Origin of the sequence: Chryseobacterium elymi, from assembly GCF_003385495.1 — a bacterium.
Taxonomy (GTDB): domain Bacteria; phylum Bacteroidota; class Bacteroidia; order Flavobacteriales; family Weeksellaceae; genus Chryseobacterium; species Chryseobacterium elymi.
Genome location: NZ_QNUH01000021.1, coordinates 1 through 57,671 on the forward strand (window position 1 = coordinate 1; position 57,671 = coordinate 57,671).

The 57,671-nt window shown below is 38.4% G+C and carries 41 protein-coding genes (1 of these 41 running past the window's edge); 30 read left to right on the forward strand and 11 right to left on the reverse strand.

Features of this window, described 5'->3' with window-relative positions:
* Nucleotides 1–477: 477 nt before the first annotated feature.
* From DRF60_RS17805 to DRF60_RS17850, 9 genes are all read left to right on the forward strand, one after another.
* The gene (locus DRF60_RS17805) at nucleotides 478–1,218 is read left to right on the forward strand and encodes a hypothetical protein (RefSeq protein ID WP_116013899.1); all 741 of its coding nucleotides are present in this window, start codon (nucleotides 478–480) and stop codon (nucleotides 1,216–1,218) included.
* Nucleotides 1,219–1,631: 413 nt separating this feature from the next.
* Nucleotides 1,632–3,071, forward strand: coding sequence for a tetratricopeptide repeat protein (locus tag DRF60_RS17810; RefSeq protein ID WP_116013902.1), 1,440 nt, complete (start codon nucleotides 1,632–1,634; stop codon nucleotides 3,069–3,071).
* Between the two features lie 388 nt (nucleotides 3,072–3,459).
* Complete coding sequence (locus tag DRF60_RS17815) at nucleotides 3,460–3,924, forward strand: helix-turn-helix transcriptional regulator (RefSeq protein ID WP_116013905.1); 465 nt, start codon at nucleotides 3,460–3,462, stop codon at nucleotides 3,922–3,924.
* Nucleotides 3,925–4,274: 350 nt separating this feature from the next.
* Entirely contained in the window at nucleotides 4,275–5,696 is a 1,422-nt protein-coding gene (locus DRF60_RS17820; protein ID WP_116013908.1) for an autotransporter outer membrane beta-barrel domain-containing protein, read from the forward strand.
* Between the two features lie 40 nt (nucleotides 5,697–5,736).
* The gene (locus DRF60_RS17825; protein WP_123902701.1) at nucleotides 5,737–9,066 is read left to right on the forward strand and encodes a hypothetical protein; all 3,330 of its coding nucleotides are present in this window, start codon (nucleotides 5,737–5,739) and stop codon (nucleotides 9,064–9,066) included.
* Nucleotides 9,067–9,095: 29 nt separating this feature from the next.
* Nucleotides 9,096–9,614, forward strand: a complete 519-nt coding sequence (locus DRF60_RS17830) for a hypothetical protein (RefSeq protein WP_116013913.1) — start codon at nucleotides 9,096–9,098, stop codon at nucleotides 9,612–9,614.
* Between the two features lie 37 nt (nucleotides 9,615–9,651).
* On the forward strand, nucleotides 9,652–10,623 hold the full coding sequence (locus DRF60_RS17835) for a hypothetical protein (RefSeq protein WP_116013915.1): 972 nt from the start codon (nucleotides 9,652–9,654) through the stop codon (nucleotides 10,621–10,623).
* Between the two features lie 185 nt (nucleotides 10,624–10,808).
* Nucleotides 10,809–11,234, forward strand: a complete 426-nt coding sequence (locus tag DRF60_RS17845) for a transposase (protein ID WP_238640238.1) — start codon at nucleotides 10,809–10,811, stop codon at nucleotides 11,232–11,234.
* Between the two features lie 5 nt (nucleotides 11,235–11,239).
* On the forward strand, nucleotides 11,240–11,551 hold the full coding sequence (locus DRF60_RS17850; RefSeq protein WP_116013921.1) for a helix-turn-helix domain-containing protein: 312 nt from the start codon (nucleotides 11,240–11,242) through the stop codon (nucleotides 11,549–11,551).
* 121 nt (nucleotides 11,552–11,672) lie between these two features.
* On the opposite strand, the gene DRF60_RS17855 is transcribed toward DRF60_RS17850, so the two are convergent.
* Nucleotides 11,673–12,206: a hypothetical protein gene (locus tag DRF60_RS17855; protein WP_116013924.1), complete on the reverse strand. Its 534-nt coding sequence runs from the start codon at nucleotides 12,204–12,206 to the stop codon at nucleotides 11,673–11,675.
* A 25-nt stretch (nucleotides 12,207–12,231) separates the two neighbouring features.
* Nucleotides 12,232–15,918, reverse strand: a complete 3,687-nt coding sequence (locus DRF60_RS17860; RefSeq protein WP_116013926.1) for a DUF11 domain-containing protein — start codon at nucleotides 15,916–15,918, stop codon at nucleotides 12,232–12,234.
* A gap of 763 nt (nucleotides 15,919–16,681) precedes the next feature.
* Between DRF60_RS17860 and DRF60_RS17865 the strand changes: the two genes are divergently transcribed.
* The 6 genes from DRF60_RS17865 (at nucleotide 16,682) to DRF60_RS17890 (ending at nucleotide 27,816) form a co-directional block, all read left to right on the forward strand.
* Nucleotides 16,682–18,268 (forward strand): histidine kinase, encoded by a 1,587-nt coding sequence (locus DRF60_RS17865; protein WP_116013929.1) that lies wholly within the window; start codon nucleotides 16,682–16,684, stop codon nucleotides 18,266–18,268.
* A 113-nt stretch (nucleotides 18,269–18,381) separates the two neighbouring features.
* Entirely contained in the window at nucleotides 18,382–20,964 is a 2,583-nt protein-coding gene (locus DRF60_RS17870) for a zinc-dependent metalloprotease (RefSeq protein WP_116013932.1), read from the forward strand.
* Between the two features lie 6 nt (nucleotides 20,965–20,970).
* The gene (locus DRF60_RS17875; RefSeq protein WP_116013935.1) at nucleotides 20,971–24,300 is read left to right on the forward strand and encodes a SusC/RagA family TonB-linked outer membrane protein; all 3,330 of its coding nucleotides are present in this window, start codon (nucleotides 20,971–20,973) and stop codon (nucleotides 24,298–24,300) included.
* An 11-nt stretch (nucleotides 24,301–24,311) separates the two neighbouring features.
* Nucleotides 24,312–25,631, forward strand: coding sequence for a RagB/SusD family nutrient uptake outer membrane protein (locus tag DRF60_RS17880; protein WP_116013938.1), 1,320 nt, complete (start codon nucleotides 24,312–24,314; stop codon nucleotides 25,629–25,631).
* Nucleotides 25,632–25,705: 74 nt separating this feature from the next.
* Entirely contained in the window at nucleotides 25,706–26,470 is a 765-nt protein-coding gene (locus DRF60_RS17885; RefSeq protein WP_116013940.1) for a LytR/AlgR family response regulator transcription factor, read from the forward strand.
* Between the two features lie 251 nt (nucleotides 26,471–26,721).
* Nucleotides 26,722–27,816: a hypothetical protein gene (locus DRF60_RS17890; RefSeq protein WP_116013943.1), complete on the forward strand. Its 1,095-nt coding sequence runs from the start codon at nucleotides 26,722–26,724 to the stop codon at nucleotides 27,814–27,816.
* 50 nt (nucleotides 27,817–27,866) lie between these two features.
* Here DRF60_RS17890 and DRF60_RS17895 read toward each other — a convergent pair whose 3' ends face one another.
* Together DRF60_RS17895 and DRF60_RS17900 are read right to left on the reverse strand one after the other, a co-directional pair.
* Nucleotides 27,867–28,415 carry a YbhB/YbcL family Raf kinase inhibitor-like protein gene (locus DRF60_RS17895; protein WP_116013945.1) on the reverse strand — a complete coding sequence of 183 codons (549 nt, stop codon included), beginning with the start codon at nucleotides 28,413–28,415 and terminating at the stop codon, nucleotides 27,867–27,869.
* Nucleotides 28,416–28,497: 82 nt separating this feature from the next.
* Entirely contained in the window at nucleotides 28,498–29,331 is an 834-nt protein-coding gene (locus DRF60_RS17900) for a helix-turn-helix domain-containing protein (protein WP_116013948.1), read from the reverse strand.
* A gap of 243 nt (nucleotides 29,332–29,574) precedes the next feature.
* Between DRF60_RS17900 and DRF60_RS17905 the strand changes: the two genes are divergently transcribed.
* The 7 genes from DRF60_RS17905 (at nucleotide 29,575) to DRF60_RS17935 (ending at nucleotide 39,001) form a co-directional block, all read left to right on the forward strand.
* The gene (locus DRF60_RS17905; protein WP_116013950.1) at nucleotides 29,575–31,374 is read left to right on the forward strand and encodes a serine hydrolase; all 1,800 of its coding nucleotides are present in this window, start codon (nucleotides 29,575–29,577) and stop codon (nucleotides 31,372–31,374) included.
* 350 nt (nucleotides 31,375–31,724) lie between these two features.
* Nucleotides 31,725–33,200: a hybrid sensor histidine kinase/response regulator gene (locus DRF60_RS17910; protein ID WP_116013953.1), complete on the forward strand. Its 1,476-nt coding sequence runs from the start codon at nucleotides 31,725–31,727 to the stop codon at nucleotides 33,198–33,200.
* Between the two features lie 7 nt (nucleotides 33,201–33,207).
* A complete protein-coding gene (locus DRF60_RS17915; RefSeq protein ID WP_116013956.1) occupies nucleotides 33,208–36,813 on the forward strand; it encodes a response regulator in 3,606 nt (1,201 codons plus the stop codon).
* Nucleotides 36,814–37,179 carry a response regulator gene (locus DRF60_RS17920; RefSeq protein ID WP_167443746.1) on the forward strand — a complete coding sequence of 122 codons (366 nt, stop codon included), beginning with the start codon at nucleotides 36,814–36,816 and terminating at the stop codon, nucleotides 37,177–37,179.
* On the forward strand, nucleotides 37,180–38,010 hold the full coding sequence (locus DRF60_RS17925) for a CheR family methyltransferase (protein ID WP_116013959.1): 831 nt from the start codon (nucleotides 37,180–37,182) through the stop codon (nucleotides 38,008–38,010).
* A gap of 9 nt (nucleotides 38,011–38,019) precedes the next feature.
* Nucleotides 38,020–38,592: a chemotaxis protein CheB gene (locus tag DRF60_RS17930; protein ID WP_116013962.1), complete on the forward strand. Its 573-nt coding sequence runs from the start codon at nucleotides 38,020–38,022 to the stop codon at nucleotides 38,590–38,592.
* A gap of 43 nt (nucleotides 38,593–38,635) precedes the next feature.
* The gene (locus DRF60_RS17935; protein ID WP_116013965.1) at nucleotides 38,636–39,001 is read left to right on the forward strand and encodes a response regulator; all 366 of its coding nucleotides are present in this window, start codon (nucleotides 38,636–38,638) and stop codon (nucleotides 38,999–39,001) included.
* Nucleotides 39,002–39,088: 87 nt separating this feature from the next.
* Here the strand turns inward: DRF60_RS17935 and DRF60_RS17940 are convergent, their stop codons facing one another.
* A complete protein-coding gene (locus DRF60_RS17940) occupies nucleotides 39,089–39,391 on the reverse strand; it encodes a hypothetical protein (RefSeq protein WP_123902702.1) in 303 nt (100 codons plus the stop codon).
* Between the two features lie 359 nt (nucleotides 39,392–39,750).
* On the opposite strand from DRF60_RS17940, the gene DRF60_RS17945 reads away from it, so the two are divergent.
* From DRF60_RS17945 to DRF60_RS17960, 4 genes are all read left to right on the forward strand, one after another.
* Nucleotides 39,751–40,917 carry a cytochrome-c peroxidase gene (locus DRF60_RS17945; RefSeq protein ID WP_116013971.1) on the forward strand — a complete coding sequence of 389 codons (1,167 nt, stop codon included), beginning with the start codon at nucleotides 39,751–39,753 and terminating at the stop codon, nucleotides 40,915–40,917.
* Nucleotides 40,918–41,016: 99 nt separating this feature from the next.
* Entirely contained in the window at nucleotides 41,017–41,805 is a 789-nt protein-coding gene (locus DRF60_RS17950; RefSeq protein WP_116013973.1) for an SDR family oxidoreductase, read from the forward strand.
* A gap of 110 nt (nucleotides 41,806–41,915) precedes the next feature.
* Entirely contained in the window at nucleotides 41,916–45,401 is a 3,486-nt protein-coding gene (locus DRF60_RS17955; protein ID WP_116013976.1) for a glycosyltransferase family 117 protein, read from the forward strand.
* Nucleotides 45,402–45,551: 150 nt separating this feature from the next.
* The gene (locus DRF60_RS17960; RefSeq protein ID WP_157967975.1) at nucleotides 45,552–46,298 is read left to right on the forward strand and encodes a hypothetical protein; all 747 of its coding nucleotides are present in this window, start codon (nucleotides 45,552–45,554) and stop codon (nucleotides 46,296–46,298) included.
* Nucleotides 46,299–46,333: 35 nt separating this feature from the next.
* On the opposite strand, the gene DRF60_RS17965 is transcribed toward DRF60_RS17960, so the two are convergent.
* Both DRF60_RS17965 and DRF60_RS17970 read right to left on the reverse strand, forming a co-directional pair.
* Entirely contained in the window at nucleotides 46,334–47,494 is a 1,161-nt protein-coding gene (locus DRF60_RS17965) for an FAD-dependent oxidoreductase (protein ID WP_116013982.1), read from the reverse strand.
* Nucleotides 47,495–47,527: 33 nt separating this feature from the next.
* Nucleotides 47,528–48,283 (reverse strand): helix-turn-helix domain-containing protein, encoded by a 756-nt coding sequence (locus DRF60_RS17970; RefSeq protein WP_116013985.1) that lies wholly within the window; start codon nucleotides 48,281–48,283, stop codon nucleotides 47,528–47,530.
* A gap of 167 nt (nucleotides 48,284–48,450) precedes the next feature.
* Here DRF60_RS17970 and DRF60_RS17975 point away from each other — a divergent pair, with 167 nt between their 5' ends.
* Complete coding sequence (locus tag DRF60_RS17975) at nucleotides 48,451–49,599, forward strand: tetratricopeptide repeat protein (RefSeq protein ID WP_116013988.1); 1,149 nt, start codon at nucleotides 48,451–48,453, stop codon at nucleotides 49,597–49,599.
* Between the two features lie 64 nt (nucleotides 49,600–49,663).
* Here the strand turns inward: DRF60_RS17975 and DRF60_RS17980 are convergent, their stop codons facing one another.
* From DRF60_RS17980 to DRF60_RS17990, 3 genes are all read right to left on the reverse strand, one after another.
* Nucleotides 49,664–50,845, reverse strand: a complete 1,182-nt coding sequence (locus DRF60_RS17980) for a Ca2+-dependent phosphoinositide-specific phospholipase C (protein ID WP_116013991.1) — start codon at nucleotides 50,843–50,845, stop codon at nucleotides 49,664–49,666.
* 24 nt (nucleotides 50,846–50,869) lie between these two features.
* Nucleotides 50,870–53,722 carry a TonB-dependent receptor gene (locus tag DRF60_RS17985; protein WP_116013994.1) on the reverse strand — a complete coding sequence of 951 codons (2,853 nt, stop codon included), beginning with the start codon at nucleotides 53,720–53,722 and terminating at the stop codon, nucleotides 50,870–50,872.
* 148 nt (nucleotides 53,723–53,870) lie between these two features.
* Nucleotides 53,871–54,926, reverse strand: coding sequence for a helix-turn-helix domain-containing protein (locus DRF60_RS17990; protein ID WP_116013996.1), 1,056 nt, complete (start codon nucleotides 54,924–54,926; stop codon nucleotides 53,871–53,873).
* A 175-nt stretch (nucleotides 54,927–55,101) separates the two neighbouring features.
* Here DRF60_RS17990 and DRF60_RS17995 point away from each other — a divergent pair, with 175 nt between their 5' ends.
* Both DRF60_RS17995 and DRF60_RS18000 read left to right on the forward strand, forming a co-directional pair.
* Nucleotides 55,102–56,097, forward strand: coding sequence for an MsnO8 family LLM class oxidoreductase (locus DRF60_RS17995; protein ID WP_116013999.1), 996 nt, complete (start codon nucleotides 55,102–55,104; stop codon nucleotides 56,095–56,097).
* Nucleotides 56,098–56,110: 13 nt separating this feature from the next.
* Entirely contained in the window at nucleotides 56,111–56,473 is a 363-nt protein-coding gene (locus DRF60_RS18000) for a hypothetical protein (protein WP_116014002.1), read from the forward strand.
* 7 nt (nucleotides 56,474–56,480) lie between these two features.
* On the opposite strand, the gene DRF60_RS18005 is transcribed toward DRF60_RS18000, so the two are convergent.
* Nucleotides 56,481–57,341, reverse strand: a complete 861-nt coding sequence (locus DRF60_RS18005; protein WP_116014005.1) for an NAD(P)-dependent oxidoreductase — start codon at nucleotides 57,339–57,341, stop codon at nucleotides 56,481–56,483.
* A gap of 164 nt (nucleotides 57,342–57,505) precedes the next feature.
* Here DRF60_RS18005 and DRF60_RS18010 point away from each other — a divergent pair, with 164 nt between their 5' ends.
* Nucleotides 57,506–57,671: the 5' end (the start) of a Crp/Fnr family transcriptional regulator gene (locus DRF60_RS18010; protein ID WP_116014008.1), read on the forward strand. The gene runs 416 nt beyond the window's last position; the window shows 166 of its 582 coding nt (coding positions 1–166); the start codon lies at nucleotides 57,506–57,508; the stop codon falls past the right edge of the window.

The following is a 57,671-nucleotide window of genomic DNA, read 5'->3' on the forward strand; positions in this document are numbered from 1 at the left end:
CCAACCAGCCGCAATATTCGTATCAAAGATATTCTTAGCTCTAATGATATCAGATTTTTTTTAGCTATTCTAATTCCTAAAAGTACATTGCAGGGTGCTGGCTATACATGGTAATTAACCCAAGAATAAGCTTCCAACTTAATTAATGTTAATAGATCATTAGCAATAAATATCTATGCGTTTATCGATATATGTCGATGCAAATTCTTTATAATTTTCATTGAATGTCGGTAATTTTGTAATAAGATAATTATTTAAAGAGCTTTTAATTTATAAAATATTTATTTGCTTTAAATATGAGTAAAAAGGTAATCCATTTCAATAATTGGAGCCAAGTACAATATTAGAATGTAGCCCAAGGGATTTTTTGGATTCTAAGAACATAAATGAACACTGTATTCAGCCTCCTCTCCATTCTCATTGATCCCTGGAATCACAGGAAGAGGCTGCTTTTTAACTTTTTTTAATATACTAAGGATGAAAAAAACACTTTTTTTATTGACCTTTTCAATATGTGCGCCAGCATTTGCTCAGGTTGGTGTAGGCACCTCAACTCCTCAAAAAAGTCTTCATGTGAATGGTTCGTTACAAATTACGAACGAACTTAATGTTGGAGGCAATAGTAATACTGCAGGCTCAGCAGGTATGATTGGCCAGGTACTGAAATCGAATGGACCAGGTGCTGCACCTTCATGGCAAACTTTAGCAGGTGTTCCCACATCTACAGGAACAGTAATAGCTGTTAACGGACAGTTTTTAGTTGCACAGGAAATTACCGTTCAAATGACTGCTGATATGACGGGCGCTGGTTCTCCGGGTGCTACGGTAGCCAATCCCATTGGCAATCTGAATAATGAAATTATTGATAACGAAAATCTGTATACAGGAACAGCTGCAACCAATTCTTTTAAAGTTTCTGCTGACGGGGTTTATCAGGTTAATATGAACGTACAGATTTCCACAGCCAATGGAACCTCACCGGTTATTGGTATATGGAATAATAACACTGGAATGTGGGTAGCCAGGGTAAATGACACGTATGCAGCACCAACCGGCGGCTTACAAACATATACTTTAATTACTTCGATTCCGATGCAGGCAGCAAACACCTATTCGTTTAGAGCTATAAATACGCAAGATTATACGCTCAAGTATTCAAGCTCCGGTTCAACTGGTTCAGGTCCTGTGACACAAGTTTCTGTAAGACGATTAAAATAAGCAGGTAAAATATAAATTAAAAGTCAAGGTATTAAATACCAGTTCTTAATTTTTGAAATAAGATAAGCACCTATTGATCAGGTGCTTATCTTGTCTGATCTGTTTCAGTTTAGATAAATTGAGAGATAGGCACTGCTATACGTATCATGGCTTAAAATTCAAACTTGCTCTTCTTAATGCATTGAAAAATGTAGTTTTTTTAGAAAAATTCTACATATCTCTGCATAATTTTTATTTATCTTGATTCTGAATTTTCGAATATAATTCGTAGAATAAAATTAATATGACAATCATATTTTTATTTAGTGTTATTATATTAAAGTAATGTTTAATTTCATTAAATTTAGGTGTGCTGATTGTGTTTAATGCTCGGCTCAGAATAAATTACTTATTGGATGCTTATCTAAAAATATATGTACCGTTTTATTTTACCCTTTTTTTTGTTACTTTCCTGTGTATTTTATGCTCAGCAGCTATCTCCTTCAGAAATAGATGAACTGCAGAAAGATAAGTATTATCAATATTTTCAGGAAGAAAAATTCTATGAAGGTATAGAGTTCAGTAAACAAACAATTAAGCTGTCAGAAAAAATTAATTATGCTAAGGGGAAAGCACGGGGATACACTTATATTGCAGGTTTTCTGCATTCCCTAGGAAATTATAATGAAGTGCTGCAGTATCTTCAAAAAGCAGAAGATTTGGTTTCTGAATATGAAGATGACCCTGTTTTACTATCATCATTGTTTACATTGTATGGAAAAAATTACTATGTATTGGGTTTCACTGAAAAATCAAATGAAAACTATAATAAGGCATTAAAAGAGGCTTTTAAATTAAAGGACAAAAAGCAGAAACAAAAACGACTGCATTTTATTTACGGAAGTAAAGCTGTCAATTTTGGATTACTCAAGGATAATGATTCAATGTATTATTATGTGCATAAAGCATATAAAATTTCTCCCCGGGTAGTGGAAGCAACTAACCTTACCGATTATTTTATCACCCAAAAAAAGAACGAAGATTCCGCGAAATTTTACCTGGATAAAGCTGAAAATCTTTTAAAAATATCTACGGAAACATTTGATTATTTGGTGTTTAATTATATGTCGGGTCGGTATTATAAGAATAAAGGTGAGTACAGTAAAGCCTTGGTGTTTTATGAAAATTCACTTGAAGCATCCATCAGAATGAAGAGACCTAAAAATGTAATGAAGAATTATAAAGACATAGCTGAAATATATAGTTCTCAAAACAACGTCTATAAAGCTAATGAGTATTTACTGAAATACACAAAACTCAGAGATAGTTTAGCTGAGAATAATGTGTTGGCTATACAAGCTACCGAAAAAAAAATTATTAATGATGAAAAGAAACAGAGCCAAAATTCAAACATGAAGTTGTATTATATTTTAGGAGGATTGTTTTTAGGAGTTATAATAATCAGTGTGCTGAGTTTTTCACATTATATGAAAAATAAGAAAAAAGACTTTTTGCTTACGAAAAATATGGCAGCTATTTTACAGCAAGATCAACAGGTAAGAGAGCTGAAGAAAAAAGTAAATGAAAGTTTCGAAGAAGTCATACAGCTGGCAAAAGAAAACAGCCCTGAATTCTGGGGTCGCTTTCAGGAGGTATACCCAGATTTCCGCGGAAGAATATTAACAATTAATCCTAATTTGAAAACCTCGGAGCTTATACTATGTGCCTATATTTATCTGGGATTTAATACAAAAGATATTGCTCAATATACTTTTAAAGCTGTACAGACTATAAAAAATAATAAATACAATCTTAGAAAAAGGCTGAATGTTCCCCAACAAGAAGATTTCATATTATGGATGAGGATAATTTAAATAATTTTCCTAATGAAAAGGAACAATTTTTATTTTGGGAAAATGAGGAAAAGAAATTACAACTAAATAAAAATTTATTGAAATATTAAGTGTCTGTTATTATTATATTTAAATATAAAAGGTACCTCGTTGGTACCTTATTTTTTTTGATTTCAACTCTGACTTCTTTTGCTTTGTGGTTTAAATTCAGGTTCTATATTAACACTAAAAATTAAAAACACGATGAAAAAGGATGAATATTTCTGCTTTAAAATGATACTGTACAACGAGCATTTAGGTAAAGGGTCCAAAACAATCGAGTACAATTCATATTTAATAATTGCGGTCTAAAAAACGCCATTATTAATCATGTCTTTAAGAATTATTAATCAATGATACTTAATTCAGCATGTTAACAAAACAACGTAAAAAAAAGAAAAAGAAAAATCTTAATATATATTATTTATTAATCGGAAGTGCGGTCACAATTATTCCATTAGTATGCAGGATGCTATCGGCTTCAAATAAAAAGAAAGAAAAAACACAAGCTCTATTATCGAAACAGAAAACCAGTGAAGCTTTCGATGGAATAATGTATCTGGCTAAGAACAACAGTTCTGAATTTTGGGGGCACTTTCAGGAAAAATATCCGGATTTTCAGAAAAAATTATTGGAGATCAATTCCAGCCTTAAAGTTTCTGAGCTTATTTTATGCGCCTATATTTATTTGGGGTTTAATACAAAAGATATTGCAGAATATACTTTTAAAGCTGTTCAGACTGTGAAAAATAACAAATACAATTTAAGAAAAAGACTTTCCGTTCCTGCAAAAGATGATATGGTGGTATGGTTTCGAAATAACCTCGATAATTAATTAATGTTTTGATTATTAGTTATTTATGTGTTTGTGGTACTCCGTTGGTACCTCTTGTTTTTGCTTCCGATAGAATATTTTTATTGATTTGTAATTGAAAACAAATGGTAAATCTTCGGAACCTTATTAGAAATATGGGATTAAAATTTTTAGACTTATTTCTATAAAATTCGATAGTCTTATAAAAACACAACACAACAGATGAAAAATACTCTAACACCTACCCATACCTCTTCTATACAGGTATAATAATCTAAATTCTTAATAAGTTGGTATTGGGACGATTTATTCTACCCTTTCCTTCTTCTCGCTTTTTGATTAAACACACATTCTAAAAACAAAAAAACACAATGAAAAAAAATGTAATTTCATTAGGAATTTTCCTAATTTCAACTTTCTCGTTTGCTCAGGTTGGTATAAATACTTCTACTCCCAATCCCGATGCCGCATTGGATATAGTATCAGTTAATAAAGGTCTTCTGCCTCCAAGACTGGCATTAGTTTCCACAGTTTCCCCGGCACCTCTATCAGTTCACGTGGCGGGAATGGTAGTCTATAACACAGCAACAGTAAATGATTTAATTCCGGCATTATATTATAATGACGGTACCAAATGGGTATTGGCAAAAAGCTCAGGAATCACTACCAATGTGTTGAGTTCAACAGGCAATACGATTACTTCTACAGTGAATGGAGTTGCTTCAAGTACAACTGCTGTGAAAACAGTGAGCAACACTTCTTCAGGCAACGTCTTATCTACAACGGTCAATGGAGTGGCAGGTGCTGCTGTTCCTATAATTAACAGTAATGCATTGTCATTATCCGGGAGTAGTCTGACAAGTACAGTGAATGGAATTGCAAGTAATGCGGTTAATCTGGCTCCTGCTATTACAGCAGCTACTACGAACTTATTAAGCAGCTCGGGTAACACGATGACCTCAACGGTCAACGGGATTGCACGTACGGCACCTATCATCAACAGTGTGACCAACACGGTTTCAGGAAATACACTCACTACTACGGTAAACGGGATTTCTTCAGGCTCCGTTACCCTTCCACAGGGAGTTAATATTTATAATTCTGATGGGGTGCTTACTAATCATAGAGTGGTTTCTATGAACAGAAAGGAACTTTTCTTTTCAGAAAATTCGGCTAATAACATATTGTTTGATATCGGATCTACTTTTGCAGGTAATATCCGTCTGTATTCAGTAGGATCTGTTGCCTCCGTAATAAGAGCAGGAGTAGGTTCTTCAAGAATGCTTGATATGGATGTTCTTAGTAATGGCACCTCTAGAATTATGTCTGCAGGAAACACAGAATTGTTCATAGGTACTACAACCAATTCAGCCCCTTTAATATTTGGTGCTGGTAATACTAGAGCTATACTCACGGGCAGCGGAAATTTCGGGATAGGAACAACGAGCCCTTCGCAAAAGCTGCATGTTATTGGGAACATTTTAGCCTCGGGAACAATAACCCCTGATTATGTGTTTGAAAAGCATTTTGATGGAATATCAAAGCTAAAGCCATCTTATACAATGATGGACCTGGAGCAGGTGGAAGAGTATACACGTCTTAATAAGCATTTACCGGGAGTTCCTTCTGCCTCTGAAATAGAAGCTCAGGGAGGAATTGTACTCAACAGAGCTGCAGAAATAAACCTTGAAAAAATAGAAGAGCTGTATCTGTATGTTTTTGAATTAAAGAAGGAAATAAAAGCTTTAAAAGAAAAAAATATACATTTGGAAAAAATTATTATCGAAAATTAGTAACTTTAATTGTTTAATTATTAACAATAAAATAAAAATAATGAGATATTTTAACTTTTTATTTAATTTTTTCGCCATATTTTTATTTCTTTCGATAGGGACAAATATGGTAAAAGCCCAGGATTCAGATAGTGATGGCATTACAGATGTCATTGATCTGGATGACGATAACGATGGTATTCCGGATGCGGAAGAATCACCGAGTTGTTTTTATAATGTTTATGAAGCCAACCGGATAAGTTCCGTAGTATCTGCTTTAAATGGAGATACAGGAGATCCTATAGTGGGACAAGATATTCCTGTACTGTATAATGACAATTACAATGACGGGGGTATTGCTACTGCATATAATTTTGCAGCGGCTCAAATAATGGTGGCAGGAATGCCCATTTTTACCTTTACGTATCCTACCGCTATAGCTTTAAAATCAGTCACGGTAAGTACCTCAGGAGGGCTTACAACACTTACTCGGTATGCCAAGTTATATGGTTCTACCGATGGAGTACTTTATACGGAAATCTCCGCCGCAAGTAATATTGCGAACGCAACCATTACATTTACCAATAATTCTACTGCGTTATATACGTCTTATCAGATAAGATATATAGGCTCATCTACCGCAGGTAATTTAACTACGGGAGCCGCAGATACCGCCGCAATACATGAGATTTCATCCATTGTTGCATCAGTGCCAGCCTATATTCCTTCGGCACATCCAAAACCGGGGCCCTGTCTCGAAGATTTGGATAGCGATGGAACGCCCAATCATTTGGATTCCGACAGTGACGGAGATGGCTGTTCCGATGCTTATGAAGGAGGAGCTACTATTAGCAATACGGTAAGCGTGGTACCCGGACCTTATGGAGCCAATGGTTTGGCGAATGCGGTAGAAACGAGTGCAGATAGCGGACAGGTTTCCTATGTTTCCACGTATGCAAAATATGCCAGCAATTCTAATCAAAACCTGTGTACCGATACAGATAATGACGGAGTTCCCAATCCTATTGATATAGATGATGATAACGATGGAGTGCTAGATACCACCGAAGGAGACTTCTGCGGAAGAATAAACAGGAATATCAGAGTAGGGTATTTAGCAAGTGGTGTTGGAGACGCCGGTCTGGCTTCCAATATGCTATTAAACCTGAATAACTTTGGTCCCTACGGTACATATAATAAAACCACGGGAATCACTTTGGTCCCTTTTGCCACTGAAGCCAGTATCACTGAAGCCAGTTTATTGGCCAACACTATAGACGTTTTTTTTGTAGGATCTTCCGCTAATGATGCTACCACCAGTGCAGATAAGGTATCTACAGCTCTCAATACCAGATTAATTACCTGGGCTCAGAATAACAGTAAATCTATATTTGTCCTTCAAAATAATGCTGTTGATTATGGGTATACCATTACCAATAATAATGTGAATCCCAACACCCCTTCGGGAACAATAGGAACCAATACCTATACTAACGGATACTGGCCGACAACTGCTTTAAATCAATCAGGGACAGTCCAGATGACGATTCAGTCCAATACAAGACAGTTTGATATTCTGATGACAGATGCCAATCTCAGACCTGTAGTGATTACAGATAGAGGATATAATTTGCTGATCTTCCCGGATGCTACCATATATAATGCTGAATCCGGTATGATCACTCCGACGACCAATGACCAAAAGGCCATTGCAGACACCTGGACCTACTTCTTTGATAGGTTTGTAGCTCCTCAATGTACAACATTAGATACCGATGGAGATGGTATTCCTAATCATTTGGATCTCGATTCCGATGGAGATACTTGTAGTGATGCTTTAGAATCGGGAGCAACAACTTCTTTAACTCCTAATTTTGCCTTTACTTCATTGGCAGGTACGGCAACAGATACCGACAGTGACGGTTTAGCAGATATTGTAGATACCAATACCAATGGAATTCCTGATTATTTGAGTACATATGATCCTCAGGCATTGGATGCTACGATCAGGAAATGTCAGGATAGTGACGGAGATATTCTGCCAGATGCTGCAGATTTGGATGATGATAATGATGGTATATTGGATATCAATGAAGGCAACGTTTGTAGTGGATTGACGAGAAATCTGAGAATAGGGTATCTAAATACAGCTCTTGGAAGAAACGGATTAATGATCAATATGTTGAGCAATACAGCTAATTTCAGTTATACAGGCACTTATAATAAAATTCCCGGAGTCACTTTTATACCTTATGCTACGGAAGCTTCCATTACAGAAGCTCAGTTATTGACAGATAATATAGATATATTCTATGTAGGATCATCTGCAGCTGATGCCCAGACTTCGGCAGATAAGCTTTCAGCAGCAGTGAATGCAAGAATATTGTCCTGGGCGGATAATAATAGCAAAGGAGTGATTGTATCTCAAAATAATGCGACTGATTATGGATACCAGATCACTAATAATAATGTCAATACAGATGTACCTTACGGGCCTATCGGAGATGCTGTTTTTGCCAACGGATATTGGCCGGAAAGTACATTTAATCAATCAGGAGCGATACAGATGACAGTTGCTTCCTTAACCAGGACATACGAAACTGCTATGGTGGATGCCAATGGTAAGGCTGTTTTTATCCGTGATGCAGGCCGAAAAGTAGTTGTACTTCCGGATGCAACAGTTTTTAGTACCTATGAAACAACTTCAACAATTACAAACGCTGAATTAAGAATAGCAGCAGATGTTTGGGCGTATGGTTTTGATGTGTTTTTGGATGGATTTGAGCAATGTACAACTATAGATACCGATAATGATGGGATTCCTAATCATCTAGATCTGGATTCTGATAATGACGGATGTTTGGATGCTTTGGAAGGAGCGGCTGCTATAACGAACTCTCAGTTGGTTAATGCAGGTGGAAGTGTAACGGTAGGACCCGGATCTACAGCTTCTAATCAGAACTTATGTACTGGTTCGTCTTGTATAGATGTTAATGGTATTCCTACTATTGTTGGAGCAGCAGGGCAAGGAATAGGTGACTCTCAGAATGCCTCCATAAGTTCAGGATGTTTCTGCTATAAGCCTGCAGTACTGGCCGGAACCGTATTGGATACTAAGTCTGGTATAACAGCACTGGGAAGAGCGGGAACAGACAACAGCAATTGGCCAATGGTTCGTAAAGGAGCCTGGACAGCACTGGAAGCCAAAACCAAAGGATTTGTAGTGAACAGGATTCCTCTGACGGCTCAGGTAGATGCTATTGCTACCCCTGTTGAAGGAATGATGGTGTATGATGAAGAAGCTGACTGCTTAAAGATCTATACCACCACAAATAATGGAACTTCATTCAGCTGGCAGTGTTTCAATACGCAAACCTGTCCAGACTATTAGTAACTCTCTCAACTCATAATATTCTCAAAATGAAAAAAATATTCATACCAATATTTGCTGTTATTTCCATCTGTGTTTCTTCACAGGTGGCAATAGGCAAGAGTTCAGTGACCAACTCTTCTGTTTCATTGGAGTTTGGAACAGAAAACAGGGGACTGTTGTTACCCTGGGTAACTTCTGCAGCAGGAGTAACAGGAGCTGTAGATGGCACAATGATCTATGATATCACGGATAAAAAGATCAAATACCACAAAAACGGAACCTGGTTTGACCTGAGTGTAGATGCTACAGGGACTGTGAATACTGCATTACAAGATCCGCTGGCTGAAAAATCTTCTGCTAAAACAGCAATAGGAACCAATGCTGCTACTGATACCACTCCGGGTGTTTTAGTATTGACAGATATTAACAAAGCAATGATATTGCCCAAAGTAGACAGCCCACATGTAAATATCATCAATCCTTCTGCGGGAATGATTGTTTATGATAATGTAAAGCATCAGCTGGCTGTTTTCAACGGAACAGTATGGTCGTTTTGGAAACCTTAATGAAACTGTTCTCTATTAACTTATAAAAAATAGTATTATGAAAAATATAGTATTTGCAATTTTACTCATATTACCATTCGCTGTTTATTCTCAAACGGGAAATGTGGGAATTAATACCTCTTTACCGGGAAGTACCCTTACCATAAATGGTTCTATGGCTGGACAATATAAAAATGTATCAGCCTCCACAACGCTTGGGGTAAATGATTTTTATATGGCATTTAACGGCAGTGCTCCTGCTACATTTACTCTGCCGGTAGCTGTAGCAGCCAGTCCTGCTGCTGGAAATATCCTGGGGAGGATATATTATATTAAAAATACCGGAACAGGCCAACTCACCATCGCAGCAAGTGGAACGGAATTGATAGATAACCAGTCGGGGGCAGGAGTTACAAGCTTTAAGTTGAATCCTGGTGGTTATGCTATGATTATCAGCAAAGGAACAACCTCCGGTACCACATGGGAGCTGGCTACATTCATTGACAAAACAACTGCAACTATTGCCGCGCTGGGAGCTACTGATACGGTAACTTATACAGGAGCTGCATTTACGGCTTTTAATAACAGTATCCCGCAAATTATTCCATTTTCGGTAGGAGATGTTATTGTCAATCAGGGAGGATCTGTAACTTGGAATGATGCAGGAGACTACTGGCAGATTTTGGAATCAGGAGTGTATAAAATAGAAGGATATTCCTATTTTGGGAGCGGTGGGGCACCTTCAGGCACTTTTCAATGGACGGGGATTAACCTGAATATTACTAAAAATGGGACAGCTATTGCGAATATTATCGGGGGCAATCGGGGGAATTTTATGGATATTATTGCTCAGTCAGCCAATACACCCATTAATGTAAACTGTATAGTGCATCTTAATGCGGGAGACAGGGTTTATCTTACGATGAATTGGGGAGCCGGAAACAAGCCGACAACAAATGCACAAATTACAGCACCTAATTCTCTAATAGAAAGCCGGAATTTCTCAATGCAACAACTATCTGTCCCTTAATACAATGAATACAATGCATCACAATGAAAAGGAAATGAGAGAATTTATTTTAGAGCTGATTGACACCAAGCAAAAAAGCATTTCACAAATTTCCAGGGAAAATAATATTTCTAAGAAAAATATTTATAAATGGATGGTTTATAGGTGGATAGAAAAGCATGTAAAAAAAACTAATCTTCAATAATATGGATATCGATTTTAAAGAAATACATATAGGAAATTATATTAAAGAACAGATGGAACAGAAAGGAATTCCTATTGAAAGAGCATGCAATTTCTTCAAAACCGGGGAGGAAGAGGTGATAAGGATGTATGGGAATAAAAGTATAGATACAGATTCTCTTCTAAAATGGTGCAAGTTGCTGGAATATGATTTTTTTAGAATGTATGTGACTCATCTTTTATTGTATGACGGGATCTCCCATACTAAAAACAATAAGAGAATAAGAGATAGCGGAGAAAAGATTATTTTCAGAAAAAATATTTATACCAAGGAAATCAAAGAATTTCTGGTTGGTCTGGTTGCTTCTAACCAAAAAACAGTATCGCAGATCACGGAAGAGTATAATATTCCAAAAACTACCCTGTATAAGTGGCTAAGAAAACATTAAAATCTATGAGAACACCTAACTATCAAAAAATTTATTCTGATCTTCTAAAATTTAAAGGCTTAGAAAAAGAGATTACAATTCCACAATTGGATAAAAGCATTGACATTATTAAATTTAATGATTTGATATCGAAAAGAGTAGGAGAGAAAAAATCTTATATCACCCAACAGTCCAAATCTTATGACGAAGAATCCATCATTGTACTGCTTCGTTATCAAAAAGAATATAATCTTAACAATACACAACTGGCTAATGAGTATAAGCTCAGCAGAAATACTGTGGCAAAATGGAAAAAGATTTATCAGGAAAAGATATAATAAAGTTCCTTTGATCTTGACTTAATTTTAAATTAACGTGTCTGCAAATTGAAAATTAGAAAGGAACAAATAAGCAGCCTCATTTTGAGGCTGCTTATTTGTTTTGATTTTGTCAATATATTTACTGTTTCCAGAAAGTCCAGACACTGCCGTTAAAAACAGCTAACTGCTTATTAAAAGTATCATACACTATCATTCCCGGAGCAGGGTTGATTATATTAAGGTGTGGGCTGGCAACTTTCGGCAATATCATTGCTTTATTGCTATCTTCCAAAACCAAAATCCCTGGCGTGGAGGTTGGAGTACCTATGGATGTTTTGGCAGCTGCATTTTCTGTAGCTGTATTTTGGATAGTCACACCATCCACACTAGTCACCGGATCAACGGTAGTTCCTGAAGTATTTACCGAGAGATCTTTCCAGCCGGAAACATATTTTACCTTCACTTTTTTATCGGTAAGGTCATATACCAGTGTTCCGTTCACAACACCTGTTACAGCTCCCGTTGAAGTTACCCAAGGCAAAACCATTCCCCGGTTGGCAGTTTCAAAATCCAGTGAAGCGGATGGAGACGAAACGGATGTCTTACCTATGGCAATCTGGGAAAAAACAATCCCAGAAAATAAAGTCAATATAATTACGAATATATTTTTCATCTTAAATAGATTAAAATTAAGTTAATTAATTAGTAGGACAAGTTTGGGTATTAAAGCACGCCCATCCGGCAGCAGTTCCATCGGTGTTAACCTGTAAACAGTCCAGGGTGATATTATACACCATCATTCCTTCTACCAGATTGGCAGCTGGAATAGCAGTGATCTGTGCAGAGGTCAGCCTGTTGAGTACAAAGCCTTTTGTTTTTGCTTCAAGAACAGTCCATGCGCCTTTTCTTACCATCGGCCAATTACTGCCTCCTGTAGAGGCGCCTGCTCGTGCCAGGGAAGTAATTCCCATAGGAGAATCTAAAGCAGTTCCTGTTGTCACCGCTGGCTTGTAACATACTGCCTGAGTATCCGTGTCTGTTGCCGTATTATTGGTATTATTGACTTCAGTTATATTAGATGGAGGAGTAATGGTTACTGTATTAACAAGGTTTCCGGAATAAGTAAAAGGTATATCTACCACCACTGTATAGGTTACAGTACCTCCAACAGGAAGACTCACCAGGTCATTAATTGCTCCTGATTGCGTTCCGGATACGGATGTAGTGGCACCACCTGCCGCAACTGCAGTGTAACTAACATTTGCGGATGGAATTCCTGCAGGAACGGGATCTGAAACACTGGCTCCCAAAACGCCAAACGGACCATTGTTGCTCACCGTTATTGTATACGTAGTGGTAGTGCCGGGAGCATAGGTTGTAACACCGTTTGTCTTAGTCACAGCAAGATCAGCACTGAAAACTATAGGAGTAGTAACGCAATGTGCTCCATCATTTCCGGAACTTGGAGGCGCATTTGAGATCAGAACTCTCTGTCCTGTGGTAAGATTAAACTGATAGAATCCTCCTGTATTATTTACACCATACATTTCACCTGTGCTGGAAGCGAACATAGCTCCAAAATTAGTTGCACCGGGCGTAATTCCTATTGGTACTACAGTTCCTGTAGTCGGATTAACGGATACAAGCTGCCCATTTGCTGAGTTGACACCGTATAAAAGCCCTGTAGTGATGCTGTATGCCATATCAGGTAAATTAACACTTGCTGTAAGCGTAACCACTGTAGCGGTTAACGTTGTCAGGTTTATTCTGTAAATCTGATTGTTATTGGTATTTATTTTTACATAGTAATTCCCCAGATTATCTATCTCTCCGGAATTATAGATAACTGCACCAGGTAAACCTGTTACCGTTCCGAGTGTATTATAGGTACCATTGGCATTGATACGGATAATTGTGTTAGAGTTGGCAAGCATACCGTACATGAAACCATCGAGCGGATTAATACCTATTGCATTATAATTTGTAGCGGCGGCGCCCCCGATTTGTGTATAAGTAAACGGATTAGTAGCAGTATCTACATTATATAATATATTTAATTGAGAAAGATACATATTGGTAGTACATCCGAATCCCGTTAAACACTGAGTATCCTGAATCGCCGAATTAGCTGAAGTCCCGATCCCTTGTCCCTGATCCGCACCTGAATCTGCAGCTCCACCAGAGTTTACGATCACAGGTACTCCTTGAGCATCAACAGCTCCTGCAATACTTCCATTTGGATTTAGCTGTGCAACAAGTACATTTTCATCTCCTTCAAGAGAATCATAACAGCCATCCCCGTCAGAATCCAGATCCAGGTAATCTGGCGTTCCATCTCCGTCGGTATCTCTGTGATTACAGAAAGTAACTGTATTCTGTGAAATAGTTATCAATCCTCTATTTCCTGCATTCGTTGCTCCCGAACCTGCTGTACTTGTAAATGCTGTATAGTTCCATGTATACGTATTGCCGTAATCTACCCCAAAAGGCAATGTTGCAGCTCCGGCCCCTGTATTGATGGTATTCTGTAACTGCATCCTTGAATAGTAACCGCTTCCCAGGACCGCTCCGGCATTGGCGGCATTAAAGCTCGAAAATAAATCGAGTCCAGTATTGCTGCTATAAGAAGAAGTTCCCGTTACTGTCGGTAAATTTCCTATGGTTGTAGTATAATTACCTAACTGAGTAATCCGATTGGTACTTAGCAGATACCTAAACCAGGAATCTGGAGTATTTGGTGAGGCGCCACTCTGATCTTCAGTGGTTGTATTATTAGTGGGCAAACCAGTATACAAAGAAGTTGTGTTGGGAAGTATTCTGAATTCAGTTGCTGAAGTATTGAATACGCTCCAGGTATGGTTTTGCGCATTCACCGTATTGTTAAGGTCTGAATAGGCAAAAGGAACACTAAAACTGTTTCCTAATGATGCTACGGCAGGACCGGAAGTTAAAGTATATACCAGATTAAAGTTTCCGCCGTTAATCCCTATCGTAGCTCCTGCCAGGGTGCTGGCTATATTCAGGGTATAAACACTTTGAGAGGTACAATAGCCTTCAGCTGTATCCAAAATTCCGTCATTATCATCATCCAGATCCAGTGTATCATCAATTCCATCCCCGTCTGTATCTGTAATAACCGGTGTAGGTGTTACGCTGGCAGTATTATTCGTGGTATCAGGATCTGGAAGATCTCCGGAAATAGTAGCTGTGTTCATATAGCTACCTGTGCTTTTTACAGTAGCATTAACTTGTAAAGTAGCACTTGCGCCGGCATTGAGATTTCCTATAGTCCAAACACCAGTCCCACTGTTATAAGTACCTGTGGAAGCTGTAGAGCTAATATATGTATATCCGGACGGAAGTAAATCATTTACGACTACGTTGGTATTATTGGAAGCCCCTGTATTATTTGCTGTTACAGTGAAATTAATAGTACTCCCTGCAGGAGGGCTTGGGTTATTTACTGTTTTTGTAACTCCTAAGTTCGACTCTGAAGCAGTTACTCCCAGCATATATCCATCTCCTGCTGTATTTGCTGTTCCATGCCAATTAGTCCCTGTATTGGCAGCTGCTCCCCGTGTAAATATTCTTAAGGTTATTGTTGTTATGCCTGTGCCTGATATCAATACGGTTCCCCTGGAAGAATTTGCAGCTGCACCATCAGGAGTTGTGGCAGAATTTAATATTTGAGTAGGTGTAACATTCAAAAGTGCTGTACCCGATATCTTTGAAAAAGATACCGGCACATTAGAGGACACATAATCAAATTCGGCTGTATAAGATTGGGCGTTTGATGTTCCTCCTAGTGCATTAACCTGTAAATATGGATTATTAACCGGTCTGCTAAAAGTAAGGGTTAAGTCTGCCATTTGCCAGCGTTGATTTGTTGCTCTTCCTGCAGCTGTCAGCGGTTGAACATTGGTGGAAAAATTGATAGCCCTGTTTGTTGTTATGTCAATGCCAGTCCCTACCGGTGCACTACTGCTTGTAAAAGGAGTATTAACAGTGGTACTTCCGAAAGCATTCATTAATGTAAGAATAGGCTCTCCAGGATATCCCATGAAAACAGCTCCATTATAGCCGGTAAAATTGGCTTGTGTATACTGTTGATTACTCATAGTATAAGTAACATTCAAAGCACTTGGATTGGCATAAGTAGCATACGTGCTACCAGTAGGATTGTCTGTATTGTTTCGCAGTCTGATTACAGTACTGCCTACAACATTTGTTACATTGGTAGTAGGGTTGCTATCGCCTGCGGCCATCTCTAAGGAAGGGGACTGGGCTTTTAAACAAACAGTGTATAGTAGCACTATTAATAAAAAAAGGTTGCCCTTAATAGTTCTCCTGCCATTGCTGGGTTTAGAAAATAAGGTTTTTATCATAATTTACATTTTTCAGAATAAAAATAGTAATTATTATTGATAATTACTATTAATTTTTAACTTTTTTTGATTATTAATGTAAATTTAAATAAAAATTAAAAAGACCGGTTAAAGTAAAATTATTATCACATTTTAACAAAAAATTTGTATATTATAGCAGGACAATTTGTTCAGGCTAATTTCTGGTAATACAAAATATTTGTTCGGCCTGAAAAGTTAAAATGTTTTTTTTTTTTAAATTCAGTGATAGCTAAGGCAGTTTGGAACAGCATTAATTCCTGTAAAACAAAATTATTATTTGGGATATTATCTTACATTACATCAAAGGAATGAGCGTATGGATATTGAGGAACAGATAGATGATCTATTGAATGACGCTTTTTTCATTAATAAAAACCAACATGTTTTTTGTGACTAATCTATTGGCATAGTACCTAAATGCTTAATTTCTTTTTATATTTGTAATCCCAAATTAGAATTCTTGGTTTTACTTGTTTGATTTTCATATTTAAAGTGCTCGCTTTGAATTAATTAATCTCCACTTACAAATCAAATTATATTGTTGCTCGTTATATATTCTAAAATTGAACTGCTGTGAATTGAGAGCTTCAAAAACACCGATTAAAACATTCGCTTAGCCGAATTAACCTAAGATTGTACGCTTAGTGTATGCAAAATATAGTAGGCCTCGCTTAAAACAGACACCGACAAAATATTAATATGATTATTAAAAATCAACAGAAAAAAATAATCATAAGAAGAATTGAATATTAATTTTAAGCATATAGTATCTCAGAAATCTATTTATATAGCAGTTCTGTCTACCTGTTTAATTGCTGCAGCCGCATTTGCCGTTCTGAGCGTTCTCATTACTCATGACAGCCGGAAAAACAATGAAGAATTTGCACGGAAGACATTTTTCCGGAAATACGAAACCATAGAAAAAGAATTCAGGAACATAGAAGACTATCAGTACCTGCTTAAGGCTTTAATCCAGAAAGACGGTCTGAAAAACTATAAAGAATATTCTTCCGTTTTAAACGATCTGAATAAAAAACGTAATCTGCTGCCTTACAGCTGGTATTCCTATTATAGCCATACTTCGGGGGAATTTGTGAGCAGCAGCCCATTATCTTATCTCTTCAGAAAGAAAGAAAAGGAAGGGAAGTATATAAAAATAGAAAATAAGGGCTCCGGACATTTCAGTGATTTTCTCACCACCCGAAAAGACAGTGTGTATTGGGTAAGCTATGATTCTCTTGCGCTTCCCAACAAAGATCTGCTATATTACGGTTCTGCAGTAAGCCTGGATGATCTTCACGAATATTTCATTAATATAGATAAAACGCCCAATAATTATGCCTACATTTTCACCAAAGAAGGGGTCTGTATTACCCATCCTGAAAAGAAATATTTAGGCAGAAATATTTTTGAGTTTACCAATATTACACCCAAAGATACCTTAGCCCGCCAAACAAAAACAGGATATACAGAAGAAAGTACGGTCTCCGAATATCTGGATGTAGACGTGACCCGCTTCATAAAACCTTTAAAGACCGATAATTTTGAAGGATATGCAGTTGTAAACCACGTCAATTTTCTGATTGATGAAAGCGTCAATAAAACAAAGACCTACACTGTTTATATCTTTCTGGCCGCTCTCTTTCTTATTGTAACTGTTTTTATACTGTTTCAAAGATCTACAGCTCTGGCGTACCGGGAAAAAGAAAAGATTCAGTCTGAAAAAAATCTCCTGTTGGTTGAAAATGAAAAAATGCACAAAGCAGAAGCCCTGAACCAACTCCAGCAGCTTAAAAATAACATCAATCCCCATTTTCTTTTCAATTCGCTGAATTCTCTTTACATGCTCATAGGGATCAACAAAGAAAACGCGCAGAAATTTACCATGAACCTTTCCAGGATTTACCGGTATCTTATTGTGCCTCCCGGAGAAAACATAGTTTCTGTTGCGCAGGAAATCAGTTTTATTCGGCAGTATATGGATCTTTTGAAAAGCAGGTTTAATGAGGAACTTACTTTTGATCTCATCATCCATAACCCCCAAAGCCTGGAAAAACGGATTCCGTATCTTTCCCTTCAGATGATCGTGGAAAATGCCATCAAGCACAATATCGCTACCATAGATCATCCGTTGAATATTATTATCACTGTTGAACATGATGGTGTCAGTATCAAAAATACATGGCAGCCAAAGACTGAAGAAAATGTTCAAGGGGAGAAATTCGGAATTGATTATTTGAATCAGGTTTATAATTATTTTAAAAATAATTCTGTTAATATTTCAGTAGATGGTGAATATTTCATATGTTTTTTACCCTTATTGGAATAAAAAATGAAATCCACTCACTCCCAAAAATACACCTCTCACTCCCTATTAATGTTGATATTATTTCTTTACCTATAGTTTTGCGGGCAGAAACATGGGATATCTAATAATTTGGAATGAATAGGACTATTTTAATGAAGAACTACAGGCTGGCACTGTACTTAGGACTGGCTTTAGCCTCACCGGCAGCACTTGCACAGAAAAAAGACACTTTAAAAACAGATAAAGAAAAATCAGAGAAAACAGATTCTTCATCAAAGAAGACAAAGAAAATTGATGATCTGATCAAAAAAGGGATTTACAAAAAAGGCCTTCTTAATACCATTCAGGTAAAAACAGATGTATATTTTGAAATTCCCGATAGCCTGATGGGACGTCAGTTTCTGGTAGTCAATAAACTGTCACAGGTCCCGATGCAGGTAAACGAAGCCGGCCTGAATAAAGGAATGAACTATGAAAACAAAGTCATTTCCTTTCACCGGGACACCGTAGCTAAAAAAGTTTGGGTGAAAACTGTGGTTCCACAGGTATCATCACCTAAAAATGACGCCATTACAAGATCTGTTAAAGATAACTTTTCAGAATCTGTGATTGAGGTTTTTGATATTGAAGCCCAAAACAGCGATTCTACCTCTGTAGCCATTAAAGTCAATAAAATCTTTGACGGAAATCAAAAAAGTTTCAATGATGTTCTGGCCAATGTAGGTCTTGGAGGATCCGTAAAATCAAGCCTTTCCTACATAGAAAAAGTAAAAACCTTTCCTCAGAACCTTGTAGTGAAGTCTCAACTGACGACATCCGTAAACGAAGGAGGCGTGGATCTGCCGGTAACCCTTGGAGTTACTACCAATCTCGTGTTGCTTTCCAAAATACCGATGCAGCCGAGAACAGCTGATTCAAGAGTCGGCTTTTTCAGTGAAAAGCACTGGACATTCAACGACCGTCAGCAGAAAATGGATGAAAAGCAGCTTATTACCAGATGGAGGCTTGAACCCAAAGATGAAGATAAAGAACGATACTTAAGAGGGGAGCTGGTAGAGCCTAAAAAACCGATTATTTATTACATAGACCCATCAACACCAAAACAATGGCGTGAAAAGATCATAGCAGGCGTCTATGACTGGCAGGCCGCTTTTGAAAAAGCAGGCTTTAAAAATGCCGTTATTGCCAAAATGCCTGATGAAAAAGATGAAGATTTTGATATTGACGATGTAAGATATTCTGTGATCACATATGCTGCCTCACCTAAGGCCAATGCGATGGGGCCGTCGGTAGTGGATCCGAGAAGTGGTGAAATCATTGAATCGGATATCATATGGTGGCATAATGTGATGACATCCCTTCAGGAATGGATGAGAATTCAGACAGGACCAATAGACCCAAAAGCCAGGGGAAATACATTCAGTGATGAACATATGGGAGAAGCGATCCGCTTTGTATCCTCCCATGAAGTAGGGCATACCTTTGGATTGAAGCACAATATGGGAGCGTCTTTCGCATTCCCTGTAGAGTCGCTTCGTTCAAAAGAATTCACTGATAAAATGGGAGGAACTGCACCTTCTATCATGGATTATGCGCGTTACAATTATGTCGCTCAGCCGGAAGATGGAGTTACAGCGATCACTCCAAAAATCGGAGTCTATGATAAATACGCTATTGAATGGGGCTACCGTTGGTATCCGGACGAAATATCCGAGAAAAAGGGACTTAAGAATTTAATCGAAAAACATCAGGATGATCCCATGTATTTCTATGGAGAACAGCAGAGTTACCTGGAAACCATAGATCCCCGCTCACAGTCTGAAGATCTGGGTGATGATGCCATGAAAGCCGGTGAATACGGGATCAGAAATTTAAAGATCGTTGTAAAAAATATTTTGACATGGACTTATGAAGACGGGAAAAGCTATACAGATGCTGGAAAGCTGTACCTGGGAGCAATAGGACAGTGGGATCTCTACACAGGTCATGTTATGGCCAATGTAGGAGGTATTTACCTGAATCAGACGGTTTTTGGCAGCAATAAAAAAGCCTATGAGGCAGTACCTGCTGAAACCCAGAAAAGAGCAGTAGATTATCTTATTAAAAATGCAATACAACTTCCGGAGTGGCTGTTCTTCAATCCGATTTCAGAGAAAACCTACCCGGTTAAAAACTCACCGATGGGACCGTTCGAGCAGACTCCGTACACTTTAGCAAGAGGAATGCAGTATGGGAATATTTACTCCCTGTTTATGGATGACCGACTGCTCAGAATGATCGAAAATGAATTAAAACATGAAGTTTCCGGTTCAAAAGAAGAAATCTACACCGTAGAAAATTTATTCAATCAGGTTCGCGCGGCCATTTTCAGCAAAAAAGGAAGTTTAACCATCCTTGAAAAAATGACCCAGAAAAATTATGTAGATGCCCTAATCGTTTCTGTCAATAAATTATTTGAAAAAACAGCAGTCAAAGCTTTAAAGGTTGAAAATACGCTGAACGTTCCGATGATCTGCAACTTCCATGGAGAAGATTACGGTCTTAGAAATATCAACTATTCATCCATGAAAAGAGTATCTGAAGTAACCACTTATAAAAGAGCAGAACTCCAGAAAGTACTGAACTTACTATATAAAACTAACAATAAAGGAGATGAAGCTTCCAGGGCTCATTACGCAGACTTGATCATCCGGATAAAAGAGGCTTTAAACAAATAATCAGCTATGAAAAAAACTCTAATACTTTTACCTCTTTTGGCAGCTCAGATTGCGTTGGCCCAGGAAAAGAAAACTATTACAGGAAAAATTGAAGACGAAAATACCTCTGGTGTTATTGTGGGAGCATCTGTAAAAATAGAAACACAGTCCGTTTCCACCAAAACTGACCTTGAAGGAATTATTGAAAGCGTATCAGTAGGTACGGTAACCGATAAAAACGGAATATTCATCCTTGAAATTCCTGCAGATACCAAGTCTGTACTGATCAGCTATCCCGGCTATGAATCCAGGATTATTCAGATCAGTGAAGATAAGACTAACTATACAGTAAGACTGATTCCTGAAGTTTCAGACAAAAATAAAATTCAGGAAGTCATCATTACCGGATACCAGAAAATTGAAAAACGCAAGCAGACTTCTGCCGTTTCAACGGTAAAGATGGATAATATCAGCCAGGCCGGTGTTGCCAGTGTGGATCAGATGATGGCAGGACAGATTGCCGGAGTTGTGGTAACACCGGAAACAGGAGCTCCGGGAAGCCCTGCAAAAATCAGAATCCGGGGAACAGCTTCCCTTTCCGGTCCACAGGATCCGTTATGGGTAGTTGACGGTCTTCCGTTAGAAGGAAATGACGTTCCTAATTTCAGTGATAAAGATAATATTGACCAGCTTCAGAATTTTTCTATTGCCGGACTTAATCCTAATGATATTGAAGATATTACCATCCTGAAAGATGCAGCAGCTACAGCCATTTATGGAGCCAGAGCTGCAAACGGTGTGATTTCCATTACGACGAAAAAAGGAAAGAAAGGAGCGATGAAGCTGAACTTTTCAGCAGATACTTTCGTAACGGCACGTCCAGATTTCGGCAGACTGAATTTGTTGAATGCCTCAGAAAAAGTTGATCTTGAATTAATGCTTGCCAGCCGTGCTGACCTGACTTATCGTGCCGATAAAGGAGAGGTCATGAGAATTTTAATGAAAAACAGTCAGCTTGATACCTTCAGAAACGGAGGTTTGGGTGCACTGAATACCTTTACCCGTCAGCAGATCGATGGTTTAAGAAATAACAATACAGATTGGGGGAAACTGTTGTATAGAAATGCCATCAACAAGCAATACGGATTAAGCCTTTCAGGAGGCAGCGACCGTTCGGATTATTACTTCTCCCTGGGGTATTATGATGAAGAAGGAACAACGATAGGAACCGGCTTTAAACGCTATAACCTGACTTTAAAGAACAATTATAAAATAAGTGATAAGCTGAATGCAGGAATCTCTGTTTTTGGAACACACAGCGAACGTAAATCGTTTGTAACGGATGCCGATGCTTCCATCAGCCCGATAAATTATTCAAGAAACGCTAATCCTTACCTTACGCCTTACAATGCAGACGGAAGCTACAGGTATGATCAGGATATTGATGGTTTCGAGAACAGGTATATCCCTTTCAACTTCCTGGAAGAAAGGAATAATACAAGCTATACGCTGAAAAACCTATCATTAAAAGCCATCTTCGATTTAGAATATAAAATAACAAAAGACCTGAAAATTACCTCGCAGTTGGGAATGCAGTACGACAGCAATAAAACTGAGAAATTTGCTGCCGGAAACACCTACTTTACAAGAAAGATGAAAGAAGGGACACGCTATTACAAAGATGGCGCGTACCGTTACTTTCTGCCCGACGGAGGAGTGAAACAAAACTGGGATAACGATTTTTTTCAATACAACTGGAAATTGCAGGCAGCCTACAGCACAAAGATCAATTCCGTACATGAAATTGATTTGATGGCCGGAACGGAGATCCGTAAAACCGATGATAATACTACCGTAACCAGAGCTTTCGGCTATGACAGCATTACCAGAAGAGCGACGGCGATCGTTTTCCCGACTTCAAGTTTTGCAGCTGAAAGAAGATATGAAACTTACCGCGAAATGCCGCCAATCGAAAATGCATATGCATCCATGTTTGCAACGGCTTCTTATACATACGACCAGAAATATACTTTCTTCGGAAGTATGAGGTATGACGGAACGAACTTATTCGGAGTTAATAAAAAATATAAATACCTGCCGATATGGGCCGTTTCAGGTTCATGGTTAGTGACTAAAGAAAACTTCATGAAAGATTTTACGGCTGTTTCCAACCTTAGACTGAGAGCTTCCTATGGTCTGCAGGGAAATATAGACCGTAACACATCGCCATTCTTTATCGGGGAATATTTTGATGCTACTATTCTTCCGGGAAATAAAGAGAATATTATTAACGTGATCAGTCCGCCCAATGATAAGCTTCGCTGGGAAAAAACAACCAACACAAACCTTGGTCTTGATTTGGGAATGCTGAAAAACAGAATCAGTCTTACCGCAGATGTCTACAGCAGAAAGGGGACGGATATGATCAGTATGAAAGAGACGCCGCTCGAAACCGGGTTTGAATATACGATGATGAACTGGGGAAGCTTGACCAACAAAGGTTTCGAATTGGCGTTATCTACCAGAAATATAGATAAGGAAAATTTCAAATGGACAACTACCATCAATTTCGCACATAATAAAAGCAGAGTACTTAGTGAGCAGCCACGTGACAATGCTTTGCTTCCTTCCAGAGAAGGACTTCCTGTAAACGCCGTATTTGCTTTGAAAACAGCAGGACTGGATGAAAACGGAAACCCTATGTTCTGGAAAGGAAATGAAAAAGTAAGCGCTGAAGATTTCTTTAAATTATATGATGTCTATGCAGACTTCCTGCCGGGCCAGCTGGTAGATACCAAACTTTCCAATGCTGAACTGAGAGGCCTTTTCACCTATGTGGGAGACAGAGACCCGAAGTTTACCGGAGGAATTATCAATACCTTCAAAGTACGGAACTTTGACCTGACGATTTCTGCAGCTTTCAATCTGAAGCAGACTGTGATGCAGACCCCTTCTTACCGTGGAATGGATCTGGACAGAGGAAGAAACTATACCAAAGATATTTACCAGGCAGGGACTACACTTCCGGGAATTACCAGTCCCGATATGGAATCCAATCCGGGATGGATGGCCAATAAATGGTTTGCCGATAACCGGTCCAATGCCTACAGCCTTCTGGATGTATGGGCAAAAGAGATCAGCTATGTAAGGATCAGCAGTATCCGTTTAGGATATACGCTCCCGAAAGAATTTACGAATCCCATGGGAATCTCCAGCCTCAGACTAAGTGTTGAAGGCCGTAACCTGTTTGTTTTCAGTAATGGATATAAAGGGTATTTTGATCCTGAAACCTATGGTAATATTTACGCGCAGCCTATTACCAAGTCTGTTACCGTAGGATTTAATGTTTCTTTTTAAAACTTGAAAAAATGAGAAAAATAACAACATTCATTGCACTTGCCGTATTAAGCTTTTCCAGTATCGGGTGCGATCGTTTTTTAGATATACAGCCTGAAGGGAAAATCATTCCCGTAACCGTTGAAGACTACCGTAAAGTGCTTACGTCTGCCTATTCAAAATATCCTGCTCACAAGTCCCTAACGGCCCTTCGTACCGATGAGGTGAGTATAGATGAAAATAGTACTGATTTCATTGCTTATCGTGAAATAGCCATGTGGAAAGATGCAAATACAGATCAGGCAACTACAGAATTTCCATGGGTAAGCTTTTATTCCGTCAATTTTTACCTGAATCAGATCATCAATGAAGGAAGCAAAACAATGGCCGATTCTCCTGAAAAGAGCCAGATTTTGGCAGAGGCTTATGCTCTTCGTGCCTATGTCTATTTTGATATGGTGAACTTATACGGAAAACCATACAACAGTGCTACGGCATCTGCAGACAGAGGAGTGCCGATCAGTCTCGAAATCGATCTTGAGCAGGTATTGAAGCCTTCATCCGTACAGGAAGTCTATAACCAGATTCACACAGATATGGAAAAAGCAGAAGGGTTGATGGTCGAGGAAAAACATCCGTCCGGAGTCCATTATAGATTTTCAAAAGTTGCCTTGAAGGCACTTCAGGCCAGAACAGCTCTTTATCAGGGCGACTGGAACAAGGCTTTAAGTTATGCAGACCAGGTGCTTGCCGTAAAAGGAGATTTGAGCAATTTGAATACAGCCACTACAGCACCCAATCATTATGCTTCCATAGAATCTATCCTGGCTTTGGATAATGCAATGAACAGTTCCGTACAGAATTTATCTTTTGCCACTCCGGAACTGATTTCAAAATATAATAGTGCTACAGACAAAAGATTTGGACTTTACTTTGAAAAAAGCGGAAGCAAATACAAAGTCATCAAAGGAGGAAGCTCAGATTTCAGAGTGTCTTTCAGAACGGCGGAAATGTATTTTATCAAATCCGAAGCATTATTGAAGCTGAACAGGCTGAGTGAGGCCAAAGAAACTCTGCTTAAAGTTTTAAAGAACAGATATAATCCGGAAGGATATGCAGCAGTTCAGAGCACCATCAACCCAATGAACAGCTCAGATTTCATGAATTATATTCTGGATGAGAGATTCAGAGAATTTGCATTGGAAGGGCATCGCTGGTACGATTTAAGACGTGCAGACCAGAAAAAAATCATTCATATTGTCAACGGTGCGGAATATATTCTGCAGCAGAATGATGTGAGATACACGATAGAGTTTCCGATGAGTGCAAAAAAGAACAATCCATTTTTGTAAAACATTCATACAGCAAACCCTTAAACCGCTTGAACGTAATAGTTTTAGCGGTTTTTTTGTACTTTTGTAATGTTATGAAAATCGCCATTATAGAAGATGAATTGCTGGCTGTTAATTATCTTAAAGATTTATTGGATAAACAAAGCGTAGTTCCTGTTACAGAAACTGTGATTCTCCGTTCAAAAAAACAGGCCATAGACTTCTTCGAAAACCATTCGGCGGATCTTATCTTTATGGATATTCATCTGGGAGATGGGATGAGCCTGGAGATTTTCGAACAGGTGGAACTCTTTATACCCATTATTTTTATCACTGCATTTGATGAATATGCGATACGGGTTTTCAGACATTTTACCATAGATTATCTTCTGAAACCTTTTGAAGAGAATGATTTGCATCAGGCGTTACAGAAATTCATCTCCATAAGATCCAATTTTGATCCTGAGCCTGTTTTACGGTCTATTTCCACCTTACGTCAGGCCGGAAATCCAGGAAAGATGAATCATTTTATGGTGCGCGAAGGAAATAAGCTGAAGACAATAGATGAGCATAATACCGCTTACTTTTTTGCTTCGGGAAAATACCTTTTTATCACGACGATGGACAACCAGACCTATATTTATGATGATACCATTAAAGATATCATCCACAAACTGAATCCGGAACTTTTTTTTAAAATCAACCGTAAGTTTATTATTAATAAAAATGCAATTGTTGAGATCATTAAGCATTCCAGCCAGAAAGTGGAATTAAAGCTTTCTCCGGCTCCTGAAATCAATTCAGATGTATTTATCAGCAAAAGACAGATCACAGAATGCTTAAGCTGGATGAAAAGCTGATCATAAATATTGATGCAAAATCCGAATGTTTTGGGTTTGAAAAAACATTTGGATAAATTGTCACATTACCATCAGAATGTACCGAAGATAATGAGTAAAAGTCTGTAAAAAAGAATTTCTGTTATTGTGTGTTTGTCTCTAATGGAACCTGAAGAAGTTTTACCTAACTTAATTATTCTTAAATTAACAGGACAAATGAAGGGTATCAATATGATCAGGAATTATTAACAGATACAATATATAACAGAAATATGAAAAATCCGGATAAAGCAAATCCCTATCAACCGGTCATTAAGAAAACTGAATTTGGAACGTTGACAACACTGTCTGTAGCAAATGGAGTCTCATGCCACGGAAACATTTCATGCGGTGACAAAACACTTTTAGCCAATTATGTTTATCATAAAAACGGGACGTATAAACTAGTTTACACCCTTATTGATCCAGAAGGAAATGATGAGAGTTTTGAAGAAGAGGATGGCATTTTACCGACATTATTTTTAAGTCCGGATCAGAGAAATTTTGTCTCACTGGTTCCCTATCATCCCGATAAGGAAGTTGAAATAAGTATTCCTGTTTTTAACCGGGCAGCCATAGAACAGCCAAAAGGAAACAGGCCTTTTACGGGAAAATTTGTTGGGACAACCCATCGGTTTTCAATTTTTTATGATGTTGATAGCTGGTCAGAAACAAAACCGGATAAAATGCTTTCTATCGAATTTAGTAATGATACTATAAAAAAGAAGCACAACATAAAAATAGACTTTCCAAGAAACAATAAAATATTCATGAATAACGGTGAAATTCATTTATTGGCTAATGATAAAAATGGTTGGCTCCACAGACAGATTGATGAATCGGGAAATGTAAAACGCGAAAGAATGATCTACTCCGGAAAGGAATGGTTTTGGGAAATACTCAATCTGTCTTTTGATGAAAATTCATACCTGCTTTGCGAAGAAGATGGGAAAATATCTGTTGAGGTCATTTCTCCGGATCTTCAATGCATTACTACAGAACTGGCAGATCTGGAAAATGAATTTTTCAATACCTGGCAACCGGTAAAAATTGCCGAAAATACTTTTGTAATGCATTTTAACGGTGAATTTGGAAACGGTTGGTTTACGATAAAAAATGATATTCTTTTGGAATTATTTTACAGCAAAGATGAAAAAGGATATAAAAACCTCATAACCCAAGATATTCTATCAATGGAGAAAGGAAATTTAATTATTTCGGGAATCAACAAAACCGCTGAAAGTAGCTATGCTGTTATTTTTTATCCAATGGCTGATGAGGAAAGTAAAAATAAAGAAATACTTATTCTAAACCGGAGAATCAAATAAGAAAGGTAAAAATTCCGGGCGCTAAGTCAGAGACTTAGCGCCCGGAATTTTTACCTTTCATAATACACAATAATACTGGCTTTTGCTAAGGTTTGTCCCCAAAGATTAAAACCTACTATTGCCGGGTTAGTATTTTCGGAAAGCCCAAGTTTAGCTGTTTTTAAAGCATAGACCGTCATGATATAGCGGTGAGATCCGTGTCCTTCAGGCGGGCAGGGGCCTCCAAACCCCTTGATTCCATAATCCGTGATACTTTGAACAGATCCTTTTGGAGCTAAATGAAGTTGTACATTTCCTGCGTTGGTAACCAGCTCATTGATGTTAGAAGGAATATCAAATACTACCCAATGCCAAAATCCGCTGCCTGTAGGTGCATCAGGATCATACAGGGTTAGTGCAAAGCTTTTCGTTCCTTCCGGTGCATTTTTCCAGGATAATTGTGGTGACCGATTATCTCCCGAACAACCGAATCCATTGAATTCTTGTACTTTTGTTGCTTCTCCGCCAAGATCATTGCTTGTTAATGTAAATGTTTTTTGTCCGAAGGTTACTGTCGAAAACAGTAAGGACAGCACTAAAATTAAATTTGCTTTTTTCATTGTATTTAAAAACTTTAAGCAAAATTAGAGGAGATCAGGTTTAATAATCTTAGCGAAATGTCCAAAAACTGTTGCTAAATGGTCAATTTTTATGGTGCTGTTTCGGTGTCATTCCATATTTTGATTTATAGGTCTGAATGAAACTGGACAAATTTTCATACCCTGCTTCCTCATAAATTTCAGAGGAATTCTTCTGTCCCTGATTAAGCAAATAATGAGCATGTTCCAACCTCTTGTTTTGAAACCACTTCATAGGTGATTCAGCATAATGTTTTTCAAACGTTCTTTTGAAAGTAGATATACTCATGTTGCACAAAAAGGCCAGTTCACTAAGCGACAGTTTACTCAGCTGATTCCTTTCTACTGTACGAATGAACTTTTGAGGGCTGTCATTGTGTTTTAAAGTTAGTGAATACAGAAAATCTGTTCCATATATTTCTGCCAGATAGAGGAGGATTTCTTCCAGTTTTACTTCCAGAATCTGATGCTGTGTGTTTTTTGAAAGGTGGGTGATATCCAGTAAGCTATCTACAAAACGACGTATAAATTCATCATAACTAAATGAATAAACAGGATGATATTCTACAGATTGGGTCGTGCTGAGCTCTATTTTTCTTAAGAATTTTAATAAAATATCATTGGTGAAAAATAAAAGAACACTTTTGTAATGATTTTTTTCTGAAAGTTTTTCAGTCATCAGGCAATGTCCCGACTTCATCATTAAAAAAGCAGAATGGTCTATTGAAACAGAAGAATTATCAAAAATAACTTCCTTGGTTCCTTCCATTAAAAAACTAAACGTGTTTTGATTCAGAATGATTTGTTGCTTAGCTACTTCCTGTGAGCTGTGATAATCAAAAATCTGCACAGATTGCTGTTGTAATTGAAGTTCGTCAGGAAGGGTAATTGTTTTCATTGGGATATTTGATTGATCGTTTTACGCCATTTTTTGCAGACACGAATGTACAAATTCAAATAATTAATGAGTAAGTCTTCCATTTATTAGTCCTTTATCGGACCAAACTGAACCCTAAACGATAGAGATGTAATAAAGAGGGACAATAGTGTCATATAAGCAAATTTTTTTTAATAGTAAAATAATTTATTCAATTCCTGCTAAAACTTGTCTATTTTTGAACAACTAAATTTCAAAATAAAAATGAAAGCCAATGCTCCTTTTTATACTGCACTTATCATCGGAATAGCCTGTCTTCCATTATCTGCGCAGACAAAGTCCCAATTAAACAATGAGATTTCCAAAGTAGAAGCAGGACTGATGCCTGCGGTCCGTTTTCAGGGCGACCCTCTCTGGACCTTAGAATCCAGGATGAAACATTACAATATTCCCGGAGTCAGCATTGCAGTTATTAAAAATTCTAAAGTAATCTGGAGCAAGGCCTATGGTTTTGCAGATATAGAATCCAAAATTCCGGTAAATAACCAAACGTTGTTTCAGGCAGCATCTATGAGTAAGCCGGTGAGTGTGTATGCAGCACTGTCTGAAGTTGAAGCTGGGAAAATAAATCCGGACGCTGATGTAAATACCTACCTGAAATCCTGGAAAATTCCCGAAAATGAATTTACAAAAGAAAAAAAAGTAAGTTTCAAAAATATAGCCAGTCACACGGCAGGATTTACCGTAAGTGGTTTTCCAGGATATGAACCCGGTAAGCCTGTTCCTACACTTGTTCAGCTTCTGAATGGGCAAAGCCCTTCCAATACTCCGGCTGTTTTCGTAGATAAAGCTCCCGGAACACCTTTCAGGTATGCAGGGGGCGGATATTGTGTCATGCAGCAAATGATGATGGACATAGAAGGAAAGGATTTTACCACTATTATGAACGAGAAAGTACTGATACCTCTGAATATGAAGAACAGTACCTTTTCCCAACCTTTGCCTGAAGCTCAGGTCCAATTAGCTGCTACAGCATATAATCAGGAGGGTATAAAGGTTCCCGGAAAATACCATACCTATCCTGAACAGGCGCCTGCCGGTTTATGGACCACTGCTGAAGATATGTCTAAATTTATAATTGATGTCCAAAATACCCTTAGTGGCAAAAGCAGTACCATTATTTCACAAAAAACGGCTGAAGAATTTACAACCCCTTTTATTGATCCGTTTATGGGATTGGGAGTCTTTCTGGAGAATAGGGAAGGACATGTCTATTTCAATCATGGGGGTTGGAATGAAGGCTTTTCAAGCAGATTTATTGCCAGTAAAACAAGTGGTGACGGGATTGTAGTTTTAACCAATACCAACAAACCTGAGTTTGTAGAAGAACTGGTGCGCTCGGTAGCAGAAGTCTATCACTGGCCTGAGTTTAATTCTCCGGTTAATAAAGTTTTACCCTTAAATAATGAAGATTTCAGTTATACTGGTCGTTACAGCAATGATACCTATGGCTTTTTCAAGATCTATAGTGAAAAAGGAAAGCTGATAGCGGTGAACAATACGGAAACTCCTATGGAACTTCTAAAAACGGGAAAAGATACTTATGCAGTCCGGGAATGGGACTTTAAGCTTAAGCTGGTGAAAAATGGGCAGACAGGAAAGACAGAACTGGATCAGGTTCTCCGCAATGGTAAAATCAGAAAGGGTTTGAAGTTGAGTGACAATGAAAAGATTCCTTTGGAAATGATTCTGGAAGGAAATTTTGATGAAGGGTTGGACGCTTACAGGAAGGCAAAAGCCAAAGAGTTGAATCATCATCTTCTTTCCGAAAATTATCTGAACGACGTAGGCTATTCGTTACTCAATAAAAAAGATTTCACAAAAGCCATTGATGTTTTCCGTTTAAATACCTTGTTATATACGGAAAGTGCAAACGCTTATGACAGTCTGGGAGAAGCCTATATGAAGGCCGGGCAAAAAGAAAAAGCAAAAGAAACCTATCAAAAATTACTGCAGGTAAATCCTGCAAATGAAAACGCTGCAAAAGTTTTGAAAACATTATAAAAACAAACTGCTTTCATATTTTGAAGGCAGTTCTTAATTATCCGTATTTTATATGATGCAGGCTGATATTTTTCCGTTGGCAGATATCAGAGACCTATTACAGGAATGGTTAGAATTTTTGTAATGATAACTTTTTGTATATGCTTATTGTTCAGTTTTTTTATCTAAAATATTGATACTTTTTGTGGTTATAAGGAAATCTTTGCTAATATCTTTTTTGAAAATTAATTTATAAGTGTATATGTGTGGTATGTAGGCATAAAATGATTAAAAAATCAATGTTTTTCGAAATTTTGTAAGTATTTTTGGCAGTATTTAAAAGTAAATAAACCCAAGTACTGATTCATCTTATGATCTTAATTGTTGATGATAACCAAAGCAATCTCTATTCATTGAAAAAACTGCTGGAATCTAAAAACTTTCAGGTAGATACGGCCAGTTCAGGAGAAGAAGCATTAGGAAAAACAATAAAAAATAATTATGCACTCATTATTCTGGATGTGCAGATGCCTGGAATGGATGGTTTTGAAGTGGCTGAAACATTGGCAGACTACAGCAAAACAAAAGAGGTTCCTATCATATTTTTATCCGCAGTCAATACCGAAAAGAAATTTATAACCCGGGGATATGCTTCAGGAGGAAAGGACTACGTGACAAAACCTGTAGATCCTGAAATTCTGTTGCTTAAAGTTAAAACCTTCTACAATCTACAGGAGCAGAACATGGCCATGAGAAAGACTCAGCAGAGTCTGGAGCTGGAGGTTAAAGGCAGACGCGAATCGCAGGTGACCATGAAATCCCAGATTGATCACTTTCAGCTTATGCTGGAATCTCTGCCGCAGATTGCATTTACACTTAATGAAGATGGAAATATAGAATTTGTCAACTGCAAGTGGCACCAATACTCGGATACAGATGTGGATTTTCCCGAGGTGCATCCCGATGATCTTAATATCAGAGAAGAATTTAACCGCTGTCACAAAAAGAGTCAGGCACTCGAGTTAGAGGCCCGAATAAAAAAAGTAGATTCCGGAGAATACAGATATCATCTCCTTCGTATAACCCCGGTGAAGGAAGGAAATGTAATCAAAAAGTGGGTAGGAACCTTTACCGATATTGATGACCAGAAAAAAGTAGAAAAAGAAAAAGATGAATTCCTGAGTATCGCCAGTCATGAGCTGAAAACGCCTTTGACCAGTATAAAAGCTTATGTTCAGCTTCTGGATCGTAAATTAAAATTGGATAAGCAAAGTGCTGAAGCAGGCTTTATGAGCAAGGCCCAGGATCAGATCGAAAAACTGAATAACCTGATTACTGACCTCTTGGATGTTTCGAAAATAGAAAACGGAAAACTGAAAATTAACAAAAAACCAACCAGCCTTGAAAAGATCATAAGCAATGCGGTGGAAACCATTATCCAGACTCATGACGAAAATAAAGTCAATATAAAATGGCATGGTATAAATCCGGATATTCTGATTCCTTTAGATGAAGTACGTATAGAGCAGGTTCTCATTAATTTCCTTACCAATGCCATAAAATATTCTCCTCAGAATAACCAGATTATAGTCACTACGTTTGTAGACGAAGAAAAGCAGGAAGTAAAAGTAAGTGTCACAGATTTCGGAATAGGAATTCCGGACTTTAAGCAGCACGCCGTATTCCACAAATTTTACCGTGTAGAAGAATCCTCGCTGCAGTTTCAGGGAATGGGAATAGGGTTGTTTATCTGTTCAGAAATCATCAAACAGCATCACGGAACCATAGGAGTATCCAGTAAAGTAGAAGAAGGTTCTACTTTCTATTTCACTTTACCTTTAAACTAAATTTCTCATGCCGAAAAAAATAATCAGAAATCTTCAGTTTGGGGTCGGGTTATCTTTGCTGATCCTGATTGCAAGTTCAGTTGCATCTTATCTGAGTATTCAGAGACAGATGGATCATCGCGAAAGCCTTTCTCAAAGCAGAAGATCAATAACGGCCGTAAAAGACGTTCTTGTTGCTTTACTGGATGCAGAAACAGGAAACAGAGGTTACCAGCTTACCGGAAAAGAAAGTTTTCTTGAGCCTTACAACCGCAGTTTAAGCGAATTTTCTAAAGCGATAGAACGGGCAAAATCTTTAGATATCTCAGATCCAAAACAGCTGCAGCGTTTACATGATCTGGAAAAAAATGTTAACAGCAATATTGATAATTTAAAGCACTTTGTCCAGAACAGGCGGAATGGTATTATAATGACCCAGCAGCAGATCCTGCTGAGCAAAAGCTATATGGACAAATGTCGCCAGATCGTCTGTGATTTTGTACAGTACGAAGAAAACCAGCTTGAAATTAAAAATAAAGACCTTAACCGCTCATCCGGTACAACTGTTATGTTTATTGTTGTTTCGGCAATAGCGGCAGTAATTGTCACCATATTCTTTTATTTTAAGCTCAGAGCAGATTTAATCCGAAGAGACAAATTAGAAAAAGAATTAAGATCAAAAGATCTGGAAATAAGCAGACGTGTAAGTGCTGTTCAGCAGATAGCGAACAGGGTGGCCAATGGAGATTACAGCCAGAAAGCAGTAGATCATTCACAGGATGACCTCGGAGATCTGGTAGATTCCCTGAACCATATGACTGATTCCCTTAAAAGGTCTTTCGAAAAAATTAATAAAAGTGACTGGCGCCAAAAAGGTCTTGCTTTACTCAATGAATCTTTAGTAGGCAATAAATCTGTGAAAGAAGTCTCTGATGCATCCTTAAACCAGCTTGTGGAATATAGTAAATGCATCAATGGTGCTCTGTATCTGTTTGATGAAGGAATCCTTAAGCTTAGTACAGCTTTTGGTCTGGAAAGTACAATGAAAAAAACTTTCGAGCCGGGAGAAGGAATGGTAGGACAGGCTTTTGCCAATGAAAAAATGCAGGTCTATAACAACCTTCGTGAAGAAGATTTTGCCGTAAGCTTTGCCAGCAGCAGGATAAAAATTAACAGCATATTATTATTTCCGGTTCATGCAGACGGTCACTGTATCGGAATACTGGAATTAGGATCAACTTCAGATTTTGATGAAGACAAAATTAATTATTTTGCCGAAAGCAGCCGCAATATCGGAATAGCCTTAAATGCAGCCAAAGGCCGCGAAAAAGAACAGCAGCTCCTGGAAGAAACCCAGGCTCAATCAGAAGAATTGCAGGTGCAACATGCCGAACTGGAAAATCTGAACACCGAACTGGAAGCCCAGACACAGAAACTTCAGGCATCTGAAGAAGAGCTGAAAGTACAGCAGGAAGAACTGATGCAGGCCAATGCCGAACTGGAAGAACGTTCAAGAATGCTTGAAGAAAAGAATCACCTGATCGCAGAAAGAAACAGTGAAATTCAGAAAAAAGTAGAAGAACTTGCACTAAGTACAAAATACAAATCTGAATTTTTAGCTAATATGTCCCACGAACTGAGGACTCCGCTGAATTCAATTCTTCTCCTTTCAAGATTAATGGCCGAAAATCCTGATGAAAACCTGAATGAAGATCAAATAGAATCTGCAAAAGTTATTCAGAGCTCCGGAAGCAGCCTTCTGACTCTTATTGATGAGATTCTTGACCTGGCTAAAATAGAATCAGGTAAAATGTCACTGGAATATCAGGATGTTGCAATTGATGATGTAGTGAAAGATCTGAAAAACCTATTCAATCCGGTTGTTCAGGAAAAGAAACTCAGATTTGATATTCAGATAGAGCGTGATGTTGAAAAAAACATCGAGACCGACAGGCTTAGAGTAGATCAGGTGCTGCGTAACCTTTTGTCAAATGCTTTGAAATTTACATCAGAAGGAAGCATTGATCTGAACATAGGGAAAGACCCTAAAAATAAAAACTTTATTGTTTTCACTGTAAAAGATACCGGAATAGGAATCCCGGAAGAAAAGCAGGCTATTATTTTTGAAGCATTTCAGCAGGCGGACGGCTCTACGCGCCGAAGATTTGGCGGAACCGGATTGGGATTATCCATAAGCCGTGAAATTGCCAGACTGCTTGGAGGAGAGTTAACCCTGAAAAGTAAAGTAAATGAAGGCAGCGAATTCAGTCTGATTATTCCTGTAAAAGCTGTATCTGAGACAGTTCAGTCTGAAACCGACCAGCATTTGGTGGATATCATTCGTGAAGATGTCGAAGTAATTCAGAACATTTTAGACGACTCGGAACCCCAGCCGTCCTTACCAGTAGAGCTATTACCGATTCCGGAAGCCATAGAAGATGACCGGGATTCAATAACCGCACAGGATAAGGTGATTTTAATTGTTGAAGATGATATTCATTTTGCTAAGGCACTTCTCAAATACGCCCGCATGAACCAATACAAAGGAGTAGTGGTGGTAAGAGGAGATTATGCATTATCCGCAGCCGTTCAGTACCACCCACAGGCTATTTTGCTTGATGTTCAGCTACCGGTGAAAGACGGCTGGCAGGTGATGGATGAGCTTAAATCCAATGCTGTAACCAGGCATATCCCAGTGCATATGATGTCTGTATTGCAGCTTGAGAAAGAAAGTCTGATGAAAGGAGCCATTGATTTCATTAATAAACCGATGGCACTCGATAAAATGACCGATGTTTTCAGGAAAATTGAAGAAGCTCTTCTGAAATCTCCGCAAAAGGTCCTAATTGTTGAAAACAATGCTAAACATGCCAGTGCACTGGCTTACTTCCTGAGTAATTTCAATATTTCCTTATCCGTAGAAAATAATGTTGAAGACAGCGTGGAAGCGCTGACGTCGTCTCATGTGGATTGCGTCATTCTGGAAGCTTCAAAAGGGAATGAATACCAGATCATTGAATCTATCAAAAGTTACGAAGGACTGGAGAACCTGCCCATCATTATTTTTACAGAACACAGTCTGTCCAAATCCGAAGAACTTAAGATCAAGCAGTATGCAGATTCCATTGTCGTAAAAACCGCTCATTCTTACGAACGGATTTTAGATGAAGTAGGTTTGTTCCTGCATCTGGTGGAAGAAAAAAATAACTCTGTTGAAACGGCAAGAAACAAAGTTTTAGGATCATTGACTGAAGTGTTAAGCGGCAAAAAAATTCTGATTACTGATGATGATGTCCGTAATATATTCTCATTGACCAAGGCTTTAGAAAAATATAAAGTTGAGGTCGTTGTTGCCATGGATGGAAAACATGCCCTGCAGCAGATTAAAGAACACAGAGATATAGACGTTATTTTAATGGATATGATGATGCCTGAAATGGATGGCTATGAAACCATAAAAGAGATCAGGAAAATGCCTGCTCTTAAAAGGCTTCCTATTATTGCCATTACGGCAAAGTCTATGATTGGAGACCGTGAAAAATGTATCGAGGCCGGAGCCTCAGATTATATCTCGAAACCTGTGGATATTGATCAGTTATTGTCCTTACTGCGTGTCTGGTTATATGAAAGTTAAATGATGAATAAGAAAATTTTAATTGTGGACGATGATCCACGTAATATATTTGCACTCAAACTCACTCTGAAATCCCGTGGATATCAGAGTGAAAGCTGTATCAGCGCTCAGGTAGCTATTCAGATTTTAAAAGAAAAAGAAATAGATATTGTCCTTATGGATATGATGATGCCTGAAATGGATGGATATGAAGCTGTGAAGATGATCAGAAATACTCCGGCTATCAGCCACATTTCTGTAATTGCCGTTACAGCACAGGCAATGCCGGAAGACCGTCAGAAGTGCCTCGATGCAGGAGCTCAGGACTATGTATCTAAACCAATTGATGTAGATCAGTTGATTACCGCCATAGAAAAACTTTCATAAATGTTGGAGCCGAGCATTGTAAAAGATGAAGAAGTGGAATACCTTATAAAAGATGTTTATGAGATGTATGGCTATGATTTTTCAGAATATAGCCGGGCCTCTTTTAAACGTAGGGTAAACCGAATCTGTCTGATCGACAGATTTACCAGCTTTGCAGAGCTCAGGTATACCATTCTTAATGATCCGGAATACCTGAAGCGCTTTGTAGAAGAAATAACGGTGAATGTTACAGAAATGTTTCGCGATCCGCATTTCTTTAAATCACTCAGGGAAAAGATCTTGCCGCAGCTCGGGACCTATCCGCTGATCAGGATCTGGGTGGCCGGATGTTCTACCGGGGAAGAAGCCTATTCCATAGCTATACTGCTTAAAGAAGCCAATCTCTACCACAAATCACTCATCTACGGTACAGATCTCAATCCATCCGTTTTGGAAACTGCACGTTCAGGCGTTTTTCCATTGCAGCAGATGAAAACTTATTCAGAAAATTACATGTTATCTGGAGGAAAAAAAGATTTTTCAGATTATTATACTGCGAATTATGATAGTGTAAGATTTGATAAAAGCTTACAGGAAAAATTGATTTTATCTACCCATAACCTGGTTTCGGACAGTTCTTTTAACAGCTTTCAGCTGATCATCTGCAGAAATGTGCTGATCTATTTTGACAGGGAACTGCAGGAACGTGTTTTTAAGCTTTTTGATAACAGTCTTGAGAATTTGGGCTATCTCGCACTGGGAGCAAAAGAAACCCTCAGATTTTCCAAATTGGACAGGAATTATCATCAGATAGATGACCAGCGCATCTGGAAAAAAGCAGAACATATGTAAAACAGGATCATGGCAACAGAAAACACAAAAACAGAATTAGTGGTCATAGGAGGGTCCGCAGGAAGTCTGCAGGTCATTCTTGAAATGCTTAAAAAATTGAAAGATAAGCTAAGTTTCCCTATTGTTCTGATACTGCACCGTAAGGCTTATTCAACCAATATCTTGCAGACGCTGCTGCAGCAGTTCATTTCCATTGAAGTGGTGGAAGTGGATGATAAAACAGAAATTCAGAATAATAAAGTATATGTAGTTCCTGCAGATTATCACCTTCTGTTCGAGAACAAAAATATGATGTCACTGGATTTTTCAGAGAAAATGAACTATTCGCGGCCATCCATCGATGTAACCTTCAAATCTGCTGCGGAAGTGTATGGAAAAAACCTGGTGGGTATTCTCCTGTCAGGAGCCAATGCTGATGGAGTGGAAGGTTTGGGATTTATCAAAAAAAATGAAGGAAAAGTCTGGATTCAGGAACCGGAGACGGCCGAGGTAGAGTATATGCCCAGACATGCTCTGCAGGAAGTTGCCTGTGATTTAATCATTAAGCCGGATAATCTGGCAGGACATATCAACCAGTTGTAAATAATAAATTAAAACAACCCTAAAAGATTTAAATAGAACGAATATGAGTACAAAGAAAATTTTGATTTTTGATGATGATACCACTATTTTAGAGATCATTACCATCATTTTTGAGGAGAATGGGTATCAGGTCGAAATTTCAGAAACATCTCATGATATTTTGGAAAAAGTGTCGCAGTTTCAGCCAGATGTTATTCTCATGGATAACTGGATTCCAAAAATTGGAGGAGTTCAGGCCACCCAGCTTCTGAAAGGTCATGAAGAGTTCAGATCAATCCCTGTTATTTATGTAACAGCTAACAATGACATCGTGAGATTGGCACAAGAGGCTCAGGCTGATGATTATGTGGCAAAGCCATTCAATCTTGATGATCTGGAAGAAAAAGTGGCTAAATATTTACAGGAATAGATAAATTAAACTGATAGGCATTTATATAAAATGCAATTTTAGAGTAAACAGAGTAATCCTTACATCAGCTGTGTAAGGATTATTGATTTAAATAATCTTTCTGACAGGCAGATACCTTATTTCCTCAAAATGTCTGATTCTTTCACGGATAAGTTCAACAGTGCATTTTCCGTTATTAATTTCAGTAATCAGTGCGGTTAAAAATAATTTCAGTTGAGGATGCAGTAATATTTTGCTTGTAAATGTAGAAACAATGATGGTCTTTTTAGAGACAATATTCTGTGTAAAAGTATACTCGCCTTCCAAATCAACGGTTGAATAAAACTGGTCTGTTATACTAATTGACAAATACCGGTGTATCAGATCTATATTTTGTAACATGTTTTCCATCTGGTGCATTTTATATAATATACAATAATATTTATGCCACAATTGCTTTTTAGCGTTTTTTCATTGATAGTCAGTCACAACGAAGATGGTTATTGGTAGTTTTAAAATAAATATGATCTTGCCCATGGGAGGACAGCCCGAAGATTTTTGTGAATGCCGGGTTGGGGTCTTACCGAAACAAGTGGCCTGAACCGCGGATTTAGTTTAGAGAATCTTGTCCAGGCATATGGAGAGTTGTACAAAGAGATTCATAAGAGCTTTTTGTAAAATTTGCTGTATGTAACATGAAAAACAGAATCTTCCTATCAATTTTTGAATGTATTTAAGAGATTCCCTATTTTTGCCAAAATCCAATATTCATGAAGAATGTCCTGAGCTGGATATTAATTACATTTCTTACGGTGTCTCTTTTGAATAACTGTTTCAGCAATAGTATTCAAAAGGAAATCAGGAAAAAATCCTCATTCCTTGCTGAACTGAGGAAATTATATTCTTCCGGAGACCCTTCAAAATGGCCGAAACCAATTCTGGATCCGCAAGCTGTACCTTATTTTTCTGAAATAGGACATCTGCCTGAAATTCAGTTTCCTGAGGATAATCCCTATTCTGAAGATAAAGCTTTGTTGGGAAAAACACTTTTCTACGACCCGCGGCTTTCCCAATCCAATCAGATCGCATGCGCTTCCTGCCATGATCCCGAACTCGGATGGTGTGATAACCGGACCTTCTCTTTCGGACACGACAGGCAGCTCGGCACCAGAAACGCGATGAGTATTCTGAATGTAGGGTATGCCCGGTCTTTATTTTGGGACGGCCGCGTTGCATCTCTTGAAGAACAGTCGGAAATGCCGATTCGTGATGAAAAGGAAATGAACGGGCATATTGATCTCGCAGCCGGAAAAATTGCAAAGATTAAAGGCTATGAAATATTATTTGAAAAAGCATTTGGAGATAAAATGGTCTCAAAAGACAGGATTTCCAAGGCAATAGCGGCTTTTGAAAGAACCATAAAGAACGGAACTTCTAAATTTGATCAGTTCATTGATGGGAAAGCAGATGTCTATTCTGATGATGAACTGATGGGACTGCATCTTTTCCGGACCAAAGCCCAGTGCATGAACTGTCACAGCTCCGGTTATTTTTCCAATAATCAGTTTGAAAATGTAGGAACTTCTTTATTAGGATCAAAAGAAGAAGATCTGGGTAGGTATTCGGTCACTAAAAATCCGGAGGATGCCGGAAAATTCCGCGTACCCGGATTACGTGAAGTCGCAAGAACAGGCCCCTGGATGCATAACGGTTCCATGACAACACTTACGGAAGTGATCAGTTTTTACAGCAGAGGAAACCCTGAACATTCCCAAAAACGGTCAACAGTTCATCAGGGAATAGCGCTTACTTCTGAAAAATCAGGTTTTGTAAGGCTGCTGGATCTTACGGATGAAGAAATTACTCAACTGGAAGCATTTCTAAGGACTTTATCTACAAAGCCGGAAAGAGTGCTGCTTCCTGCATTACCCAGGTAAAATACTTCTCGCATAATCAGTAATTAGCGTTCTATTGGCTCAGGATGTCAAGCTTTTTGCTACATTTATAGAGCAATAATCCTCAATAATGATCCACTTATGAATATTGAACTTTTTTCAAAAAATGCTTTAGTAGGAGCTGCTACCCAGGGAATAGGTGCAGGAATAGCATTGGAGCTGGCCAAATGCGGTGCTAACGTAACTGTAATGGCCCGCAATGAAGCAAAACTTAAAAAGATGGCATCTTCATTGCCTGTAATCAATTCCGGTCAGAAGCATCAGTATCTGGTGGCCGATTTTTCTAATTTTGAAGAGTACAGAAGGATTATTTCCGAATATTTCAGCAATAACTCTATAGATATCCTGGTTAACAATACCAATGGTCCGGAACCGGGGCTGGCACAGGATAAAAATGTAGATGACTATCAAAAAGCATTTGACCTGCTTTTTAAAACGGTTTGTGAGACAACTTTACTGGCTTTGCCACATATGATCAAACAGAAAAATGGGCGTATCATCAATGTTTCTTCATTATCTGTCAAAGAGCCGATCAATAATTTATCCCTTTCCAACTCCATCCGTTCAGCCGTGATTGCCTGGGCAAAAACATTATCCAATGAAGTGGCACAGCATCAGATTACGATCAACAATATTTTGACAGGATATTTTGATACGGAGCGTATTCAGAATCTGATCAGTCACGAGTCGCAGCAGACAGGCAAATCTCAGGAAGAAATAAAAAAAGCCAGAGAAAATAAAATTCCCATGAAAAGACTGGGTAAAACCGAAGAATATGGCCATCTGGCTGCTTTTCTGGCATCGGAATATTCATCTTATCTTACCGGAGCCAGTATTCCTTTAGATGGAGGACTGAATAATACCTATTAATTCTGAAGGAGATATTCAGATAAAACTTATAATTGTATTACGTTTCTTAATGATCATGTAATAATTCCCCAATCTGGGTTGTCTTACTATGTATTGAAACTACATGGTTTATGAAGAACTGGTCTTTTAAAAAATGGAACACTGTTTTAGGATGGGTGATTTTTGTGATCGCACTGATTACCTATTTCTCCACCATGGAACATTATCTTAGCTTCTGGGACTGCGGTGAGTATATTTCCTCAGCTGTAAAACTTGAAGTAACGCATGCTCCCGGAGCCGCTTTATTCCAGATTGTGGGAGCTGTGGCCAGTATATTTGCATTGGGAAATGAGCAGAATTATGCTGTTGTGATCAATGCGATGTCTGCATTGTTCAGTGCGCTGACGATTTTATTCTTATTCTGGACGATTACCCATTTTGTAAGACGGCTGCTGAACAAGGATTTTGATGAAATTACAAAACACCAGGAAATCTCCATTCTTTTTGCAGGAGCTGTAGGAGCATTATGCTTTACTTTTTCAGATACTTTCTGGTTTTCTGCTGTAGAAGGAGAGGTCTATTCCATGGCTTCCATGTTTATTGCTTTACTCGTTTGGTTAATTACCAAATGGGAAAATGAATACCTGGCGAAAGACAGTGAAAGATGGATCATCCTTATTTTCTTTGTATTGGGACTTTCTGTAGGAGTACACATGATGGGGATGCTTGCAGTGCCAGCCGTTTGTCTGGTATATTATGCCAGAAACTACAAGTTTACCTGGAAAAACTTTATCTGGGCCAACGTGATCACACTGGGAATTCTGATCATTGTTTTCAAAATTATCTTCCCATTGATCATGACGATGTTCGGAAGACTGGAAATATTCTTTGTGAACGGGCTTGGACTTCCGTTCCATTCAGGAACGATAGTAGCATTTATTCTGATGGCTGCAATGTCTTATTTTATGGTTAAATATGCGAGGAAAGTCAAAAGAAACGTTTTTCAAACGGTAGCCCTATCAGTGGTTTATATGATCATTGGATTCTCATGCTGGATGGTTATTCCTATCAGAGCGAATGCAAATCCACCGATGAACCTTAATGATCCTGATACTGCCATTGGTATGCTGGACTATTATAACAGGGAGCAGTACGGTGACTGGCCAACTATTTACGGACAAAACTATACTGCTTTCCTTGATGCCAACGGAATGGAGAAAAATGAAGACGGAAGCTTCAAAACGAAGAAAACCGGTGAGATCTATGAAAAAGATGAAAAAACCGGAACTTACAGAAAAACCGGTGACCGGTTCAATTACCTATTCAGTAAATCTCAGATTAGCCTGATGCCAAGAATGTTTAATGAAGACAAAGATGTGATGGCAAACTACATTTCTATGTACGGAGCTCCTGACTTTACCTTCAATTATGCCAATGAAGATGTGGCAGACAATCCTGAGGCAAAACAGATCTTTGATGAGCTGAGAGCAAAATATGAAGATAAAACCATTACGGCAGCAGATTACCTGAAGGTGAAGCCGTACAACCTGATCAATGTTCAGAAGCCTTCACTGGCTCAGAATATGGATTATTTCATTACGTTCCAGAACGGGTATTACTTTGTAAGATACCTGATGTGGAACTTCGTGGGAAGACAGAACGACCTTGAAGGAAATATGGAAAACACAAAAGGAAACTGGATCTCCGGAATTCCTTTCATTGATAATGCTTTACTTGGGAACCAGGATAAAATGCCTGCTAAATTCAAGAATGAAAGCACGGTTAAATTCTTCTTTTTACCCTTAATCTTAGGACTAATCGGTTTCTTTTTCCAGCTGAACAGGGACTTTGGGAGATTCTATGCACTGCTTTCATTATTTATTTTAACAAGTGTCGGAATTGTTTTCTACACGGGTGTGAAACCTTTTGAAGTAAGGGAAAGAGATTATGCGATGGTCGGTTCCTTCTATGCATTTGCGATCTGGATTGGCCTTGGAGCCGGAGCTATCTTATGGTTTATCCAGTCTAAGATAAAATCAAACGGAGCCAATATTGTTTTGGGAGTAGTTTTATTAGGTATCCCTTTTATGATGGGCTTCCAGAACTATACGCCGCATGACCGCAGCAAAAAATCGGCAGCGCGTGACTATGCCTATTCATTTTTGAAATCACTGTCTAAAGATGATATCATTTTTATCTACGGAGATAACGATACCTTTCCTGTATGGGCGATTCAGGAAACAGAAAGGTTCCGTGATGACGTAAAAACTGTAAATTTCACTCTGTTGGCGACCCCATGGTATATTGATCAGGTAAAAAGAAAAACATACAATGCAGCGGCAATTCCAAGTGAACTGACTCACGAGGATTACAGAGACGGAGTGAATGACCAGATCTACATGATGAAGAAAGAAGACTGGGAAGGAATTTTTTCTATGCTGAAAGAACAAAGTGTCCCTGATACACAATTTGGAGCCTTCAGAAAATACCTTACACAGGATTCACTGACATTGAAGGAAGCAATCAACTTTCTAAAGTTTAAATCTCCTGAAAAAGATGAGCTTCTGAAAATGTACTTCGGGGAAGAAAAATATGCGGAATATAATATTCTTCCGGTAAACAAGTTCATTCTTCCTGTCAACAAAGAAAATGCATTAAAAGCAGGAATCATCACTCAGGCAGACCTTCCGGACGTTGTAAACCAGATCATGATCACTTATAAAGGAAACACGCTTTATAAAAATAACCTTATGATGCTGGATATGCTGGCCAATTTCGACTGGAAACGTCCCATCAACTTCTCATCGGGAGGAATCTACGACAGTGAAAATGTTTTCTACCTGAACGAATATCTTCAGTTTGAAGGTTTCAGCTACAAATTAGTGCCTATTCATACAGCTCCAAATCTGGATGGTGATATAGGCAGAGTAGATGTCAATTCACTTTATAATGTTGTGAAGAACTTCAGATGGGGGAATTTTAAAGACCTGGGTATTCATTATGATGAGGCAGCCACCTCAAACATTATGGGCTACAGAATGACGACCGGAAGGGCCGCTTCGACATTGGCATTAAAAGGACAGAAAGCTAAAGCTATAGAATTATTAGATCTTGCTTCAAAAGAGATTCCTGCAGAGAAATATAATGATCCCCGCTCATTGAGCTCTATGGTCACCGGATATATCATTGCAGGGCAGGAGAAAAAAGGACTTCAGCTGGCAGAAATCCTTAAAAAAGAGATCCTTGAAGAATACGATTACTATCTGAGTCTTTCACCAACATTTCAGAGACAGTCAGCCAAGCAGATGAGAGTGAAGCCAATGGAATACTCGATGGTGGTATCAGCGGTTACAGATGCTTATAAGAAATTGGGACAGAATGAAAAGGCATATGCTTACCTGGTAAAATCTATAGAGCCAATTGATAAGAAATTCAATACTTTCCTCAAAGAACTTCAGCAGATGGGTAAAGAAAAGGCGATAAAGGAATCTGAAAATGTACAAAAGATCACTCCTTTTTATCAATATTTGTTCGATGTGATGCAACCTTTCGATTCTACGTATTCAAAAGAAAAAGAAGATCAGATTACGAGGGAAATGATCAAAATTACCCAATAGATGTTTTGAATAAAAAAAATAAATAATCAATTGATAAATAGATACTTATTCATTGAGGTGTTTAAAAATAACATCTTAGAAAAAATAATAGAAGAGTTTCTTACATTTGAGTTTTAACACATCATTCCCATGAGAAATATAAGCTGTGTAATGAATTTTAAATGGTTGCTTCTCCTTCCACTTCTAATGATTGTCGGATGTTCAAAAGAAGAGAAAAAGTCTGAGCCCATTCAAAAAAATTCCGCCAGCACTCCTGCAGTCGCTGAGCCTGAAAAGACCGGAACAGAAGCTGAAACAAAAAAAGACCCTTCTGGTTTTATTCCGGAAGGCTATAAAGTTTTCAAAAAGTCCTTCGGTGATTTAAATAAAGATGGAGCAGAGGACTGTATTCTTATCATCAAAAAAACAGATCCAAGCAAGATCATTTCCGATGAATTCCGTGGAAAACTGGACCGTAACCGCCGCGGCCTGATCATTCTCTTTAAGAAAAATGAAGGGTACGAATTGGCTGCCAAAAATGAAACCTGTTTCTCTTCAGAAAATGAGGACGGAGGCGTTTACTATGCCCCTGAACTGAATGTTTATGCTGAAAAGGATAAGTTATATATTCATTATGCTCACGGCAGATATGGCTACTGGACCTACACCTTCAGATATGGACAGTCAGATTTTAAACTAATTGGCTATGATGAAAGTTCCAATACCGGTCCGAGGGTAAACAGTACAACCAGCATTAATTTTCTAACCGGAAAGCAGCTTGACAGAATAAATGTGAATGAAGGTGCTGAAAGTGGAGATGAAGTATTTGAAGATACCTGGAGAAAATTAAAAACAACAAAACTGATAACTCTTTCAGAGATTAAAGACTTCGATGAGCTGGAAGTCTCTAATCTTTAGAAAAGTCCGGAAAAGGACTTATTTTTTATTTGATTTTAATGGCTGCTGAAAAATTCCAGCATGTTATCCAATGCTTTTTCGGAATGCATCCTGTCTCCGTTTTCCAGGGATTCTTTTGTGGCTTCAGCAGCTCTTTGGCGCATCTGAATTTCATAATAACTGATGGCTTCCTCCAGAGTAGTGAAGCGATCCGATGTCAGGCATTCACTCAGTTCCAATGCATCCAGCATTGCCATATTGGCTCCTTCTCCTGCAAATGGAGGCATCACATGAGCTGCATCCCCAAGCAGGGTGAGATTGGGTTTTGTTTCCCATGACTGATTCAAAGGTATAAAATAGATAGGACGGGGAATAAAAGGGGCAGAGGCATTTTCGAAAAGCTCGTACCATATGCTGCTCCATTCAGCATATTCTTTTTTAAACCATTCCAGTATTTGCATTTGATCAGAGAAATCCAGACCGCTTTCCTTAGCCCAGTTTTCATTGGTTCTGAAACTCGCATAAAATCCAAGATCACCACTTCCTTTCTGGCCCATAAGCAGGTTTTTATGAGTTCCAAAAGCCATTATTTTTCCGTCCCTTATCAGTTCTTTGATATGCGGAGCCGTTTTTTCTGCATTATATACATTGCCTTCAAGCATTAAAATTCCTGAATAGATGGGTTTCAGGTCTGTAAGATAAGGACGGATCTTTGAATTGGCTCCATCCGCTGCAATCACGATATCTGCATAGGCAGAAAAACCGTTCTTGAAGTGCAGCTGCCAGCCTCCATTTTTAGGTTCCATCGCAATAAAATGGCTGTCCCAGATTACTGTTTCAGGTTTCAGAGATTCCAGAAGCATATTTCTTAGCGGACCGCGGTCTATTTCCGGACGGAAATTTTTATTTCCGAAATCTTCGTCAGGTTTTGTTTCGTGGTCGGTAAATATGATTTCTGCGTGTTCATTTACGATCAGCATTCTGTCTGCTCCGGGACGGTAATTCTTTTTAAATTCATCCAGGAGACCAGCACTTCGAATGGCAGCCATTCCCGATCCTTCATGCATGTCCAGCGGAGAACCCTGAACCCGGGCATTTTTATTAAGATCCCTTTCATATACCTTTACATTGGCGTTTTTAAGCTGTAAAAGTCTTGCCAGCGTCAATCCTCCCGGACCAGCGCCTACTATGGCTATCGATTTATTTTCTACTAACATTGTATTGTAATTTTAAATTTTACTGATGCAAAATTATTTTTGTTTCAATACGGATAATAGTATAAATCGGTCATTTTTGTTTTTGGATAATTCCTTTGGGACTACCCCTGAGAATTTCTTGATTTCTTTGATGAAATGAGTCTGATCTGTAAAATTAAGTTCCGGAAACAGCTTGCCTTCCGCAATATGGCTTAAAGAAGCTCTGAAACGCAGAATATTGCAGTAGGCTTTTAAAGAAAGTCCGAACTGCTGATTGAAATAACGGTTGATCTGTCTGCTGCTCCAGCCTGTTTTCTCTGAAAGTTCTTTCACACTCATTTCGCCGTTTGATGTATAGATAAGGTCAAAAAGCCTGTGCTTTCTTTCATCAACGGTTTGCGGAAGTAGTTCTGTTATTTTTTCTGTTATTTTTAGAGTAAATGTTTCAAGATTTTTAAGATCATCATCATTCAGATTCCAGAAATCATCAGGAAGATTCTTGCCACTGTTGATCAGGTCTGCAATGGAAGTGTGGAGGATATATTCCACGGCAAGAGGACGGAAACTGACTGCAAAAGCGATGGTGTCAGGAGGAATGCTTCTTTGTTCCGGTTCGGTCTCCAATCCGATAAGTAAAACACTGAAGGAACCAGATCCGGATCTCATAAAAAATAGATCCACCCTTCCGTCAGGGAGTATAACCACTTCTTTTGCTTCAACTGCAGGATTATGAAACATCCCTATATTTTCTACAAAGCTGTCCAGTGATGGCTCCGGTTGAATAAATTTACAGTAGAATTCGTTGTCCATAGAAGTATACTTCTGTTATAATTTTTTCAAAAAACTAAATTACAAGAAATTGGACTTAAGTGATCAATTTTAACCCAATCCTGTATAAATCTTTATTTTGTGAATAATTTTAGTTTAAAATTTGGAAAATATCCAAATAACTGATAATTTAGTTATAAATCACAATAATGAAATTCCCAATCTTTATATGCTTCTTTATTTTCATTTCAGGGGTCAATGCTCAGATGATTGATAAGGAAAAACTTCTTGAATATTATGAATCACAGCGTTATGCTGAAGCTGCCCAATATCTGCAGAGTGTATATCCTGAAGATACAAAAGATGTAAAAGCTCTGACGCAGATGGCATATTGCAATATGATGTCCGGAAAATTTCCGGAAGCAGAGAAAAATTATCTAAAGGTCAATACTGTAGAACCGGGAAATCTTCCGGTTTTATTCAGCTTGGCCAATATCAATTCCAAGAGAGGGAATGCAGCGAATGCTAAAGCGTATCTTTTGGAAATTATCCAGCTGGACAGCCTTAATTTCAGTGCGTACAAACAGTTAGCTGGTTTTGGAGATACCCCTGAGTCCAAATTACAATACCTCAAAAAAGCAAATGCCTTAAACCGTACAGAGCCGGATATTGCTTACGATCTTGCTGTGGCTTACCGGGAAATCAAACAATATCAGCAGGCTTATGATGTCCTTGAAACAGCTATTGGTGCAGATAAGGATAATTTTACGTTGCAGCAGGCCCAACTTCCGATAGCTAACCTGTTGGGCAAATACGAAGAGGTTGTTGAAACCGGAGAAAATCTTCTGAAAAAAAATACAGATGTCAACGTGATCAATGAAATGGGACAGGCTTATTTTTATTTAAAAGATTATCAAAGGTGTATAGCACTTTTTAAAACCTTGGAAGATCTTGGGGTTCAGAATGAAGGGACTCTGTATTTCATGGCTTTAAGTTACCGTGAGCTTAAGGAATATGATCAGGCTGCCATATATGCTGAAAAGACCATTGATGAGGGTATTTCCGATCATACAGCACTTTATTATACCGCTCTGGGAGGAATTTATAAATCCAAAAATCGTTTTTCAGATGCTCTGGAAGCCTACAAAAGAGGCCTGATGTTTAAAAACAGTAACACTATCTACTATCGTCTGGGCCTTTTGTATGACCTCAACCTGAAACAGGCTAAAAATGCAGTAACTTACTATAATCTATATCTGAAAAATAAACCGGACCCTGACAAAGAAAAAGAACAGATCAGTTACGCGAAGGCAAGGATCGTATCGTTAACACATCCAAAAGAAGTGGCAATAAAGTAGAACCTATCTTGGTTTATAAATAAAAAGCATCCTCAAATATAATTTTGAAGATGCTTCATCAGGTTTAGTGACAATCCGCATTGATAGGATTCAGGATATAATCTTTGTGCTGGGGAGGTTTTACAAAATAAGACGTTCCATAAATATTTCCGGGCCTGAAAAAATCTGTAGAAACAACCTGTGCACCGCTACTGAAGGCTGCTTTTGATCGGGTAAGATCATTAATCTTGGCTTCATAGGTTTCAATATCAGCTCTTGTTCGTACCATAAACCCTTGCTTCACCAGAGCCTGAATGTCCTGCTGCCGTACGATTGCATTATCTTTTAAAATAAAGGCTGCAAAACTGTCCTCCGGCTCACTTTCCATGAACATTAGTCTTTTTTCCAGAGAACCGTCAATAAGATAAGGGCTGTTTTTAGTAGACTGAGTTCCTGCACTTCCCGGTAGCAGCATAAATATGAATTTTCCTCTGCTGTCTTCCGCTTTCGGCCAGTTATTGTGAACGACAGCCTCCCGCAGTGTAGGAAACTTCCCCTGTACTTCTTTAGGAGTAATGATCTTATCTTTCCCCAGATACTGTAAAATTTCCTGATCCAGATCATCGTAAGCTTTTTGGGTAAAGGGTAAAACCTGGGTAGAATTGGGGAAAATAGGAAATCCGGAGTCCTTAGCTTCCACCATAATAAATAGGGTCGTGTGCTGAGGATGCTGATCCGACCATTTCCGAAGTTCCTTAAGAGCATCTTTTAACGTCGGATAATGTGATCTGAAATCAATATCTGCCATATGCAGAAGCTTAAATCCGGGTTGGTCCAGGTCTTTGGTATTGTGCGGTGCCAGATCTTTTACGCCTTTCTCCTTTAAGACGCGGTAGGATGCCGGATGATTAAAGCGGTTGCCGTCAGGATCATAGTAAACGTCCAGCTCAAGCCCACGGAGATTGGCATTAAGCTGCTCTGTAAAACCGGGATGATTATAATTGAGGGCCTCTGTAAAATCCATTCCGTTAGGATGGTATTCCTGGAATTTAGCTTTCTGCTCAGAGGACATTCCTGAACTGTATTTTGCCATCAGATTTTTGATAATAGGCGCTGCCAGATCCAATACTTTGGGATCTACCGGTTCTGCATAGGAATTATGAGTTCCCAGCACCTGTATCTGGTTAATTCTGATGTCTTTACATTTTTCCTGGGCATGGAATAGCGAGGCTGCAGCTACTGCAGCAGTGTACATATACTTTTTCATAAAGTGGATAATTATTTTGTACTATTAAAAATTGAAATTAACACCAAGCTGACCTCTTATTCCGGAATAGGAGAGGTTCTCAACTCTGGATTTTTCTCCCATATAATACCGGTTGGGCTCGTTGAAAATATTATTCAGTTCTGCAAACAGTCTGATATTTTTATTAATGCTGTACGACGTAGAAGCATCTACCGTAAAGTTTTTATCAAAATGCTGATAATGATCGGGACCGGCAGCTGTTCTTATTTCGCTGACGTAATCTCCCTTATAATTTCCGGCCAAACGGAGCATGAGCTTACTGGTTTCGAAAAATAATATGGTATTAAAAATATGCTTGGCCTGATTGGGAATGGTCGTTTTCATGGTTCCGGTCTGTTTTCCGTTTTCATAAACTGGCATTTTCATTTCGGAATTGATATAGGTGTAATTTCCTTCAAAACCAAGATGTTTCAGAAATCCGGGAAGCCTTTCAAATCGTTTGGAGATTCCGATTTCGAAGCCGTAGAGTTTAGCCCCTTCTAAATTTTTAGGAGTGGTAAAGGTGTATGGAAGTTCATTGATATTAACGATAGACTGGTCTTTGTAGATAAGATCGGTAATGTCCTTATAAAAAGCTCCGGCGGTGACAAGGTCCAGTTTTCCGAAATAGTTTTCAAACATCAGATCGAAATTATTGGAAAAAGTGGGGTTCAGCTGGGTATTTCCCTGGACAACAGTATTGGACAGATCATTGACAATAGTTCCCGGGTTGAGGTCATTAAAATCAGGTCTGGCAAAAGATCTGGTGTATGCAGCTCTCAGTATTCTGTCTTTGGTCAATTTCCATTTCATATTGATCATAGGCAGAAATAGGTTGTACTTTTTCCCATCTTTAATATCTTCTGCTACAGTTCCGGACTTATCGGAAACTACTTTCTTGCCGTAGAAGGAAATATCATTATATTCATTTCTTACACCGCCCACCAGCTGAAAGTTCTCATTGACCCGCCATGTGCCCATTACATAGGTGGCCCACACATTTTCTGTTCCTCTGTAGGAGCTGGTCATGTTGGAATTGCTGTTCTTTCCGCTTACCTGCTGCAATCCCAGAATATTTTGGGTGTCGGCATTATAAAATTGGTCGATCTGTCCGTTAGTGATCTGGTTGATCATGACTGACTGATAAGGATTGCCGATAGGATTCATAAAACCTCCTTTAAATGGAAAAGGTGTCTGTTCAAACTGGCTCATATAGCTTAACGGAGATCCCGGAATACCCAGTGCTGATTTCGGCATCCAAACCAATACCGCAGCATCAACTACTTTTTCTTTATTATTGAATTTTGTTCCGAATTGAAGTTTAAAATGCTCCGAAACGGTATATTTCAGATCCACCTGACCCCGAAGATCGGTTTCGCTGTTGCGGTTCTGGCTGAGGATCACCTGATTCAGTTTTAGCTGGTTGGCAGAAACCGGGCTCTGATTATGAGGTAAGGTAAAGTCTGCCGGATCACCCGTTCCGCCTGGAGCATCCATGGCAAAGTATTTTCTGCCATCAGAAGCCAGGTTTCCATAGGTCATAGGCTGCACAAAATTGATGATCGGGTAGCCTCTGTCATGGTCGTCTAAATTTTCCGGAGAATTAAATTTAAAACTTGATCTGGCTTTAGACAAAGACCAGTCTATTTCTAAACGCTGGCCAACCTGATGGTTCCCACCCACCTGCATGGAATATAAATCGGTAAGATAATCGGCATGTCTTGCCTGAAGAGTTACATTCTTAGAGTCAAAATTAAAATAGGTTTCCCGGACAGACTGTCCATCTTTGTATTGACTGTAGAGTCCTTTGAAGTACAATTTATTTTTACTGTTGATGTCATAGTCCATTGCGTAATTGAACCCTAAAGTTCTTCTGTCTGCCAGATAATCACGAAGCTGTAACTGATTGATGGAATAGGATGCTGTCTGATCTGCTAAACCATAATTGAAAATATTCCGCATTTGGTCTATGGCACTTGACCGTTGCCATATCACAGCAGAGGAAATGAATTTCAGCTTTTCCGTAATTTTATTTCCATAAACGATGGAAGAGTTAAACGTTGGAGATTTGGACATATTTACATATCCGGTAGCAGTACTTATGGCCAGTGTTTCTTTGTTGGGGGATGTTTTTGTAATGAAATCCACATTTCCGCCGATAGCGTCGCCATCAAGATCAGGAGTCAGTGCTTTGGATAAACGTACACTTTGTATAAGCTCAGAAGGGAAGATATCCATCTGGACTCCTCTGTTGGCATTGTCACCACTTGCGCTCGGCATTCTGCTGCCATTCAATGTGGAAGAAGTCCATTGAACCGGAGTACCTCTCACGGCAACAAAACGTCCTTCTCCCATATCCCTTTCGATGGAGACTCCCTGCATACGCTGTACCGCATCTGCAGCATTACGGTCCGGCAATTTCCCGATAGCATCTGCACTCAGAACTTCCGTAATGGTGTTAGAGTTTTTCTTCATGGTAATAGCCCGGGCCTGTGACGCTTTATAAGCGCTGGTGACCACTACTTCCTGAATGGCATTCTCTTTCCCTTTTTTTTCGCCCAGGCTGATCAAGCCAAGATCAACCGCCTTCTTATCAGCGACTATAAAAGGTAAATATATACTTTCGTAGCCTGTATATTCAATAACCAGTCTGTAATTTCCGTCAGGAATATTGCTTAATACAAAAGACCCGTCCGTATTCGACGTTATTTTTTCTGCTTTATTTTCTATATAGATTAAAGCATTAGGCAGGTTTCCCTGCTGATCAGTCACAATGCCATGGACTGTGGTTTGGGCCATCGCAAGGCCCCCGAGAAAAAAGCCAGCTGCAGTGGTTAAAAAAAATCTTCTTCGTAACATTTTATAAATTTTGCACAAAGATGTTTTCCCTGAGAAAGAATTCAGTTCATTTAAATTTTAACAGACTTGTTTAGATTTGAATATTATTTAATGTGTTGATTTTTAGTTATTTGTATTTGTTAAATAATTGTAATATAGCATTAGACTGTTATAAAACATGATCTGTTGGCAGGCAGTTGAACTCTTTTTTGAAATATTTGTAAAAGGTAGATTTGGACTTAAATCCGCATTGGTAGGCTAGGTCTGTAACATTGGAATCAGGCTCTTCTTCCTGCATACGTTTGAACTGTAAAACACGGTTACGGTTGGTATATTCATGAAAGTTGGAAGAAAGATATTGGCTGAACGTAATGGTAAGATCGGTTCTGGAAATAGATAAATACTGTGAAAGCTGCTCCAGGGTAAAGTCTTCATCCAGATAGATAATGCTTTTGTCATAAAATTCCTCTATGGAAGATTTTACTTTCTCAAAATCTATTTTAGAAAGATCTTTGTACTGGTATTTTTCCTTAAAAAGAGGCTCTTCAGGGACTATAAAGGTGTCTTTTTTCTGCTGTTCGTGGTACGTTAAAATATAAACGTACAATATCCAGGCAAACTGGATTAAAAATGAAAGGTTATACATTTTTTGAAACAGAAGAATATCCAGCCCTAATTTGTAGCTTGACCAGAAAGCCAAAACACTCCCTAACACAAAAGTTAAAAACAGCCGGAATTTTTTTATAAAAGGATTTTCGATCTTTTTTTGATGCAGCGACAACAAAACAATACAGATGAAAAGACTTCCTGTCCAATAATGAATATAATAATTGGCAAAATACTTTGAGTATAAACCTATAATGAGATCTCCTTCTTTGTAACCGAATAACTTTGCTGACAATCCAAAGGTATGGATGAGAACGATCAGCGAGAAAGGGTAGAGCAGGTATTTCAGTTTATCCCGGTGTTTGAAATTAATCAGATAAAAAGTAATGTACAGAAATATCAAACCCTTAAAAACTCTCAGGCTGCCCGGTATTTCATAAAGAACAGATTCATAGCCGAATCTTTGGATGATGAAATATTCATAGCCCATATCCACGAGTACGGTCACAATGTAGAGCAATAGCATATTGTGAAAAGACTTTCTGTTCTTGGCAAGACAGAGTAAGACAGCCAGCGTAATTACAGCCTGCAGGATAACAACCATTAAAATGTACAACATAGCCAGTTTAAATCTGCCCAAAATTATCAATAAACAGGAAGGATGGTTTTAACGGATCATTAAATTTTTGGTATTTTTATAAAAAGTTTTCAGGGACTCATGCTCATTTTCAAAAGTATAAATGTTCAATCAGTAAATATTTAGTTTAAATTAAAAGCAAACATAAACAGCAGGTATGAAATTGAAATTAAGCATTCTGGATCAATCCCCAACCATTGAAGGAGGAAATTCATTACAGGCATTGAAGAACAGCATCGATCTGGCGCTTTTTGCTGATAAAGCAGGATTTCATAGTGTCATCTATTCCGAACATCACGGGGTGAAAGCATACGGAAGTTCAAGTCCTGAAATTCTGTCTGCCATCATATTAAGCAAAACCCAGCGCATCAAAGTAGGAACCGGAGGGATCATGATGAAAAATTATTCAGCCTACAAGATCGCAGAATGGGCCAAAATGCTGGAAAGTCTTTATCCGGAACGGTTTGTCCTGGGTTTGGGGAAAGCCCCAGGAGGATTAAAAGATGCCGTATCCGCATTGAATAACCACCGTCCCGTTGTTTTATCCAGTCAGGAAACTAAACTTGAAGAGATCATACAATATATTAAAGAAGAAAAGGGAGTCTATGGAGAGCTTATTGCCCAGCCAAAAGGCCTTTTTCATCTGCCTGAAATCCTATGGCTTGGCTCCGGAATTCAATCTGCCAGGGAAGCGGCTCAACATGGCGTGGGGTACTCATATGCTGATTTTATGAGAAATGATCAGGGGACGAAAAGTACTGAAACTTATTTAAGCGAATTCGATAGAAACCAGTACAGTCCGGCTCCTTCGCTTCAGGTGGCTGTTGCGGTATCTGTAGCAGAAGATCTGAAATCAGCTCAACATAATGCTTACGGAATGGCTTATCAGTTTCTGCAGGCAAGGCATATACAGGCACCGGAAGCACTTCTTCCCTCGGAAAAAGTTGAACAGAGAATATTGGGAAGTGAAGATGAAGAAGAATTTTTTAAAATCCTGGATCATATCATTACAGATACACCGGGAAATATTTCAGCGAGGCTCCGGGAAAAAGCGGACGAGTATAGTACAGATGAATTAATCATTCTCTGTAATATGTTTAAAGAAACAGACCGTATAGATACCTATAAAAGCATTATATTGGCAAACGTATAATCACATATCCCTCATGAGCTATAATATCCAGTTATTCAGCATAAAAACAAAAGAAAAAGAGAAGGCCGCCGATGACGACAGCTTTTTTGACCGTGAAGAAAATCTTGTTCCATTCACGGGAGAGCAGATAGCGGGATTGAAAGAACGCCTTTTAAAGTATAAATATGCATTGGTAAGAGAAGATGAAAAGGGAATTCATTTCAGCCATCCTGATGAAGATTTTGGAAACGCCTTACTTACCGATAAAGGCCTTTATTTCGATGCAAATTTGAGTGAAAGTTCCATTTTTGAAGTAGGAATGACTGCATCTGAATTTACAGATACGGGTGAATTTGCAAAATATGACCCGCAGAATGAGGGCTGGGAAGAATTCTAAATTTCAACTATAATTTTCTAAAATTCTGCAGCGTTTCTGTGACTCCTTCAGGTTTTTCATTTTCAAAAATACCTGACTCTAAAACTCTTTCAAAGGTTTTCGCAGTTCCTGAAGCAATGATGTTAGGGAGATTTTCACTTTTCAACATTTCGGCAAGACCTTTCATTTCATCGATTCTCCTCACAATATGCTGTGGATAGGTAGGCGTTGTTTTCATGAGGTCCTGATAGGTTCCCGGAAGGAATTCCTGAAGACTTTCGTTCAGCTCATCCAGGATTCCGAAATGGGCTGCTGCAGTCATGGTTTCAAAAAACAGGGCGTTCATTCCTTTATTCACCATAGAAAATAGAAGTTTGTATGCTGATGCTGCCTCTGTTTTTTCACCGGCATCTTTTATTTTAAAAACAGGAGCAAACAGATTGATAAACAAATTTCTGTACATACCGCTCACCACCAACACAGCATGGTCAGGAATGTCTTTGGAAGCTCCCATTACTGCTCCATTCACAAAAGGAACATTTACAGACGAAAACAGTTCTTCAATAGATAGAGCAATAGCGGGAGTATTGGAATTTAAATCGACATAGAGAGGACGGTTTGAGGTTGCTTTCAGACAGGAAATAATACGTTCTGCCATTTTAAGGCTTCCTTGCGGGCTGGTAAGCGAAAGGATAACATCAGCCTGCTCAACAGTATCCTGAATAGAATGAGTATCAATAATTCCTAATTCTTTTATATTCTGTAATGTTCTTTCCGACCTTCCTTCTCCTGCAGTGATAACTTTAAAGTTGTGGTTTATAAGTGCTTTTGCTATTTGGGTTCCCATATCTCCAGGGAACAGAACGGCAATAATGGGTTGAGTTTTCAATATAGATGATTTTTGAATGTTGAATATTCGAAGATACAAATCTCTTTAATTTTTTTCAGTTGTCACACACATTGTATCGATACGGTTTATTGATAAAACTGATTCATAAAGGAACTGTTCCGGATTTTGCTTAATTTTGATTCTTGCTGAAGCACTTTATTATTATGAATAAGTCCTCAATTAATAACTATTTCCATTCCTTATTTGACATCAAAGAAGAAGTGGTTGGAAAAATCACAGAGACATTCAGTCACTTTGAACTCAAAGCGAATGAAGTTTTGCTGAATAAAGATGAGATCAGTACCAAAACATTTTTCCTGGAAAAAGGAT

Bases quoted from the DNA above. Each gene is read 5' to 3' on its own strand.
- DRF60_RS17805 (WP_116013899.1), top strand. From the start codon at position 478: ATGAAAAAAACACTTTTTTTATTGACCTTTTCAATATGTGCGCCAGCA.
- DRF60_RS17810 (WP_116013902.1), top strand. From the start codon at position 1,632: ATGTACCGTTTTATTTTACCCTTTTTTTTGTTACTTTCCTGTGTATTT.
- DRF60_RS17815 (WP_116013905.1), top strand. From the start codon at position 3,460: ATGTTAACAAAACAACGTAAAAAAAAGAAAAAGAAAAATCTTAATATA.
- DRF60_RS17820 (WP_116013908.1), top strand. From the start codon at position 4,275: ATGAAAAAAAATGTAATTTCATTAGGAATTTTCCTAATTTCAACTTTC.
- DRF60_RS17825 (WP_123902701.1), top strand. From the start codon at position 5,737: ATGAGATATTTTAACTTTTTATTTAATTTTTTCGCCATATTTTTATTT.
- DRF60_RS17830 (WP_116013913.1), top strand. From the start codon at position 9,096: ATGAAAAAAATATTCATACCAATATTTGCTGTTATTTCCATCTGTGTT.
- DRF60_RS17835 (WP_116013915.1), top strand. From the start codon at position 9,652: ATGAAAAATATAGTATTTGCAATTTTACTCATATTACCATTCGCTGTT.
- DRF60_RS17845 (WP_238640238.1), top strand. From the start codon at position 10,809: ATGGATATCGATTTTAAAGAAATACATATAGGAAATTATATTAAAGAA.
- DRF60_RS17850 (WP_116013921.1), top strand. From the start codon at position 11,240: ATGAGAACACCTAACTATCAAAAAATTTATTCTGATCTTCTAAAATTT.
- DRF60_RS17855 (WP_116013924.1), bottom strand. From the start codon at position 12,206: ATGAAAAATATATTCGTAATTATATTGACTTTATTTTCTGGGATTGTT.
- DRF60_RS17860 (WP_116013926.1), bottom strand. From the start codon at position 15,918: ATGATAAAAACCTTATTTTCTAAACCCAGCAATGGCAGGAGAACTATT.
- DRF60_RS17870 (WP_116013932.1), top strand. From the start codon at position 18,382: ATGAATAGGACTATTTTAATGAAGAACTACAGGCTGGCACTGTACTTA.
- DRF60_RS17875 (WP_116013935.1), top strand. From the start codon at position 20,971: ATGAAAAAAACTCTAATACTTTTACCTCTTTTGGCAGCTCAGATTGCG.
- DRF60_RS17880 (WP_116013938.1), top strand. From the start codon at position 24,312: ATGAGAAAAATAACAACATTCATTGCACTTGCCGTATTAAGCTTTTCC.
- DRF60_RS17885 (WP_116013940.1), top strand. From the start codon at position 25,706: ATGAAAATCGCCATTATAGAAGATGAATTGCTGGCTGTTAATTATCTT.
- DRF60_RS17890 (WP_116013943.1), top strand. From the start codon at position 26,722: ATGAAAAATCCGGATAAAGCAAATCCCTATCAACCGGTCATTAAGAAA.
- DRF60_RS17895 (WP_116013945.1), bottom strand. From the start codon at position 28,415: ATGAAAAAAGCAAATTTAATTTTAGTGCTGTCCTTACTGTTTTCGACA.
- DRF60_RS17900 (WP_116013948.1), bottom strand. From the start codon at position 29,331: ATGAAAACAATTACCCTTCCTGACGAACTTCAATTACAACAGCAATCT.
- DRF60_RS17905 (WP_116013950.1), top strand. From the start codon at position 29,575: ATGAAAGCCAATGCTCCTTTTTATACTGCACTTATCATCGGAATAGCC.
- DRF60_RS17910 (WP_116013953.1), top strand. From the start codon at position 31,725: ATGATCTTAATTGTTGATGATAACCAAAGCAATCTCTATTCATTGAAA.
- DRF60_RS17915 (WP_116013956.1), top strand. From the start codon at position 33,208: ATGCCGAAAAAAATAATCAGAAATCTTCAGTTTGGGGTCGGGTTATCT.
- DRF60_RS17920 (WP_167443746.1), top strand. From the start codon at position 36,814: ATGATGAATAAGAAAATTTTAATTGTGGACGATGATCCACGTAATATA.
- DRF60_RS17925 (WP_116013959.1), top strand. From the start codon at position 37,180: ATGTTGGAGCCGAGCATTGTAAAAGATGAAGAAGTGGAATACCTTATA.
- DRF60_RS17930 (WP_116013962.1), top strand. From the start codon at position 38,020: ATGGCAACAGAAAACACAAAAACAGAATTAGTGGTCATAGGAGGGTCC.
- DRF60_RS17935 (WP_116013965.1), top strand. From the start codon at position 38,636: ATGAGTACAAAGAAAATTTTGATTTTTGATGATGATACCACTATTTTA.
- DRF60_RS17940 (WP_123902702.1), bottom strand. From the start codon at position 39,391: ATGGAAAACATGTTACAAAATATAGATCTGATACACCGGTATTTGTCA.
- DRF60_RS17945 (WP_116013971.1), top strand. From the start codon at position 39,751: ATGAAGAATGTCCTGAGCTGGATATTAATTACATTTCTTACGGTGTCT.
- DRF60_RS17950 (WP_116013973.1), top strand. From the start codon at position 41,017: ATGAATATTGAACTTTTTTCAAAAAATGCTTTAGTAGGAGCTGCTACC.
- DRF60_RS17955 (WP_116013976.1), top strand. From the start codon at position 41,916: ATGAAGAACTGGTCTTTTAAAAAATGGAACACTGTTTTAGGATGGGTG.
- DRF60_RS17960 (WP_157967975.1), top strand. From the start codon at position 45,552: ATGAATTTTAAATGGTTGCTTCTCCTTCCACTTCTAATGATTGTCGGA.
- DRF60_RS17965 (WP_116013982.1), bottom strand. From the start codon at position 47,494: ATGTTAGTAGAAAATAAATCGATAGCCATAGTAGGCGCTGGTCCGGGA.
- DRF60_RS17970 (WP_116013985.1), bottom strand. From the start codon at position 48,283: ATGGACAACGAATTCTACTGTAAATTTATTCAACCGGAGCCATCACTG.
- DRF60_RS17975 (WP_116013988.1), top strand. From the start codon at position 48,451: ATGAAATTCCCAATCTTTATATGCTTCTTTATTTTCATTTCAGGGGTC.
- DRF60_RS17980 (WP_116013991.1), bottom strand. From the start codon at position 50,845: ATGAAAAAGTATATGTACACTGCTGCAGTAGCTGCAGCCTCGCTATTC.
- DRF60_RS17985 (WP_116013994.1), bottom strand. From the start codon at position 53,722: ATGTTACGAAGAAGATTTTTTTTAACCACTGCAGCTGGCTTTTTTCTC.
- DRF60_RS17990 (WP_116013996.1), bottom strand. From the start codon at position 54,926: ATGTTGTACATTTTAATGGTTGTTATCCTGCAGGCTGTAATTACGCTG.
- DRF60_RS17995 (WP_116013999.1), top strand. From the start codon at position 55,102: ATGAAATTGAAATTAAGCATTCTGGATCAATCCCCAACCATTGAAGGA.
- DRF60_RS18000 (WP_116014002.1), top strand. From the start codon at position 56,111: ATGAGCTATAATATCCAGTTATTCAGCATAAAAACAAAAGAAAAAGAG.